The sequence below is a fragment of the Streptomyces malaysiense genome, from assembly GCF_000980885.2.
Taxonomy (GTDB): domain Bacteria; phylum Actinomycetota; class Actinomycetes; order Streptomycetales; family Streptomycetaceae; genus Streptomyces; species Streptomyces malaysiense.
Genome location: NZ_LBDA02000048.1, coordinates 1 through 54,942, shown reverse-complemented (window position 1 = coordinate 54,942; position 54,942 = coordinate 1). Strand labels below are relative to the sequence as shown.

The 54,942-nt window shown below is 71.3% G+C and carries 61 protein-coding genes (1 of these 61 only partly in view); 33 read left to right on the top strand and 28 right to left on the bottom strand.

What is annotated here, in order from left to right; genetic code table 11:
- Together ygfZ and VT52_RS20110 are read right to left on the bottom strand one after the other, a co-directional pair.
- Positions 1-394, bottom strand: the 5' end (the start) of a protein-coding gene (ygfZ, locus tag VT52_RS20115; protein WP_046422635.1) for a CAF17-like 4Fe-4S cluster assembly/insertion protein YgfZ. Its footprint begins 572 nt before the window's first position; 394 of the gene's 966 nt are visible here — the first part of the coding sequence; its start codon is at positions 392-394; its stop codon lies beyond the left edge, outside the window.
- A 10-nt stretch (positions 395-404) separates the two neighbouring features.
- Complete coding sequence (locus tag VT52_RS20110; protein WP_046422634.1) at positions 405-842, bottom strand: Fur family transcriptional regulator; 438 nt, start codon at positions 840-842, stop codon at positions 405-407.
- A gap of 375 nt (positions 843-1,217) precedes the next feature.
- Between VT52_RS20110 and VT52_RS39420 the strand changes: the two genes are divergently transcribed.
- Positions 1,218-1,349: a hypothetical protein gene (locus VT52_RS39420; protein ID WP_276207954.1), complete on the top strand. Its 132-nt coding sequence runs from the start codon at positions 1,218-1,220 to the stop codon at positions 1,347-1,349.
- A 172-nt stretch (positions 1,350-1,521) separates the two neighbouring features.
- The gene (locus VT52_RS20105) at positions 1,522-3,732 is read left to right on the top strand and encodes an ABC transporter ATP-binding protein (RefSeq protein WP_079175143.1); all 2,211 of its coding nucleotides are present in this window, start codon (positions 1,522-1,524) and stop codon (positions 3,730-3,732) included.
- Positions 3,733-3,927: 195 nt separating this feature from the next.
- Here the strand turns inward: VT52_RS20105 and VT52_RS20100 are convergent, their stop codons facing one another.
- The 8 genes from VT52_RS20100 to VT52_RS20070 all read right to left on the bottom strand — a co-directional run bounded on the left by VT52_RS20100 (position 3,928) and on the right by VT52_RS20070 (position 9,636).
- Positions 3,928-4,503: a heme-binding beta-barrel domain-containing protein gene (locus VT52_RS20100; protein ID WP_046422633.1), complete on the bottom strand. Its 576-nt coding sequence runs from the start codon at positions 4,501-4,503 to the stop codon at positions 3,928-3,930.
- 211 nt (positions 4,504-4,714) lie between these two features.
- The gene (locus tag VT52_RS20095; protein WP_079175142.1) at positions 4,715-5,590 is read right to left on the bottom strand and encodes a hypothetical protein; all 876 of its coding nucleotides are present in this window, start codon (positions 5,588-5,590) and stop codon (positions 4,715-4,717) included.
- Positions 5,587-6,336 (bottom strand): hypothetical protein, encoded by a 750-nt coding sequence (locus tag VT52_RS20090; RefSeq protein ID WP_046422632.1) that lies wholly within the window; start codon positions 6,334-6,336, stop codon positions 5,587-5,589. Before VT52_RS20090 ends, VT52_RS20095 begins: the two co-directional genes overlap by 4 nt.
- Positions 6,333-7,103, bottom strand: coding sequence for a hypothetical protein (locus VT52_RS20085; protein WP_079175141.1), 771 nt, complete (start codon positions 7,101-7,103; stop codon positions 6,333-6,335). The genes VT52_RS20090 and VT52_RS20085 overlap by 4 nt, the downstream gene beginning before the upstream one ends.
- 186 nt (positions 7,104-7,289) lie before the next feature.
- Positions 7,290-7,577 carry a DUF1416 domain-containing protein gene (locus VT52_RS20080; RefSeq protein WP_046422631.1) on the bottom strand — a complete coding sequence of 96 codons (288 nt, stop codon included), beginning with the start codon at positions 7,575-7,577 and terminating at the stop codon, positions 7,290-7,292.
- Between the two features lie 30 nt (positions 7,578-7,607).
- The gene (locus VT52_RS20075; RefSeq protein WP_046422630.1) at positions 7,608-8,453 is read right to left on the bottom strand and encodes a sulfurtransferase; all 846 of its coding nucleotides are present in this window, start codon (positions 8,451-8,453) and stop codon (positions 7,608-7,610) included.
- Between the two features lie 125 nt (positions 8,454-8,578).
- On the bottom strand, positions 8,579-8,659 hold the full coding sequence (locus tag VT52_RS39725) for an Ms5788A family Cys-rich leader peptide (protein ID WP_350751515.1): 81 nt from the start codon (positions 8,657-8,659) through the stop codon (positions 8,579-8,581).
- 233 nt (positions 8,660-8,892) lie between these two features.
- Positions 8,893-9,636: an LmeA family phospholipid-binding protein gene (locus VT52_RS20070; protein WP_046422629.1), complete on the bottom strand. Its 744-nt coding sequence runs from the start codon at positions 9,634-9,636 to the stop codon at positions 8,893-8,895.
- A 115-nt stretch (positions 9,637-9,751) separates the two neighbouring features.
- Here VT52_RS20070 and VT52_RS20065 point away from each other — a divergent pair, with 115 nt between their 5' ends.
- Entirely contained in the window at positions 9,752-10,069 is a 318-nt protein-coding gene (locus tag VT52_RS20065) for a DUF3099 domain-containing protein (protein WP_079175140.1), read from the top strand.
- 34 nt (positions 10,070-10,103) lie between these two features.
- Here the strand turns inward: VT52_RS20065 and VT52_RS20060 are convergent, their stop codons facing one another.
- Genes VT52_RS20060 through VT52_RS20050 form a run of 3 tightly spaced genes read right to left on the bottom strand, consistent with a single transcriptional unit; the run spans position 10,104 to position 10,995 of the window.
- A complete protein-coding gene (locus VT52_RS20060) occupies positions 10,104-10,466 on the bottom strand; it encodes a DsrE family protein (RefSeq protein ID WP_046422627.1) in 363 nt (120 codons plus the stop codon).
- Between the two features lie 32 nt (positions 10,467-10,498).
- Positions 10,499-10,726: a hypothetical protein gene (locus VT52_RS20055; protein ID WP_046422626.1), complete on the bottom strand. Its 228-nt coding sequence runs from the start codon at positions 10,724-10,726 to the stop codon at positions 10,499-10,501.
- Positions 10,723-10,995 carry a hypothetical protein gene (locus VT52_RS20050; RefSeq protein WP_046422625.1) on the bottom strand — a complete coding sequence of 91 codons (273 nt, stop codon included), beginning with the start codon at positions 10,993-10,995 and terminating at the stop codon, positions 10,723-10,725. The genes VT52_RS20055 and VT52_RS20050 overlap by 4 nt, the downstream gene beginning before the upstream one ends.
- Positions 10,996-11,169: 174 nt before the next feature.
- Here VT52_RS20050 and VT52_RS20045 point away from each other — a divergent pair, with 174 nt between their 5' ends.
- Both VT52_RS20045 and VT52_RS20040 read left to right on the top strand, forming a co-directional pair.
- Positions 11,170-12,012: a DUF5753 domain-containing protein gene (locus VT52_RS20045; RefSeq protein ID WP_046422624.1), complete on the top strand. Its 843-nt coding sequence runs from the start codon at positions 11,170-11,172 to the stop codon at positions 12,010-12,012.
- Entirely contained in the window at positions 11,994-12,272 is a 279-nt protein-coding gene (locus tag VT52_RS20040) for a DUF397 domain-containing protein (protein WP_046422623.1), read from the top strand. Before VT52_RS20045 ends, VT52_RS20040 begins: the two co-directional genes overlap by 19 nt.
- Before the next feature lie 81 nt (positions 12,273-12,353).
- Here VT52_RS20040 and VT52_RS20035 read toward each other — a convergent pair whose 3' ends face one another.
- From VT52_RS20035 to VT52_RS20025, 3 genes are read right to left on the bottom strand one after another with little or no spacing between them, the layout of a single operon-like run.
- The gene (locus VT52_RS20035; protein WP_046422622.1) at positions 12,354-13,592 is read right to left on the bottom strand and encodes a chromosomal replication initiator protein DnaA; all 1,239 of its coding nucleotides are present in this window, start codon (positions 13,590-13,592) and stop codon (positions 12,354-12,356) included.
- A 4-nt stretch (positions 13,593-13,596) separates the two neighbouring features.
- Entirely contained in the window at positions 13,597-13,851 is a 255-nt protein-coding gene (locus VT52_RS20030; protein WP_037653452.1) for a MoaD/ThiS family protein, read from the bottom strand.
- Positions 13,852-13,902: 51 nt separating this feature from the next.
- Entirely contained in the window at positions 13,903-14,727 is an 825-nt protein-coding gene (locus VT52_RS20025; RefSeq protein WP_107481386.1) for an alpha/beta hydrolase, read from the bottom strand.
- Between the two features lie 179 nt (positions 14,728-14,906).
- Here VT52_RS20025 and VT52_RS20020 point away from each other — a divergent pair, with 179 nt between their 5' ends.
- The 13 genes from VT52_RS20020 (at position 14,907) to VT52_RS19960 (ending at position 28,093) form a co-directional block, all read left to right on the top strand.
- The gene (locus tag VT52_RS20020) at positions 14,907-15,686 is read left to right on the top strand and encodes a winged helix-turn-helix transcriptional regulator (protein ID WP_046422620.1); all 780 of its coding nucleotides are present in this window, start codon (positions 14,907-14,909) and stop codon (positions 15,684-15,686) included.
- Between the two features lie 86 nt (positions 15,687-15,772).
- On the top strand, positions 15,773-16,798 hold the full coding sequence (locus tag VT52_RS20015; protein ID WP_079175139.1) for a LacI family DNA-binding transcriptional regulator: 1,026 nt from the start codon (positions 15,773-15,775) through the stop codon (positions 16,796-16,798).
- A gap of 142 nt (positions 16,799-16,940) precedes the next feature.
- The gene (locus tag VT52_RS20010; RefSeq protein WP_046422616.1) at positions 16,941-17,996 is read left to right on the top strand and encodes a S1C family serine protease; all 1,056 of its coding nucleotides are present in this window, start codon (positions 16,941-16,943) and stop codon (positions 17,994-17,996) included.
- 92 nt (positions 17,997-18,088) lie between these two features.
- Positions 18,089-18,337: a hypothetical protein gene (locus tag VT52_RS20005; RefSeq protein ID WP_046422613.1), complete on the top strand. Its 249-nt coding sequence runs from the start codon at positions 18,089-18,091 to the stop codon at positions 18,335-18,337.
- A gap of 125 nt (positions 18,338-18,462) precedes the next feature.
- Complete coding sequence (locus VT52_RS20000) at positions 18,463-19,197, top strand: response regulator transcription factor (protein WP_046422611.1); 735 nt, start codon at positions 18,463-18,465, stop codon at positions 19,195-19,197.
- A complete protein-coding gene (locus VT52_RS19995) occupies positions 19,194-20,675 on the top strand; it encodes a sensor histidine kinase (protein WP_046422609.1) in 1,482 nt (493 codons plus the stop codon). Before VT52_RS20000 ends, VT52_RS19995 begins: the two co-directional genes overlap by 4 nt.
- A gap of 145 nt (positions 20,676-20,820) precedes the next feature.
- The gene (gene mshD, locus VT52_RS19990) at positions 20,821-21,747 is read left to right on the top strand and encodes a mycothiol synthase (protein ID WP_046422607.1); all 927 of its coding nucleotides are present in this window, start codon (positions 20,821-20,823) and stop codon (positions 21,745-21,747) included.
- A gap of 100 nt (positions 21,748-21,847) precedes the next feature.
- A complete protein-coding gene (locus tag VT52_RS19985; RefSeq protein ID WP_037653464.1) occupies positions 21,848-22,234 on the top strand; it encodes a GntR family transcriptional regulator in 387 nt (128 codons plus the stop codon).
- Entirely contained in the window at positions 22,231-23,106 is an 876-nt protein-coding gene (locus tag VT52_RS19980; RefSeq protein ID WP_046422605.1) for an ABC transporter ATP-binding protein, read from the top strand. The genes VT52_RS19985 and VT52_RS19980 overlap by 4 nt, the downstream gene beginning before the upstream one ends.
- Positions 23,103-24,098 (top strand): hypothetical protein, encoded by a 996-nt coding sequence (locus VT52_RS19975; RefSeq protein ID WP_046422604.1) that lies wholly within the window; start codon positions 23,103-23,105, stop codon positions 24,096-24,098. The genes VT52_RS19980 and VT52_RS19975 overlap by 4 nt, the downstream gene beginning before the upstream one ends.
- A gap of 206 nt (positions 24,099-24,304) precedes the next feature.
- Positions 24,305-26,659: an RNA degradosome polyphosphate kinase gene (locus tag VT52_RS19970; RefSeq protein WP_420856293.1), complete on the top strand. Its 2,355-nt coding sequence runs from the start codon at positions 24,305-24,307 to the stop codon at positions 26,657-26,659.
- Complete coding sequence (locus VT52_RS19965) at positions 26,640-27,677, top strand: CHAD domain-containing protein (protein WP_046422600.1); 1,038 nt, start codon at positions 26,640-26,642, stop codon at positions 27,675-27,677. The genes VT52_RS19970 and VT52_RS19965 overlap by 20 nt, the downstream gene beginning before the upstream one ends.
- Complete coding sequence (locus tag VT52_RS19960) at positions 27,674-28,093, top strand: NUDIX hydrolase (RefSeq protein WP_046422598.1); 420 nt, start codon at positions 27,674-27,676, stop codon at positions 28,091-28,093. Before VT52_RS19965 ends, VT52_RS19960 begins: the two co-directional genes overlap by 4 nt.
- A 71-nt stretch (positions 28,094-28,164) precedes the next feature.
- Here the strand turns inward: VT52_RS19960 and VT52_RS19955 are convergent, their stop codons facing one another.
- Entirely contained in the window at positions 28,165-28,344 is a 180-nt protein-coding gene (locus VT52_RS19955) for a hypothetical protein (protein WP_046422643.1), read from the bottom strand.
- 113 nt (positions 28,345-28,457) lie between these two features.
- On the opposite strand from VT52_RS19955, the gene VT52_RS19950 reads away from it, so the two are divergent.
- The gene (locus VT52_RS19950) at positions 28,458-29,324 is read left to right on the top strand and encodes an SCO4651 family lipoprotein (protein ID WP_046422596.1); all 867 of its coding nucleotides are present in this window, start codon (positions 28,458-28,460) and stop codon (positions 29,322-29,324) included.
- A gap of 130 nt (positions 29,325-29,454) precedes the next feature.
- On the top strand, positions 29,455-29,616 hold the full coding sequence (locus VT52_RS38025; protein WP_164932561.1) for a hypothetical protein: 162 nt from the start codon (positions 29,455-29,457) through the stop codon (positions 29,614-29,616).
- Between the two features lie 10 nt (positions 29,617-29,626).
- Here the strand turns inward: VT52_RS38025 and VT52_RS19945 are convergent, their stop codons facing one another.
- Complete coding sequence (locus VT52_RS19945) at positions 29,627-29,971, bottom strand: metal-sensitive transcriptional regulator (RefSeq protein WP_046422594.1); 345 nt, start codon at positions 29,969-29,971, stop codon at positions 29,627-29,629.
- Positions 29,972-30,203: 232 nt separating this feature from the next.
- Between VT52_RS19945 and VT52_RS19940 the strand changes: the two genes are divergently transcribed.
- Both VT52_RS19940 and VT52_RS19935 read left to right on the top strand, forming a co-directional pair.
- Entirely contained in the window at positions 30,204-30,824 is a 621-nt protein-coding gene (locus tag VT52_RS19940) for a DUF47 domain-containing protein (RefSeq protein ID WP_015493282.1), read from the top strand.
- A gap of 7 nt (positions 30,825-30,831) precedes the next feature.
- Positions 30,832-31,830 carry an inorganic phosphate transporter gene (locus VT52_RS19935; RefSeq protein ID WP_046422590.1) on the top strand — a complete coding sequence of 333 codons (999 nt, stop codon included), beginning with the start codon at positions 30,832-30,834 and terminating at the stop codon, positions 31,828-31,830.
- Positions 31,831-31,964: 134 nt separating this feature from the next.
- Here the strand turns inward: VT52_RS19935 and pstB are convergent, their stop codons facing one another.
- The 4 genes from pstB to pstS form a co-directional block, all read right to left on the bottom strand.
- The gene (gene pstB, locus VT52_RS19930; RefSeq protein WP_046422588.1) at positions 31,965-32,741 is read right to left on the bottom strand and encodes a phosphate ABC transporter ATP-binding protein PstB; all 777 of its coding nucleotides are present in this window, start codon (positions 32,739-32,741) and stop codon (positions 31,965-31,967) included.
- 35 nt (positions 32,742-32,776) lie between these two features.
- Positions 32,777-33,856: a phosphate ABC transporter permease PstA gene (gene pstA / locus VT52_RS19925; protein WP_046422586.1), complete on the bottom strand. Its 1,080-nt coding sequence runs from the start codon at positions 33,854-33,856 to the stop codon at positions 32,777-32,779.
- Positions 33,853-34,842, bottom strand: coding sequence for a phosphate ABC transporter permease subunit PstC (pstC, locus tag VT52_RS19920; RefSeq protein WP_046422584.1), 990 nt, complete (start codon positions 34,840-34,842; stop codon positions 33,853-33,855). The genes pstA and pstC overlap by 4 nt, the downstream gene beginning before the upstream one ends.
- 158 nt (positions 34,843-35,000) lie before the next feature.
- On the bottom strand, positions 35,001-36,137 hold the full coding sequence (pstS, locus tag VT52_RS19915) for a phosphate ABC transporter substrate-binding protein PstS (protein ID WP_046422642.1): 1,137 nt from the start codon (positions 36,135-36,137) through the stop codon (positions 35,001-35,003).
- Positions 36,138-36,469: 332 nt separating this feature from the next.
- Between pstS and VT52_RS19910 the strand changes: the two genes are divergently transcribed.
- Complete coding sequence (locus tag VT52_RS19910; protein ID WP_046422582.1) at positions 36,470-38,062, top strand: FAD-binding oxidoreductase; 1,593 nt, start codon at positions 36,470-36,472, stop codon at positions 38,060-38,062.
- A gap of 109 nt (positions 38,063-38,171) precedes the next feature.
- Here VT52_RS19910 and VT52_RS19905 read toward each other — a convergent pair whose 3' ends face one another.
- The 5 genes from VT52_RS19905 to VT52_RS19885 all read right to left on the bottom strand — a co-directional run bounded on the left by VT52_RS19905 (position 38,172) and on the right by VT52_RS19885 (position 43,017).
- A complete protein-coding gene (locus tag VT52_RS19905) occupies positions 38,172-38,876 on the bottom strand; it encodes a phosphatase PAP2 family protein (protein ID WP_046422580.1) in 705 nt (234 codons plus the stop codon).
- Between the two features lie 175 nt (positions 38,877-39,051).
- The gene (locus VT52_RS19900; protein ID WP_276207953.1) at positions 39,052-40,059 is read right to left on the bottom strand and encodes a C40 family peptidase; all 1,008 of its coding nucleotides are present in this window, start codon (positions 40,057-40,059) and stop codon (positions 39,052-39,054) included.
- Between the two features lie 157 nt (positions 40,060-40,216).
- A complete protein-coding gene (locus tag VT52_RS19895) occupies positions 40,217-40,987 on the bottom strand; it encodes a trypsin-like serine peptidase (RefSeq protein WP_046422579.1) in 771 nt (256 codons plus the stop codon).
- A 139-nt stretch (positions 40,988-41,126) separates the two neighbouring features.
- Positions 41,127-41,954 (bottom strand): SDR family oxidoreductase, encoded by an 828-nt coding sequence (locus VT52_RS19890; RefSeq protein ID WP_079175138.1) that lies wholly within the window; start codon positions 41,952-41,954, stop codon positions 41,127-41,129.
- A gap of 139 nt (positions 41,955-42,093) precedes the next feature.
- On the bottom strand, positions 42,094-43,017 hold the full coding sequence (locus VT52_RS19885; RefSeq protein WP_046422578.1) for an oxidoreductase: 924 nt from the start codon (positions 43,015-43,017) through the stop codon (positions 42,094-42,096).
- Between the two features lie 111 nt (positions 43,018-43,128).
- Between VT52_RS19885 and VT52_RS19880 the strand changes: the two genes are divergently transcribed.
- The 9 genes from VT52_RS19880 (at position 43,129) to VT52_RS19840 (ending at position 53,759) form a co-directional block, all read left to right on the top strand.
- Positions 43,129-43,731, top strand: a complete 603-nt coding sequence (locus VT52_RS19880) for a TetR/AcrR family transcriptional regulator (protein WP_046422577.1) — start codon at positions 43,129-43,131, stop codon at positions 43,729-43,731.
- A gap of 342 nt (positions 43,732-44,073) precedes the next feature.
- A complete protein-coding gene (locus tag VT52_RS37070; RefSeq protein WP_046422576.1) occupies positions 44,074-44,571 on the top strand; it encodes a hypothetical protein in 498 nt (165 codons plus the stop codon).
- Between the two features lie 386 nt (positions 44,572-44,957).
- Positions 44,958-46,253, top strand: a complete 1,296-nt coding sequence (locus VT52_RS19870) for a S53 family peptidase (RefSeq protein ID WP_046422575.1) — start codon at positions 44,958-44,960, stop codon at positions 46,251-46,253.
- 359 nt (positions 46,254-46,612) lie between these two features.
- On the top strand, positions 46,613-46,921 hold the full coding sequence (locus VT52_RS19865; protein WP_014673544.1) for a hypothetical protein: 309 nt from the start codon (positions 46,613-46,615) through the stop codon (positions 46,919-46,921).
- A 124-nt stretch (positions 46,922-47,045) separates the two neighbouring features.
- The gene (locus VT52_RS19860) at positions 47,046-47,876 is read left to right on the top strand and encodes a DUF8175 domain-containg protein (protein ID WP_046422574.1); all 831 of its coding nucleotides are present in this window, start codon (positions 47,046-47,048) and stop codon (positions 47,874-47,876) included.
- The gene (locus VT52_RS19855) at positions 47,866-49,188 is read left to right on the top strand and encodes a hypothetical protein (RefSeq protein ID WP_079175137.1); all 1,323 of its coding nucleotides are present in this window, start codon (positions 47,866-47,868) and stop codon (positions 49,186-49,188) included. Before VT52_RS19860 ends, VT52_RS19855 begins: the two co-directional genes overlap by 11 nt.
- 14 nt (positions 49,189-49,202) lie before the next feature.
- Positions 49,203-50,744 carry an SCO6880 family protein gene (locus tag VT52_RS19850; RefSeq protein ID WP_107481390.1) on the top strand — a complete coding sequence of 514 codons (1,542 nt, stop codon included), beginning with the start codon at positions 49,203-49,205 and terminating at the stop codon, positions 50,742-50,744.
- A 14-nt stretch (positions 50,745-50,758) separates the two neighbouring features.
- Complete coding sequence (locus tag VT52_RS19845) at positions 50,759-52,171, top strand: ATP-binding protein (protein WP_046422571.1); 1,413 nt, start codon at positions 50,759-50,761, stop codon at positions 52,169-52,171.
- A 13-nt stretch (positions 52,172-52,184) separates the two neighbouring features.
- On the top strand, positions 52,185-53,759 hold the full coding sequence (locus VT52_RS19840; RefSeq protein ID WP_046422569.1) for a type IV secretory system conjugative DNA transfer family protein: 1,575 nt from the start codon (positions 52,185-52,187) through the stop codon (positions 53,757-53,759).
- On the opposite strand, the gene VT52_RS19835 is transcribed toward VT52_RS19840, so the two are convergent.
- Positions 53,748-54,308 carry a GNAT family N-acetyltransferase gene (locus tag VT52_RS19835; RefSeq protein ID WP_206306565.1) on the bottom strand — a complete coding sequence of 187 codons (561 nt, stop codon included), beginning with the start codon at positions 54,306-54,308 and terminating at the stop codon, positions 53,748-53,750. The two genes, VT52_RS19840 and VT52_RS19835, sit on opposite strands and share 12 nt — an antisense overlap.
- Before the next feature lie 52 nt (positions 54,309-54,360).
- Here VT52_RS19835 and VT52_RS19830 point away from each other — a divergent pair, with 52 nt between their 5' ends.
- A complete protein-coding gene (locus VT52_RS19830) occupies positions 54,361-54,909 on the top strand; it encodes a cysteine hydrolase family protein (RefSeq protein WP_046422567.1) in 549 nt (182 codons plus the stop codon).
- Positions 54,910-54,942: the final 33 nt, after the last annotated feature.

The window sequence follows — 54,942 nt, the reverse complement described above, 5'->3', positions numbered from 1 at the left end:
GGTCGGCGACTTCCACCCGGTAGAAGAACTTCATCGACTCCAGGTACGCGACCAGTGCCTCGCGCGTGCCCGGCTCGACGTGCGCCCAGACCGTCGTACCGTCGTCCACCAGGTACAGGGCGTGCTCGATGTGCCCGTTCGCCGAGAGGATCAGCGCCTCGGTGGCCTGGCCGGTGGGCAGGTCGCTGACGTGCTGGGTGAGCAGCAGATGCAGCCAGCTCAGCCGGTCCTCGCCGCTGACGGTGATCACACCGCGGTGCGAGAGGTCGACGAATCCGGTGCCGTCGGCGAGGGCGCGCTGCTCGCGGAACAGATCGCCGTAGTGGGCGGCGACGCCTTCGTCCACGCCCTCGGCGGGAACGGCGCCGGGCAGGGACAGCAGGGGGCTCTTCATACGCGCAAGCCTACGACGCGGTGGTCGAGCTCTTCAGGGAGCAGTCCTTGCATCGGCCGAAGATCGCGAAGTGCTTCATGTCGGTGTCGAACCCGAACTGCCGCCGCAGCTTGGCGGTGAACTCCGCGGCCACGCTCACGTCCGCCTCGATCACGCTCTCGCAGTCCCGGCACACCAGGTGCAGATGGTGGTGCCGGTCGGCGAGGTGGTAGGTCGGCGCGCCGTGCCCCAGATGGGCGTGGCTGACCAGGCCCAGCTCCTCCAGGAGCTCCAGCGTGCGGTAGACGGTGGAGATGTTGACCCCCGACGCCGTCTTGCGCACTTCCACGAGGATGTCGTCGGGGGTCGCGTGTTCGAGGGTGTCCACGGCTTCGAGGACAAGTTGCCGTTGCGGAGTCAGCCGGTAGCCGCGCTGCCTGAGGTCGCTCTTCCAGTCGGTGCTCACCACACCGACGAGTCTAGGACCACGCCCGTCGCGGGGAGACCCGTCGACCTCGATCACGTCGTGCGTATGCCGGGCGCACTCGCCACAGCGCCGGTGCCGTCGACGCTCCGGCCGGCCGCCCAGCGCAAACCCGAGATCGGCCGACCCTGCGGCAGCCCTGGCAAGGACGCCTGGCGGCCAAACCCTTCGCAGGTCACAAAGTGACGACTCAGCAGATTCCAAGGAATTCACAGGCGCGAACGGCTTCTTCTCGCCGGAACGGCGTGTAGGTTTTTCCATGTCGGCCGGCGCGGGAATCCCGGAAGAAATCGATCGGGAGTCCCGCCGCGACGCAGAGAATTCTCGCACCACCGCACCACAAAACATCTAGGAGTCGAGATGAGCTTCAAGAAGCTGGCCCCGCTGCCCCCCAAGCCCAAGAAGCACCTCCCGCTGCCGCCGAAGCCGAAGCACGCGCCGAAGCACGCGCCGAAGCACCACCACAAGCCGGTTCCCGGCCAGGGACGCTGACCCCACGGGTGAGCTGACCACGCGGTGAGGAAGAGGGCCGACGGTGCACCGTCGGCCCTCTTTCCGCCTTTCTTCCCGCCCGCACGGAACACATTCCATTCCAGAAATTTCTCTCAGGTCTTTCCGAGGAAATCCAAAGGGGCGACCAAGACCCATCGCCGATTCTGGGAACATGACCGGCACGGAGCATTACGGAGACGCCCACACATCCGGCATTCCCACCGCGTACAGCGAATACCGTGCACGCGAGGGCGACGGGGAACGCGACGAGCACGGCGAGTACGAGACCGGTGACGCCCCGGTCATCGCCACGCGTACCGCGTTCCGGCGGTTCTGGCCCCTGACCAGAGGGCTGCGGGCCGGTCTCCTGTGTGTCTGGCTGTGCGCGATCGGCGCGGCGCTCGCCGAGACCGAGGCCATCCTGTTGTTCAGCGATCTCACGGACAACGCTCTGGAGAAGGGCTCGTTGGGGGCGTTCTGGAGCCCGGCCGCCGAGTGGCTGGGGGTCGCGGTGGTGGGCGCGATCGTGGGCTACGCGGGCAACTCGCTCGCCTCCTGGCTCACCGAGTGCTTCGTGATGCGGCTGCGCGACCATGTCTTCAGCCACGTCCAGCGGTTGCCCCCGCACTTCTTCCAACGGCACCGGCAGGGCGATCTGCTGTCCCGGCTCACCAGTGACGTCGAGGCGATCGAGACCATGGTCGTGTCCGGTCTCGTCGGCGCGGCGTCCGCGGCCTTCAGCGCGCTCTTCTACGCGATCGCCGCCATCTGGCTGCGCTGGGACCTGGCCGCGGCCACCTTCGTCCTCGCGCCGCTGTTCTGGCTGGCGGCCCGCCGCTTCTCCGGTCTGCTCGGGGACGTCTCGCGGGCGGGCCGGGCCGCCGACGGCGCGATCACGTCCGTGGTGGAGGAATCGCTCGGCAACATCGTCCTCACCCAGGCGTACGGCCGCGGGGACGCCGAGCGTGGGCGGCTGAAGAAGGAGGCGGACTCCTGGTTCCGTGCCTCGGTCCGCTCCCAGCGCCTCACCGAGGCGTACGAGCAGCTCGTCCAGGTCATCGAGACCGTGTGCGTGCTCGCGGTGATCGGCATCGGGGCCTGGGAGATCTCCACCGGGCGTATGACCCTCGGGCAGCTCCTCGCCTTCTCCGCCTTCCTCGGCTATCTGTACCCGCCCGTCCGCAGCCTCGCCCAGCTCAATCTCACGATCACGGCGGCGAAGGCCGGGGCCGAACGCCTGATCGAGGTGCTGGACGCCCAGCCCTCGGTCGGCGACCCGGAGCCTCTCCCGTACGCAGACCCGCACTCGTTCGCGTACGGGAACATGAACACGTACCAGCCGGAGGGACGGCCCCAGGGAGCCGTGGAGGTGCGCAACGTCTCCTTCCGCTACCCCGGCGCGGACGAGGACTCGCTGAAGAACCTGTCCTTCACCGTCCAGCCCGGGGAACTCGTCGTCGTCACCGGACCGAGCGGCGCCGGCAAGTCCACGATCTCCAAGATGCTGTTGCGCTTCTACGACCCCGACCACGGTTCGGTACTCCTCGACGGCGCTCCGGTCAGCGGTCTTCCGCTGGCCCGGCTGCGCGAGCACATCACGCTGCTGCCTCAGGAGACCCTCGTGCTGCACGACACCGTGCGCGCGAACATCGCCTGCGGGCGCCCCGGGGCGAGCGACCGAGCGATCATGGAGGCGGCGCGGGCGGCCGACGCGCACGACTTCGTCGTGCGGCTGCCCGAGGGGTACGACACGCTGGTCGACCCGCACTCGGCGCAGCTCTCCGGCGGCCAGCTCCAGCGTCTCGCGCTGGCCCGCGCCATCCTGCGGGACTCGCCCGTCCTCGTACTGGACGAACCGACGACCGGACTGGACGCGATGGCCGCGCGCCGGTTCGTGAAGCCGCTGCGTCGCCTGATGAGCGGCCGCACGACCATCGTGATCACCCACGATCTGGATCTGGCGCCGGACGCCGACCGCATCCTCGTCGTGGACCGGGGCCGCATCGTGGAAACCGGCCGCCATGAGGACCTGCTGGTCAGGGGCGGTGCGTACGCCCGGCTGCACCAGTCGCAGCACAACCCCCTGATGGACACGGGCGAGCTGCGCCTTCCGCTGTCCAGCACACAGACCCTACGATTCGCCTGGCCGGCGCGGTCCGGGCGCGGGACCTCCTCGTCTTCTGAGGCAACACGCGGGAACGGGTGGGAGCCCATCGGGTACGGCGGCGGGGCGCCGGCGCAGTCGGCGGCGGACGTGCCGACGCGGTACCCGGAGGAGACCGGCTTCCTCGGGTACCCGCAGGACGCACCCCGGGGCATCCTCACCCGGCTTCCGGACGGCCGGCCGCTGTTCCGCGACGAGCCGCCCTGGCACGAGAGCTGACCCCCGTCCGCCACGGCGGGGCGGACCGCCCTCGCGGGAGGCGGCGTCCGGGGGGACAGGCGCACAAGGCGTGCGCACACCGGCCGCGGTCCACCACCCCGGCCCGCCGACCGCGAGCGACACGCCGCCCGGCTCGGCGGTCGTACCCACCCGAGCGATCCCGCGAAGACCGCGAAGGCCGAAGGGGAAGGCGGCCTACTTGAAGAAGGCGATGCCGTTGTCCGGCATGTCGTCCGGCAGGGCCTTGGCCCAGCGTTCGACGTCCTCGGGGGTGACGACCTTCTTCAGGTGGGCGGACATGTAGGGGCGCAGTTCGACCTCGGGGGTCTGCTTCTCGCCGACCCACATGAGGTCGCTCTTCACATAGCCGTACAGCCGCTTGCCGCCGGTGTACGGCTGGGCGGCGGCGGTCCGGGCGACGGCGTCCGTCACCAGGTCGATCTGGGGCTTCTTGTCGGCCATCTCGCCGTACCAGATCTCGATGGTGCCGTCGTCGCGGGTCATCGTGACCTCGACCTTGCGGCCGGCGTCGATCCGCCAGAAGCCGGACTCGGTCTCCAGCGGGCGGACCTTGTTGCCGTCGTTGTCCAGCACCCAGGCGCGGGAGTGGTACTCCAGGAAGTCCCGGCCGTCGTGGGTGAAGGTGACTTCCTGGCCGAAGTTGCACTTCTCGGAGCCGGGGAAGTCATGCACGCCCGCGCCGGCCCAGTCGCCGAGGAGGAAGGCGAGCGGGACGAGGTCCTTGTGCAGGTCGGACGGGATCTCGATCATGAGCGGAGCTTTCCTGGTGGGAGGGTCAGCGCTGGCCCTGGTACAGCTTCTTCACGGTCAGGTAGGCGAAGGCGAGCACGCCGACGCAGACCAGGACCAGCAGGGTTTCGAAGAAGATCTCCACGGGTGCTCCTTGAGCGAGGGTGGGCATACGACAGAGCCGGGGCCCAGCTTACGCGGCCGGGCCCCGGCTCTCTTTCCGAGGTGGGGTTCAGCCGAGCAGCTCCTCCTGGAGCACGACCGTCTGCTGGAACGGCACCGTCTTCGTGCCGCCCGCGCGCGACTGCACGACGAGTCCCAGCACGTCCCCGGCGACCAGGTACGCCTGCCGGACCTGCTCGGCGCCGAACGGCTTGGTCTCCTCGTACGCCGACACCGACACGTTCGGCACCTCGGCGTGCGCCGGGAAGTCCTCCGCCACCGTGCTGGGCGCCCCGCGCAGGAGGTACGGCGCCCGGTCGTAACCGGCGAAGTGGGACTGCTGGACGTCCCCGGCGATCAGGCCGGTGCCGAACTGGAGCAGATAGATCCGGGTGCGGGTGCCGTCCGGCGTGGTCCAGCCGCGGGCGGCGATGTGCCGCAGGCCCTCGTCCGTGAACGTGCCCGCGAGGGCCTCCCGGTCCTCCTTGGCCGCGTACTCCGCGAGAAACGTCCCCGGCTTCACCCAGCCGTGGTCTCCCGCAAGCGCCTCGTCCACCGTGGCGCCCTTCGGCGCGGGCAGCACCAGCCGGCGCAGGTCGGCGTAGTGGGCGGCGGCCTTGTTGGAGTCGGCGAAGGGCGCCGGCCGGCCGGCGGGCAGCGGAGGGCGGACCAGCTCCGGGTAGTCCCAGCGGCCGTCCGAGGCGGTGGCCAGACCGGGCATGTCGGTGCGCTCGATCCGGGTGACGCCGTAAGCCGTACCGGCACCGCACACCGCGAACACGGCGACGGCGGCGACCCACCGGAGCGCCCCGCCGAACCGCCGGCGCTCCCGGACACCCGTGTCCTGAGCCCCCGTGTCCTGAGCCCCCGCGTCCTCCCGCTCGGTGATGTCCTGGCCGGCCACGTCCTGCTCGGCCGTGCGGCCCTCGGCCTGCTGCTCGCTCATACGGCCTCCCCCGGGTCCTTGTCCTTGACGCGGTCCAGCTCGCGCCCGGCGAACAGGGCGACGGCGTTGCCGTCCAGCGGCCGGTGCCCGGAGACCTGGACGTCCACCAGGACATCGCCCTCGGCGGCGGAGCAGAACATCCGGTCGAGCTTCTCCCCGTCGTTCTTGGGCGTCAGGAAGCAGGCGGCCTCCTTGTGTCCCTTGATCGCGGGCCCCTTGCGGAAGACGTCGAGGACGGAGAACAGCGCCTTCTGGCTCGCGTCCATCGCGCGCACGGAATCACGGTTTCCCATCCGCATCAGCTGGAAGGTGACGGTGAACGAGTGCCGCCCGTTCACCGACCAGGAGTCGATGCTCGCGTAGCTGCGCATGGCCATGCCGCTGACGTGCTGCTTGTCGATGAGATCGTCGAGCTTGCGCCGGGTGTCCGCCGGCCAGTCCGCGACCGCCTGCTTGCGCAGCGCGGTGGCCTGGCGCCCGCTCAGCTCGACGTCCGAGCCGTACTCCTCGATGTCCGGACCGCGGCCGTATCCGCCCGCGCCCCACGTGTAGGGCAGCAGCATCCCCCCGAGCCCGGACGTGTCCGGCCCGGTGCCCCCGGCGGCGGCCGCAGGCGGAATCCGCCACCCGGGCGCGCCCGGGTCCCGGCCGGCCTCCGCGACGATCACGGCGGTGGACGCGATCCCGGCGACGACCAGGACGGCGAGCGCGCCGACCCCGATCCGCTTGCCCACTGTCCTGTTCACAGCCGCCCCACCTGCCGCTTCGCCAGATCCAGGACCGTCTTCATCGGCACCGGCTTCGAGCCGTGGACCCAGACCTCCATGAGGATGTCGCCGCGCGAGGCGGCAGCTTCGGCCTTGTACTGCGGCTGATACCCGGCCTGGGTCTGCGGCCGGTGGTGCACGTACGCCACCCCGTCCCCGGTGCCCGGCACCGGCCGGTTGTCGGTGTCCGGCTCGATCGACGACCAGTACTGCTCGTGCCCCGCCTCCTCGTGCGCGGCCGGCTTCGTCTCCTGGCGGTACTGCACGAGCCTGATCTCGATGTCGTACGTCCCGTCGCTCTTCCAGCTGGTGACGGCGGCGCGCCGGAACTCGTCCGCCAGCTGGTCCCTGAAGGCGCCCCCGGGGTCATTGAAGTCACCCGCGTACCCCGCGAGGTCCAGCCAGCCGTCCGTGCCCTCCGCCAGCACGCTGTCCCGCGCCCCGCGCGGCTTCGGCAGCAGCAGCTTGCGCAGGTCCCCGTCGGTCCTGACCTGGCGGTCCTCGGCCGCCGTCAGGACCGGGACCGTCCCCTTGCCCTGCCTCAGCACCGGCTGCGACAACGGCGCCGGCCGGGTGGGCGGCCGCTCGGCCTGGACGACGTACCCGGCACAGCCTCCCGCGACGATCCCGAGGGCGGCGGCCACGGCGATCGGTGCGGCGGTGCGGCCACGCCGCAGCGGGGCGACGGGTCTCTCCCCCTCCTCCGTAGGACCGGCTTCCGGTTCGGCTTCCTCTAACGCTTCCAAGACATCCCCTCGCGGCACGGAACGCGGATTCGATGGTCCGCGCACGCACAGCAGACTGATGACATGTGCATGGAGTTGTATGCCGGAGGATCACGATTCGGGGAAGCATGAGAATGTCCGGACATGCCGAAGGGCCGCACCCCGCCTGGCGTCCAACCCAGGGGTACGGCCCTTCCGCGCTGTCGGTCAGACGGCGATGGCGACCTCCGCGAGCCCGCCCTGCTGCGCGACGACCGTGCGGTCGGCGGAGCCGCCGGGCACCAGCGCGCGCAGGGTCCACGTGCCCTCGGCCGCGTAGAAGCGGAACTGACCGGTCGCCGAGGTGGGCACCTCCGCGGTGAACTCGCCGGTCGAGTCGAGCAGCCGGACGTAGCCGGTCACCGGCTCGCCGTCGCGGGTCACCTGACCCTGGATCGTGGTCTCACCGGGCTTGATCGTCGAGGCGTCGGGGCCACCGGCCTTCGCTCCGCACATGCTGTTTCTCCTGAGGTCGCTTGGGATCGCTTACTTGTTGGCGCCGAGCTCGATCGGCACGCCGACGAGGGAGCCGTACTCGGTCCAGGAGCCGTCGTAGTTCTTGACGTTGTGCACGCCGAGCAGCTCGTGCAGCACGAACCAGGTCAGGGCCGAGCGCTCACCGATGCGGCAGTAGGCGATCGTGTCCTTGGCGAGGTCCACGTTCTCCGCGGTGTAGAGCTCCTTGAGCTCGTCGTCCGACTTGAACGTGCCGTCGTCGTTGGCGTTCTTCGACCACGGGATGTTGCGCGCGCTCGGGACGTGGCCCGGACGCTGCGACTGCTCCTGCGGCAGGTGGGCCGGGGCGAGCAGCTTGCCGGAGAACTCGTCGGGGGAACGGACGTCGACCAGGTTCTGGACGCCGATCGCCTCGACGACGTCGTCACGGAAGGCGCGGATCGCGGTGTTCTGCGGCTTGGCCGTGTACGAGGTCTTCGCGCGCTCGGGGACCTCGTCGCCGGCGACCAGCTCACGGGCGTCCAGCTCCCACTTCTTGCGACCGCCGTCGAGGAGCTTGACGTTCTCGTGGCCGTACAGCTTGAAGTACCAGTAGGCGTACGAGGCGAACCAGTTGTTGTTGCCGCCGTAGAGGATCACCGTGTGGTCGTTGGCGATGCCCTTCTCCGACAGGAGCTTCTCGAAGCCCTCCTGGTCGACGAAGTCACGGCGCACCGGGTCCTGGAGGTCCTTGGTCCAGTCGATGCGGATCGCGTTCTTGATGTGGTTCTTCTCGTATGCGGACGTGTCCTCGTCCACCTCGACGATCGCGATGGCCGGATCGTCCACGTGCTCCTGCAGCCAGTCGGCGTCGACCAGGACGTCGCTGCGACTCATGCTCTTTCTCCTCCGGGGCAGTTACGGCGGGGCGTGCGAGTGCGAAGGGGCGCACGCCCGGGGTGCGAGCGGCGCACGGGTGCCCTAGCAGGGCGGGGGTGAAGACGCGGAAGCGGAACTTCCGCTCAGAAGGGGCGACAGAGCATGGCGGCGACGCGGCACAGGTCGACTGCCCGCCGCTTCGTGAGATCCGCCTGTCGCTTCATGGGCTCGATCGTAGGTACGCGAAGGCGCGTGTGTCACCGGTGTGTCGCATGGCGAGACACGATCGTCCGAATGGCGGGACGAGAAGAGCGCCCGGCGGCCGGGGAGAGGGCCTCCGGGCGCTCGGGCGCGCCCTCACATCTACGGTACGGACGTCACCGTCTCGCCTGTCGGACGAACGGCGTCCACCCGGGCCGTTTCAGTACCCTCACGGCCTTCGCGGCCTTCGCGGCCTTCACCCCGCCAGCTTGACGTCCGAACCCTTCACGCTGATCTTGACGCCGTTCTCTGCGGCCTCCACCTTGTCCAGCTTGATGCCGCCCGGCAGCTGGTCGACGACCGACTGGAAGTCGGTGATCGTACGGACGCGGCCCTCGGCGAGTCCGAGCCCGGCGATCGAGGGGAGGGAGTCGGCGTGCACCTCGACCTTGTTGTTCACGACGCTGACGGTGCTCAGGACGGAGACCGTGCGGTCGACGGGGATGGCGCCGGCGACGGTGCCGGTCACCTTGACCGCGACCTTGATCTTGCCGTTGCCGCCGTCGGAGAGGCCGACGACCTTGGCCCGCAGGCCGAGGCCGATGTCGGTGGGCTGCGACTTGGCGGTCTTCATCAGCTCGTCGTACGCGATGGTCGCGGTGCCGGTGGCGCTGGAGGCGGTGGCCGAGCTGTAGTCGCCGGAGAAGGAGACGCCCTTCATGTCGGCCTTCAGGTCGTCGATGCGGATCGTCTTCCCGGCCTGGCCGGTGGCCTCGTAGCTCTTGATCCCCACCTCGACGTCGTCCAGCGAGCCGCCGGCGACCTGGGTGAGGAACGGGAATCCCTTGATGTCCACGTTCGGCGTCGCCGAGAGGTTCTCCGACGACTTCAGCTTGTCCGCGGCCTCCCCCTCGGCGAAGTGCACCGCCACCCGGTCCGCGATCACGAACAACCCGCCCAGGACCACGACGATGATCAGCAGTATTCGCAGGGCGCGCATGTGGTGTTTCCCCCCAGGTCGACGTAGGTCACGGCTACGCCACGGTAACGCCGCGCGGCTTCGCGGAGGATAAGTGTCGATCAGCTGTGACAGGGCACGCGGTCGCCCGGACGCTGTGGACGGCCGCCACCATGGCGCCGAACGGGGCGCCCGGCCCTACCCTGGAGACATGTACGCACGGCGACGTCACGTGTACTTCGCCATGATGGGGATCTGTATCGGCCTCTTCGTCCTGGCCTGGGGGGTCGTACGGATCTGGTCCGTCCCGGCGGCCGTCGGCATGTGCGTCGTCGCCATGGTGATCCCGCCGGTCGCCGCGATGATCGCGAACCGGCGGGGGCCGGAGGACCGCTGGTGGGACGACCCCTCCGGCGATCCCCAGTCCGACGAGTGGTGGGACGAGCTGGACGGCAAGAAGCGCCCGCGCTCCTGAGGGACCCGTGCTGGTAGGCGCGATACCGGCGGACCTAGTAGACGAGCGCCTGCGCGTCGTCGGCCAGCGCCTCCTGGACGAAGACCTGCGCGCCCGCGATGCGCACGCCCTCGATGACGTCCTTCTCCGTGATCTCCCGCCGGGCCGCGCACTGGGTGCACAGCGTGACGCGGCCGGCCGCGAGGACGGAGTCGATCAGATCGGGCAGCGGGGCCGCGTGCGGCAGCTCGAACTCGGCGGCCCGCCCCGGCAGCGCGAACCAGGACGACTCCCCGGTCAGCCACAGCGAGACGTCGACCCCGCTGGCCACGGCCACCGCCGCCACCGTGAACGCCTGCGAGCAGCGCTCGGGGGCGTCCGCCCCGGCCGTCACCTTGATCACGAGCTTCTTCGCCATGCCGGAAGGGTAGCCCGCGGTGCGAGCGCGGCTCAGACCGCCACCACGGCGAGTGCCACCAGCAGACCCGCCAGGCTGAGCACTGACAGCGCGCCGCTCACGAACGCGCCGTCGACCCTGCGGGCACGGTGACGCCGGCGCGGCACGACGCCGGGGGCGGGGACTTCGGGCCGGGGCGGCCGGGCCGGCGGCGGAAACAGCGGCGGCGGGATCGCGTATCCGAGGTTCAGCGGGGCCCGGTTCTCGTCGTTCCCGGTCACGGGCGGTGCTCCTCCCTCTGGTGCCTGCGGAGCGCGACGTTCGCGTCCGTCTCCGCGCTGCGGTCGCGCTCCGCGCGTGCCGCCTCGCGCCGCTCCGCGAGCGTCAGGCACGCCGAGCAGCCCGGCACCGGCCGGGGCGGCCGGCTCAGGTCGTCGGGGTCCGGCGGCAGCGCCACCGCCCGCTCGTTGGCGATCCGCACCTCGGCGCTGAGACGGGCGCGGTCGTAGAGACGGGCCCGGGTGTCCCGGGTGGCTGGATCCGTGCACATCTGTTTTGCTCCTTTGCTCCAACTTCTATACGAAATCGGCCAATTGCAATACTCTGCGGGTTCCTGGCCTGATACGAGGATGGCCCGGCACGCAGGCGCGAACGCGCGGAACGGCGCCTTGTGCCAGGTCGCGCGGGCCATGTGCCACAAATTCCACAAACCGGGGAGGGCGCGGTGCCGCAGCGACGGGCGATCACGGGTCGCAGCCAGGAGCCGAGGGCTCGATTCGCCGAGGAGTTGCGGTTGCTCCGGGAAGAACGGCACCTGACCTTCAGGGCGTTGGCCGCGCAGGTGGGCTGGGACCCGACCCTCTTCAGCAAGATGGAGAAAGGCCAGTCGCTCGGGGGCCCGGAGACCGTGGTGGCCCTGGACACGTTCTACGGCACGGGCGACAAGCTGCTCACCCTGTGGGAACTGGCGAAGGCCGACCCGACGCAGTTCAAGGAGCGGTATCGGGAGTACATGCTGCGGGAGGCGGGCGCGGTGAGTATGTGGCACTTCGCCGCTTCGAATCTGCCTGGTGTTCTGCAAACCCCTGAATACGCAGCGGAGCTACTCCAGCAGGGCGGGTTGAGCGGGGCGGACCTGGATGCGCAAGTAGCGGCTCGCATGGGGCGTCGCGAACTGCTACTCGTGGACGGGGCACCGCAGTTCCGCACTATCCTCGCCGAGACCGTGATGCGTAGCCCGCTTCGCGACCCGGAGGCATGGCGTGCGCAATTGAGCCATCTCCTGGAGGTTGTGAAGCACCCGAACGTCACCGTTCAGGTACTGCCGTTGTCGTCTGGCCTGCACGGGCTGTCGAACACTGACGCCATGTTCCTGCGAGGCGCCGACGGTCGGTCCGCAGTCTGGATCGAGACGGGATATTCGGGCGAACTCGTCCAAGAGGCAACAGCTGTTGAGGCGCTCCAGCTCCGATACGATCGGGTACGCGATTTGGCCCTGTCTCCGGACAGATCGCGGGAGTTCATCAAGCGGATGCTGGAGGAAGCGCCATGCGAGCCATCGACTTGAGCACCATCACGTGGCGCAAGAGCAGCTACAGCAACTCGGACGGCGGCGCCTGCGTCGAGGTCTCCGACGACCTCCTCCACGGCGCCGCCTGGCGCAAGAGCTCGTACAGCAACCAGGACGGCGGCCAGTGCTTGGAGTTCGCCGACAACCTCCCCGCCCTCGTCCCCGTCCGCGACAGCAAGGACACCACCCGCACCCCCCTCCTCTTCGGCGCCCCCGCCTGGGCGGCCTTCGTGAGCGGGGTCAGGGCCGGGCGGTGAGCGACGGCCGCAAGTGCCGTACGACGCCCGGCGTACCGACCAGGCCGTGGCGGACAAACGCCGGAGCCGTCCGACCGGCGCCTAGCCCAGCACCCGTCCCAGTGCCCACACCACCGGTGCCGCCGCCGACAGCGGCAGGGCGACACCCGCGGTGAAGTGCACGAAGCGGGAGGGGTAGTCGTAGCCGGCGACGCGGTGGCCGACCAGGGCGCAGGCGCCGGCCAGGGCGCCCAGCAGGGCGCCGTCCGCGCCGAGGCCGGTCATGCCGCCCACGGCGATGCCCGCGCCCGCCGCGGCGAGCAGCGAGACCACGACCGACGCCGGGGTCGGCAGCGGCAGCGCACGCGTCACCGCGGCGACCGCCACCGCGGCGGCGCCCACCGAGGTGGCGTGCGGGTCGGCGCCCAGGTAGCCGGTGGCCAGGATCGCCAGAGCCGCGGAGGCGACCGTCGCCATCAGGCCGTACATCCGCTCGTCCGGCGAGGCGTGCGAGCGGAGCTGCAGGACCAGGGAGAGCAGGACCCAGACGCCGAGGGTGCCCAGGATCGCGGCGGGGGCGTTGCCGCGGCCCGCGCCCAGGACCGCGGCGTCGGCCGCGAGACCGCCCCCGAAGGCCAGCGCGATGCCCTGCCGGGCCGGCCACATGCCGTTGAGCCGGAACCAGCCCGCCGCCGTCACGGCCTGGAGGAGCACCAGCGGGACGGCCAGGGCGTACGAGCCGAGGCCCGCCGTCGCGGCCAGGAGCAGGCCGAGCAGCGCGGTGAGCAGCGCCGGCTGCATCCCGGGCTCGATGATCGGTGAACGGCCCTCCAGGCGGGCCCGCTGCGCGTCGGTGACCCTGGAGTTGCCGGCGAGCGTCGCGGGGCCGTAGGAGGGTCCGTCACCGGAAGCCTCCCCGGCGGGGGGCTCGGGCGCGGAGACCGGCGCGGCGGCCGAGGGGGTCGCCGGCCCCGGTCCGGCCATCGGCTGCGGGTGCGGCTGTGCCGTCGGGTGCGGCTGCGGCATCTGCGCCATCGGCTGGGGGCCGGGGTGGCCCATCTGCTGGTACTGCGGCTGAGCCGTACCCGGCTGCTCCTGCTGGTAGCCCTGTTGCGGGTACCCCGTCACCGGCGGCAGGTACGCCGTCGCCTCCGGTGGCGCCTGTACCGGCGCGTGGGTCCGGGTCTCCCAGGTCTGGCCCTGCCAGGTCTGGGTGTGCTGGGGGTCGTAGCCCTCCTGGGCGCCCTGCGGGGCGGCCCCCTGCCAGTCCTGCTGCGGGGCGGGCTGCTGGTACGGGTCGTAGCCCTCGTACGGGACGCCCTGATACGGCTGGTCGGTCATCGACTCACCCTCCTGCGAACGGCGGGAGCACCTCGACCGTGCCGCCCTCGGCCAGCCGTACCGTCTCATGCGCGCGCGTGCCGACGGGGTCGCCGTCGATCAGGTAGGAGCAGCGCTGGAGCACGCGGGTGAGTTCACCGGGGTGCCGGGCGCGCACGGCGGTGAGCGCGTCGGCAAGGGTGGCCGCGTCGTACGGCTCCTCGGCGACACCGGCCGCGGCCTTGGCGGCGGCCCAGTAGCGCACCGTGACCTTGGGCATCTGGTTCCTCAATCGACGGCTGGTAAAAGTCAGTAAGTAACGGAAGCCAGGCTAGCCGGACCGGCGGGCGGCCCAGTCCCCGATGCGGTCCACCAGGGCGTCGTCCGCGGCGTGCTCCGCGTGGCCCATGCCCGGCTCCAGCCACAGTTCGGCGTGGCCGCCGGAGGCGTCGGCGAGCATCCGGGGGTGGTCGAGCGGGAAGTAGCCGTCGCGGTCGCCGTGCACGATCAGCAGGGGGGTGGGGGCGATCAGGGGGACGGCCTCGGCGGGAGAGAGCGGTACCGGGTCCCAGTCGCGGTGGTGGATGCGGGTGCGCAGGCCGTAGCGGCCGACCAGGCGGCCCTCGGGCCGGGTGACCAGCCAGTGCAGCCGGCGCATGGGGGCGGTGCCCCGGTAGTACCAGCGGGCGGGCGAACTGACCGCGACCACCGCGTCCGCCGTGCCGGGGCACAGGGCCGCGTGCCGCAGGACCACCGAGGCGCCCATCGAGAAGCCGACGGCCGCCACGCGCCCGTGCCCGAAGCCGCGCGCCCACGCGACGGCGGCGGCGAGGTCGAGGACCTCCTTGTCGCCGACCGTGGAGCGGCCGCCCGAGCGCCCGTGGCCGCGGAAGGAGAAGGCCACCACGGCGCCGTAACGGGCGAGCCCGGCCGCCACCCTTCGTACGTGCGGGCGGTCCACGTCCCCCGTGAAGCCGTGCGCGACCACCAGCACCGGGGCGTCCGGGTCGTATACGGCCGCCCCCGGGTCGTATACGGCCTCGACCGGAACGCCGTCCGCCGTGCGCAGGTATGTCCGGACAGGACCTGGTCTGCCTGTCTCGTCATCCGGACGTACGGTGGAACGTGCCACATCTCCTGCCGGGCGAATGCTCATGTGGGCTATTCTGCTGGGCAGAGGACTCGGGCAGCGTTGCCACCGGGTCCTTTTGTGCTTTCGGAAGCGTTGTATACGGAGCGGGACTCCCCCGGCGTCCCCCGGTGTACGGGCCTTCGGGAACGCAGAGCAGTGCCCGTCCGCACAGTTCTCGCAGGGACCGAGGAGGAACCAGACGTATGAGTTCTCTGCTGCTCCTGACCAACGCCCTTCAGCCGTCGACGGAGGTCCTGCCGGCCCTCGGCCTGCTCCTGCACAACGTGCGGGTCGCTCCCGCCGAGGGCCCCGCACTGGTCGACACGCCCGGCGCCGACGTCATCCTGGTCGACGGCCGCCGCGACCTGCCGCAGGTGCGCAGCCTGTGCCAGCTGCTGCGCTCCACCGGTCCCGGCTGTCCCCTGCTGCTCGTGGTCACGGAGGGCGGCCTCGCCGCCGTCACCGCCGACTGGGGCGTGGACGACGTGCTCCTCGACACGGCGGGTCCGGCGGAGGTCGAGGCGCGGCTGCGGCTCGCCATGGGGCGCCAGCAGCTCACGCACGACGACTCGCCGATGGAGATCCGCAACGGCGACCTCTCGGTGGACGAGGCGACCTACTCCGCCAAGCTCAAGGGCCGGGTCCTCGACCTGACCTTCAAGGAGTTCGAGCTGCTGAAGTACCTCGCCCAGCACCCGGGCCGGGTCTTCACCCGCGCCCAGCTGCTCCAGGAGGTGTGGGGCTACGACTACTTCGGCGGCACCCGGACCGTCGACGTGCACGTACGGCGGCTGCGGGCCAAGCTCGGCCCGGAGCACGAGTCGCTGATCGGCACCGTACGGAACGTCGGTTATCGATTCGTCACCCCGGAGAAGGGCGACCGGGGCGGGGACGAGGCCAAGGCGAAGGCGAACCGGACCAAGGCGGACGATGCGGACGCGTCCGGCGCCCCGGTCGCGGACGAGGTCCACGCGGACGCCTGATCCCCACACGTCCCGACGATTACCCGCGCACGGCGAGAGCGCGGAACACCCTGCCCGAACTGGGTCAATCCGCGTAGACTCCGCGCGTGGCCAAGGTGACTAGGGATGATGTGGCGCGGCTGGCGGGGACTTCCACCGCCGTCGTCAGCTATGTCATCAACAACGGACCCCGGCCGGTCGCCCCGGCCACGCGCGAGCGTGTCCTCGCCGCGATCAAGGAGCTGGGGTACCGCCCGGACCGGGTCGCCCAGGCGATGGCGTCCCGGCGCACCGACCTCATAGGGCTGATCATCCCGGACGCCCGCCAGCCCTTCTTCGGGGAGATGGCGCACGCCGTGGAACAGGCCGCCTCCGAGCGCGGCAAGATGGTGCTGGTCGGCAACACCGACTACATCGCCGAGCGTGAGGTCCACTATCTGCGTGCCTTCCTCGGGATGCGGGTCTCCGGCCTGATCCTGGTCAGCCACGCGCTGAACGGCCAGGCCGCCGCCGAGATCGACGCCTGGGACGCCCGCGTGGTGCTGCTGCACGAGCGGCCCGAGGCCATCGACGACGTCGCCGTGGTGACGGACGACCTCGGTGGCGCCCAGCTCGCCGTGCGCCACCTGCTGGAGCACGGCCACCCCTACGTCGCCTGCATGGGCGGCACCGCGGACACCCCGGCCGTCGGCGACCCGGTCTCCGACCACGTCGAGGGCTGGAAGCGGGCCATGGCCGAGGCGGGCCTGAGCACCGAGGGCCGGCTGTTCGAGGCGCCGTACAACCGGTACGACGCCTATCGCGCGGCCCTGGAGATCCTGTCCGGGCCGCGGCGGCCCCCGGCGATGTTCTGCTCCACCGACGACCAGGCGATCGGCGTGCTGCGGGCCGCCCGCGAGCTGCGCATCGACGTGCCCGGCCAGCTGGCCGTGGCGGGCTTCGACGACATCAAGGAGGCCGCGTTCGCCGATCCGCCGCTGACCACGATCGCCTCGGACCGTTCGGCGATGGCGCGGGCGGCGGTCGACCTGGTGCTGGACGACGGGCTGCGGGTGGCGGGGTCCCGGCGCGAGCGGCTGAAGACGTTCCCCTCCCGGCTGGTGGTGCGCCCCTCCTGCGGCTGCGGGCACTGACAACGTCGTCGGCGCTCCTTGGAGGCCGGTGAGAGCCGTCGCCGAGCGCCGAGAGGCGTCTTTATATCGGGCAAACGAGGTTCTGCCGGGCTTTTCAGCGAGCACTCAGGAAGCTCTCATGGTCACCGGGGAGGCTTCTTGCATGACCGAGAGCTTCCGCCGCAGCGGCGAGTACGACTACGACGATCCGCAGGGTCCGTACAGTCAGCAGTACGGCTACTCCGCTCCCGTGAACCCGGAGTGGCCGCCCCCGCCGGCGTACGAGCCGACGGCCACCTCGCCCCTGCCGCCCGTCGAGCCGGAGCAGCCGCCGGAGCGCAGGCGCGGGCGCGCCCGGGGCTCGGCCGCCCTCCTCGCGGCGGTCGCGATCGTCGCGGCCGCGGTCGGCGGCGCCACCGCTTACGGCTTCCAGGAGCTGACCGGGAAGGACGGCGTGACCGCCACCGGGACCAGCACCGCCGTGGTGCCGGCCGGCAAGAAGGGCGATGTCGCCGCGATCGCGGCCGCGGTCAGCCCGAGCGTGGTGGAGATCAACGCCACCCTCGCCAACGGCTCCTCGACCGGCTCCGGCGTGGTCATCTCGTCCAACGGGGAGATCGTCACCAACAACCACGTCATCGCGGGCGCGCAGTCGGTCAAGGTGCGCACCAGCGATGGGCACAGCTACACCGCCGACGTGGTGGGCACCGACAGCTCCAAGGACCTCGCGCTGATCAAGCTGGAGGGTGCCTCGGGGCTGCGGGCGGCGGCCCTCGGCGACTCCAGCGGGGTGCAGGTCGGCGACTCGGTCGTGGCGATCGGCTCGCCCGAGGGCCTGACCGGCACCGTCACCAGCGGCATCGTCTCGGCGCTCGACCGGGACGTCACCGTGCCCACCGACGAGAGCCAGGCGCAGGGCCAGGGCGGCGACGGAAGCTGGCCGTTCCAGTTCGGCGGCCGCAACTTCAACGGCGACACCGGCTCGTCCACCACGACGTACAAGGCGATCCAGACGGACGCCTCCCTCAACCCCGGCAACTCCGGCGGCGCGCTGATCGACGCGGCCGGCAACATCATCGGCATCAACTCCGCGATGTACTCGTCGAGCCAGCAGGCGTCCTCGTCCTCGGACGCGGGCAGCATCGGCCTCGGCTTCGCGATCCCCGTCAACACGGTCAAGTCCGACCTGGCCAAGCTGCGGTCGGGCGGGCGGAACTAGGGCCCACCAGGGCCTCAGCCGGTCCTCATCGGGGCCTCACCCGGTCCTCACCAGGACCTTTCAGCGCCACTCGGGGTGTCTGGAGGAACATCATGATCCAGCTGACCTTCCACCGGGAAGCGGGCCTCGGCCCGGCCGACCTCGTCGTCGCCCTCGCGGTGGCGCGCCGGCTGCACACGCCGGCCGCCCCCGAACCCCGCGCCGCGGAGATCGTCCCGGCACACGTCCCCCAGCTGATGGGACTGCGCCGCAGCTCCGCCGACCGGCACCACCGCCGGGGCCACAAGGTGCCGCTGCACCGGCTGACGGCGATGCGCAATCTCGCGGCCCTCACGGCCTGATCTTGGCGTCCGTGCCTCCCGGCCCGGCACCATGGGAGGCTGGAGGACGCTTCACCAAGTCCCCCGAACGACCCGAACACGGACGAACCCCACCACACGACCCATCTCCACAAGGAATCGCGAGCATGAGCCCCGCCGAAGGCGACCGTGACACCCAGCGCATCCTGATCGTCGACGACGAGCCGGCCGTACGCGAGGCGCTCCAGCGCTCCCTCGCCTTCGAGGGGTACGACACGGAGGTCGCCGTCGACGGCGCGGACGCGCTGGAGAAGGCCGCGGCGTACCAGCCGGACCTGGTCGTCCTGGACATCCAGATGCCCCGGATGGACGGTCTGACGGCGGCCCGCCGCATCCGCGGCGGCGGGGACACCCTCCCGATCCTCATGCTCACCGCCCGCGACACGGTCGGCGACCGGGTGACCGGCCTGGACGCGGGCGCCGACGACTACCTCGTCAAGCCCTTCGAGCTGGACGAGCTGTTCGCCCGGATCCGCGCCCTGCTGCGGCGCAGCTCCTACGCGGCCGCCGTCTCCCCGGCGGCCCAGGCGGACGAGGCCCTCACCTTCGGCGACCTGCGCATGGACCTCGCGACCCGGGAGGTCACGCGGGGCGGCCGGCCGGTCGAGCTGACCCGCACCGAGTTCACGCTCCTGGAGATGTTCCTGGCGCACCCGCGCCAGGTCCTCACCCGGGAACAGATCCTCAAGGCGGTCTGGGGCTTCGACTTCGAGCCGTCCTCCAACTCCCTCGACGTGTACGTGATGTACCTGCGCCGCAAGACCGAGGCGGGCGGGGAGCCCCGGCTGGTGCACACCGTGCGGGGCGTGGGCTACGTCCTGCGGCAGGGCGGCGCCGAGTGAACAAGGTCGTACGGCGCTACCGCTCACTGCCGATCCGGGCAAGGCTGGCCGTGCTGGTCGCGGCGGCGGTGGCGTTCGCCGTGGCGGCGGTGTCGGTGACCTGCTGGTTCATCGTGCAGGGGAAGCTGTACGAGCAGATCGACAACGATCTGCGCAGAACCGCGCCGCGTCCGGCGGCGGAGACGGTGTACAACCTGCTCTCCCAGTGCCCGCACAAGCCGGCGGACACCTCGCCCTACGGCGTCCTGCGGACCCATGAGACCGTCTACAGCCAGCTGGTCAAGCCGGACGGCACGGCCTGCGTCCCGAGCGACTCCGCGGGCGCGGTGAAGACCACCGACGTCGACCGGACCGTGGTCCGCGAGGCCGTGATCCACGGCGACGGCATCCTGCGCAACGGCACGGACACCGCGGGCAACGACGTCCGGGTGCTCACCATGCCGCTGGTCATCGACACGAACGTGGGTCCCCAGCTGTACCCGGGCGCGGCCATGATGATCGCCGTACCGCTGAAGAACACCCAGAAGACCCTCAACGACCTGGCGCTCGTCCTGCTGCTGGTCTCCGGGGTCGGCGTCCTCGGCGCCGGCGCCGCGGGCCTCGCGGTGGCGCGGGCCGGGCTGCGGCCGGTGGACAAGCTCACGGAGGCCGTGGAGCACGTCTCCCGCACCGAGGACCTGACCATCCGCATCCCGGTGGAGGACGACAGCGAGGACGAGGTGGCCCGCCTGTCCCGGTCCTTCAACTCCATGACGGCCTCGCTGGCCGGCTCCCGGGAACTCCAGCAGCGGCTGATCGCGGACGCCGGGCACGAGCTGCGCACCCCGCTGACCTCGCTGCGCACCAACATCGAACTGCTCACCCGCAGCGAGGAGACCGGCCGCCCGCTGCCGCCCGAGGACCGCAAGGCGCTGCTGAACTCGGTGAAGGCGCAGATGACGGAACTGGCCTCGCTGATCGGCGACTTGCAGGAGCTGTCGCGTTCGGAGGGGCAGCGCGGCGAGCGGGTGCAGGTGGTGCCGTTCCAGGACACCGTGGAGGCGGCGCTGCGCCGGGCCCGGCTGCGCGGCCCGGAGCTGACGATCTCGGCGGACCTGGAGCCCTGGTTCGTGGTCGGGGAACCGTCCGCGCTGGAGCGGGCGGTGGTCAACATCCTGGACAACGCGGTGAAGTTCAGCCCCGAGGGCGGCACCGTGGAGGTCCGGCTGACCGACGGCGTCCTCACCGTCCGCGACCACGGCCCCGGCGTCCCCGAGGACGAACTCCCGCACGTCTTCGACCGCTTCTGGCGCTCCCCCGGCGCCCGTGCCCTCCCCGGCTCCGGCCTCGGCCTGTCCATCGTCGCCCGTACGGTCCGGCAGTCCGGCGGCGAGGTCACGTTGACCCCGGCCCCGGGCGGCGGCTCGGTGGCGACGGTACGGCTGCCGGGAGCCCCGGTCCCCCCACCGGAACCGGCCGCGGCCGAGGTGCCGGGCTGAGCGGATGACCGGGGCGTAACCGTACCCGGTCCTCGGCGCGCGGGCCCGGAGGGGCGGCGGACCGGCTGCCGCACCCGGGCGCGCGGCGCGGGGCGGGCCGAGCGCCTCTGCCCGGGTTTCCCGTGCGCCCCGTACTCTCGTACGCATGAGCAGCGACGACACCGTACGGGCCTTCCCGGCCCGCTCCATCGAGACCCATTCCGCGCTCACCCCGGACCAGGCCGAGGCCGTGCTCACCCTGCTCGGCGAGGCCGCGCGGGTCGACGGGCAGCAGCCGGTGTCCGAGCAGGGCCGTCTTCAGCTGCGCGGGGGAGCCCGGGAGGGCGTCTCGCATCTGCTGCTGACCGTCGACGGCCAACTCGTCGGCTACGCCCAGTTGGAGGACACCGATCCGGTGGAGGCGCCGGCCGCCGAGCTCGTCGTCGGCCCCGAGCACCGCGGGCACGGGCACGGGCGGGCGCTCGGGGCGGCCCTGCTCGCCGCCTCCGGCAAGCGGCTGCGGGTGTGGGCGCACGGCGGGCACCCGGCCGCCCGCCATCTCGCCCAGGTGCTCGGCCTCACCCTGTTCCGCGAACTGCGCCAGATGCGGCGGGCGTTGACCGGCCTTGAGCTGCCGGACCCGCAGCTGCCCGCGGACGTGAGCGTGCGCGCCTTCGAGCCCGGCAAGGACGACACCGCGTGGCTCGCGGTCAACGCGGGCGCGTTCGCCCACCACCCCGAGCAGGGTTCGCTGACCCAGCGCGACCTGGACGACCGCAAGGCCCAGCCGTGGTTCGACCCGGCCGGGTTCTTCCTCGCCGAGCGGCGCGGGGAGCTGATCGGCTTCCACTGGACGAAGGTGCACGCCGAGGAGGGCCTCGGCGAGGTCTACGTGCTCGGGGTCCGCCCCGGCGAGCAGGGCGGCGGCCTCGGCAAGGCGCTCACCACCATCGGCCTGCGCCACCTCGCCGCACAGGGGCTGCCGACCGCGATGCTCTACGTCGACGCCGACAACAAGGCAGCGGTCTCGGTGTACGAGCGGCTGGGCTTCCGTACGTACGAGACGGACCTGATGTACCGGACCGAGACGTGACATAGGACCATCAAAGTTACTTAAGGGGCGGTCGCCTTGACGGCCGCCCCTTCTTTGCACCACCCTTTCACTACTCAATTAGTGAAAGGGTGGTGCTCGCGTGGTCGAATATCGCATCGACCGGCACAGCGGTGTCGCCACGTACGTCCAGATCGTCCAGCAGACCAAGCAGGCCCTGCGCCTCGGCCTGCTGCGCCCCGGCGACCGGCTGCCGACGGCCCGCGAGGTCGTCGAGGCCACCGCCATCAACCCCAACACCGTCCTCAAGGCCTACCGCGAACTGGAGCGGGAGGGCCTGGTCGAGGCACGGCGCGGACTCGGCACCTTCGTGCGCAGAGCGCTGGGCGCCGCCCCCGCCGACTCCCCGCTCCGCACGGAGCTGGAGGACTGGGCCCGCCGCGCCGACGCGGCCGGCCTGGAGCGGGAGGACGTGGCCGCGCTCTTCACCGCCGTACTCGACAAGCACTTCCAGGGAGATCCGTCATGAGCAGCGACACGGCCCTGCGGGCCGACGCTCTGGCAAAACGGTTCGGCCGCCGGGGCGGCTGGGCACTGCGGGACTGCGCGTTCCGCCTGCCTACGGGGCGCGTGTGCGCCGTCGTGGGCCCCAACGGGGCGGGCAAGTCCACCCTCCTGTCCCTCGCCGCCGGGCTCACGGCCCCCACCGAGGGCGACCTCGCCGTCCTCGGCACCACCCCCGCGAGGGCCCGCCACCGGGTCGGCTACGTCGCCCAGGACAAGCCGCTGTACCCGCAGCTCACCGTCGCGGAGACCCTGCGCATGGGCGCCGACCTCAACCCCGGGCGCTGGGACGCGGAGCTCGCCGGGCACGTCGTCGAGGGCCTGGACCCGGCGGCCCGGGTCCGCACCCTCTCCGGCGGCCAGCGCACCCGCGTCGCCCTCGCCCTCGCCCTCGGCAAGCGGCCCGAGCTGCTGCTCCTGGACGAGCCGATGGCCGACCTGGACCCGCTGGTCCGGCACGAGCTGATGGGCACGCTGATGGGCCAGGCCGCGACGCACGGCACCACGATCGTGCTGTCCTCGCACGTCATCGCGGAGCTGGAGGACTCCTGCGACCATCTGCTGCTGGTCGCGGGCGGCCGGGTCCGGCTGGCCGGTGAGATCGACGAGCTGCTCGCGGCCCATCTGCGGGTCAGCGGCGCCGCCGCGACCACCGACCTCGGCCCGCACAGCGTGGTCGAGTCCCGCGTCACCGGCCGCCAGCTCACCGCGCTGATCCGCCCGGCCGGACCCCTCGCCGACGACTGGCGCGCCACCGCGCCCACCCTGGAAGAGCTGGTCCTCGCCCATCTGCGGGGCGCCGGCGCACCGAACCCGACCGAGGAGCGTGCCGCGTGAGCGCCCTGACCCTGACCGCCGCGCCCGCCGGCCGGCCCCGGCAGACCCGCTGGCTGCTGCGCCTGCACCGGCCCGCGCTGTACACCTGGGCCGTACTGTGGCTCGCCCTGGCCGCCCTGCTCCTCGCCCTCGACGGCCCGCTCCTGAACGCCGCGGCGGAGGGCTGGCGGCAGGTCAGGAACTGCGGCATGACCGAGCGGTGCACCTACGACCAGAAAGCGATCCTGCGCTACAAGGACTACTACAACTACGCCACCATCGCCCTGAACGTGCTGCCCTTCCTGGTGGCCGGCTGGGCGGGCGCCGCGCTGACCGGCCGGGAGCTGGAGTCCGGCACCGCCCGGCTCGCCTGGACCCAGGCCACCTCCCCGGCCCGCTGGCTGGCCGTGCGCCTCGCCGTCCCGGCGCTCGGCGTCACCGTCTGCACCGGACTGCTGGCCTGGCTGCACCACCGCGCCTGGGCCGCGGGCCAGGGCCGGATCGACTCCGCCAAGGACTGGTACGACCGCTTCACCTTCCACGCGGGCGGGCCCACCCTCGCTGCCATGGCCCTCGCCGGACTCGCGGCCGGCGCCCTGGCCGGCCTGCTGCTGCGCCGCACCCTGCCCGCGCTGGCCCTCGGCGTGCTGGTGGCAGGCGGTGTGCGCGGGCTGACCGAGCTGGCGATGCCGCACCTGTGGCCCGCGGTGACCCGGCTGAGCACCGTCGACCAGGGCTTCCTCGGCAAGGGCCTGGTGGTCGACCAGGGCATGGTGACCTCCTCCGGCGCCCATGTGCCGCCCCCGCCGTGCGACTCCAACGCCTCCTGCGACGCGGCGTACGCCCACTTCACCGGCCGCTACAACACCTACCACCCGCACTCCGACCTCTGGGGCCTGCAGCTCACCACCGCCGCACTGACCCTGGCGATCGCCGCGCTGCTGGTCACCGGCTGCTTCCTGGTGCTGCGCCGGCAGACCGGGACGCTGCGCGCCGCGCGGGCCACCGCCTGACGCCTTCTCCCACCGGGTGCGGGACCGTACGGCGCCGTACGGTCCCGCACCCGCGCTTTCGAACTCTTCCGGGCCTGCGCGCCCCTGCCCGAGCCGCCGCGGAATCCGTTCCCCCCGCACCCCGGACCCCCGGGAGCCGCCCCGCGCTATCCCGCACGTCATGTCTCCGTAACCATCGATTCAGACGAGCTTGCGACGCTCGGCCAATGAAACCCGTCGTGCCAGAGCCTTCGCCGCCCCCGGAGGGGCCAGCGGGCCACGGGACCGTGACGCTCCCGCCCGCACGTTCCGACGCGCCTGCCGCGGCGGTCGCGCGGAAGAATGGGTTCATGAGCCAGCAAGACACCCAGGCAGAGGCACAGCACCCGCAGCCCCCCGTGGGCTCCATCGCGGCGCACCGGCCGCGCACCGTGACCCCCGCGGTCTCCGACCTGGAACCGGACATCGACGCGGACCTCGACGTGTACGAGGAGTCCCCGGCCGACGGCGCCCCGCTGCCCCCGGGCCGCTTCCTCGACCGGGAGCGCAGCTGGCTCGCCTTCAACGAACGCGTCCTGGAACTGGCCGAGGACCCGGACACGCCCCTGCTGGAGCGGGCCAACTTCCTGGCGATCTTCGCCAGCAACCTGGACGAGTTCTTCATGGTCCGGGTCGCCGGTCTCAAGCGCCGCATCGCCACCGGCGTGGCCACCCGCTCGGCCTCCGGGCTCCAGCCGCGCGACGTCCTGGAGATGATCTGGGCCCGCTCGCGCGAGCTGATGGCCCGGCACGCCGCCTGCTACCACGAGGACGTCGCCCCCGCGCTCGCGGAGGAAGGCATCCACCTGGTGCGCTGGAGCGAGCTGACGGACAAGGAGCAGGCCCGCCTGTTCACGCTGTTCCGGCACCAGATCTTCCCCGTCCTCACCCCGCTGGCCGTCGACCCCGCGCACCCCTTCCCGTACATCTCCGGCCTGTCCCTGAACCTGGCCGTCGTGGTGCGCAACCCGGTCAGCGGCCACAAGCACTTCGCGCGCGTGAAGGTGCCGCCGCTGCTCTCCCGCTTCCTGGAGTCCAGCCCCGGCCGGTACGTCCCCGTCGAGGACGTCATCGGCGCGCACCTCGAAGAGCTGTTCCCGGGGATGGAGGTGCTGGAGCACCACGCCTTCCGGCTCACCCGCAACGAGGACCTGGAGGTCGAGGAGGACGACGCGGAGAACCTCCTCCAGGCCCTGGAGAAGGAACTCATGCGGCGCCGCTTCGGGCCGCCGGTGCGCCTGGAGGTCGAGGAGTCCATCGACCGCGAGGTGCTCGACCTGCTGGTGCGCGAGCTGAAGATCTCCGAGGCCGAGGTCTACCCGCTGCCCGGCCCCCTCGACCTCACCGGCCTGTTCCGCATCCACGGCCTGGACCGGCCCGAGCTGAAGTACCGCAAGTTCGTCGCGGGCACCCACCGCGACCTCGCCGAGGTCGAGTCGGCCTCCGCGCCCGACATCTTCGCGGCGCTGCGCCAGCGGGACGTGCTGCTGCACCACCCGTACGACAGCTTCTCCACCTCCGTGCAGGCCTTCCTCCAGCAGGCCGCCGAGGACCCGGACGTCCTCGCCATCAAGCAGACCCTGTACCGCACCTCGGGCGACTCCCCGATCGTGGACGCGCTCATAGACGCCGCCGAGTCCGGCAAGCAGGTCCTGGTGCTGGTGGAGATCAAGGCCCGCTTCGACGAGCACGCCAACATCAAGTGGGCGAAGAAGCTGGAGGAGGCCGGCTGCCACGTCGTCTACGGCCTGGTCGGCCTGAAGACGCACTGCAAGCTGTCGCTGGTGGTCCGCCAGGAGGGCGAGACCCTGCGCCGCTACAGCCACGTCGGCACCGGCAACTACCACCCGAAGACCGCGCGGCTGTACGAGGACCTCGGCCTGCTCACCGCCGACCCGCAGGTCGGCGCGGACCTCTCCGACCTGTTCAACCGGCTGTCCGGCTACTCCCGCCGGGAGACCTACCGGCGGCTGCTGGTCGCCCCCAAGTCCCTGCGGGACGGCCTGATATCGCGGATCACCAAGGAGATCCAGCACCATCGCGCGGGCCGCCCGGCGTTCATCCGCATCAAGGTCAACTCGATGGTCGACGAGGCCGTCATCGACGCCCTCTACCGGGCCGCCCAGGCGGGCGTTCCGGTGGACGTCTGGGTCCGCGGCATCTGCGCGATCCGGCCCGGCGTCCCGGGGCTGTCGGAGAACATCCGGGTCCGCTCGATCCTCGGCCGCTTCCTGGAGCACTCCCGGGTGTTCGCCTTCGGAAACGGCGGCGAGCCCGAGGTGTGGATCGGCAGCGCGGACATGATGCACCGCAACCTCGACCGGCGGATCGAGGCCCTGGTGCGGGTCGTCGACCCCGGCCACCGCGCGGCCATAAACCGGCTGCTGGACACCGGCATGTCCGACAGCACCGCGTCCTGGCACCTCGGCCCGGACGGCGAGTGGACGCGGCACGCGACCGACGCGGACGGCCAACCCCTGCGCAACGTCCAGGAGATGCTCATAGACGCCCGGAGGCGCCGGCGTGGCACAGCAACACCTTGACCCGACGGACCCCACGGCCGAGGTGGTGACGGGGGACGCTCTCGCGGGCTATCTGCGCACCCACGCCACGGAGTTCCTGCGCGCCCTGCGCCTGCACCGGGAGACCGGGGGCGCCACGGGCTCCGGCGAGGGGTCCGTGGACGCGGCCCGCGCCCTGCGCCGCTCGGCCCGGCGCATCAGCGGCAGCCTGCACACCTACCGCCCCCTGCTCGACCCCGCCTGGTCGGAGTCGATGCGGCCCGAACTTGCCTGGCTCTCGGGCACCTTGGCCCTGGAGCACGCGTACGAGGCCCGGCTGGAGAGGCTGTTGCAGGCGCTGCACCGGCTGTCGGGGGCGGCGGCCTTCCCCGAGCAGGTGACGGTGTCCGCCGGCCCCGCGGCCGCCCCGCCGGAGCGCGGCACGCTGACGGTGGGTGCGGCGAAGGCGGGCGCCCTGCTCGACCGGCAGCTGACCCTCGCCCGCACCCGCGCCCACTCCACCGCCCTCCAGGCGCTCGGCTCCAGCCGCTTCCACGCCGTCGCCGACAAGGTCGCCGTGCTCGCCAGCGAGGTCCCCCTCACCCCGACCGCCACCACCACCGACCTGCGCCCCCTCGCCGGCGCCGCGCGGGAGCGGCTCACCGACGCCGTCACCGCGCTGCCGCTGCTCACCGCGGGCCACCCGTACAACGCGGAGGCGCTGGTGCACGGCCTGTCCCCGGATCCGTCCCCGCACCCCCAGGACGGCCCCTGGCACCAGGTACGGCTGCTGCTGCGCCTGCACCGCTACGCTCGCGAGGTGCTGGTCCCCGGCACCCCCGTGGACGTACGTCTGCTGGCGGCGGGCCAGGCCCTGAACCGGCACCGCGACGCCTCCGAGGCGGCGGCCGCCGCCGCCCAGGCCGCCCGCACCCCCCGCATCGCCCCCGCCACGGCCTACGCGCTCGGCGTGCTGCACGCGGACCAGCGCCACGAGGTGGAGGCGGCCCGGTTCGCCTTCCAGCGCGCCTGGCAGCGGGAGGCGGTGGAGACGGTATGACCGGGACCCCCGTACGGGCCGCGGGCTGCGTGCTGTGGCGGCGCTCGCCCGCCGGCGGTGTCGAACTCGCCCTGGTCTTCCGCCCCAAGTGGTCCGACTGGTCCTGGCCCAAGGGGAAGCTGAAGCGGGGGGAGACGCCCCACGCGGCGGCGCTGCGCGAGGTCGAGGAGGAGACGGGCCACACCTGCCGGCTCGGCACCGGCCTGCCGACCGCCCGCTACGTCGACCACGCGGGCCGCCCCAAGGAGGTCACGTACTGGGCGGCCGAGTCGACGGGCGGCGCCTTCGCCCCCAACGACGAGGTCACCGAACTCCTCTGGCTCCCCCCGGACGAGGCCCGCGAGCGCCTGACCCATCCCCACGACAGGGACCTGATCCCCCCGGCGCTGGCGGCCATCGCCGCGATCCTCCGCTAAGGCCTCTCGTTTGGATCATGCCGGGCTCGCGGGGTCCGGCACCGCGCCCTGATCCGGCCCTAAGCCCCGACTCAGCCGTTCGCGTACCCGGCCGCCGGCGCCTGTGTGTGCCCGGCCGCGTCCGTTCTGGCCTGGCTGCGCGCCCTGCGGGCCGGGCCGCGCCAGCCGCAGGTGCAGCGGGCCACGCAGAAGCGGCCCTGTTCGGTCGTCGTCGTCAGATGGTCCGCGTCCCGCGCGTCCTGCTCCGCCACGCCGTCCACCGTACCGAGAAGCCAAGGGCAGAGCGTGACGGCGGTCCCCCACTCGTCGTTGACCGGACGACAAGAAGCCGTAACGGACGTACCGGCTGGGGGAAGGCAGGGCGATGGAACGGCGGCAGTACAGACGGCGCACGGGCAGGACGGCCGGTGCGCTGGGTCTCACGCTCGCGCTCGGCACGGGCGTGGGCGGCTGCTCGGACCTCGGGCTCCCCGCCGAGGACGTCAGCAGCGGCGCGGGCGATCCGGTCACCCTGCTGACCGGTGCCGCCGCGGCGCTGACCGACGCGGGCAGCTCCAAGGCCGGCACCGCCATGGAGATGGCCACGGGCGGCACCCGGGTCACCATCCGCGGCAAGGGGGTCTACGACTACGTCCACCGGCTCGGCCGGCTGACCGTCGTGCTCCCCGAGGATCCCGCGGGCGCCGCCGAGCACCGTCCGCTCACCGAACTCCTCGCGCCCGGCGCCCTGTTCATGAAGAACCGGGGGGCGGGGGTGCCCGCCGACAAATGGGTGCGGGTGGAGACGGCCACGCTGTCCGACGGCAATCTGGTCACCGGCGGTGTCACCGACCCGTACACCGCCGCCGAGGTGCTGCGCGGCACCCGGCAGGCGAGCTACGTCGGCCGCACCGAGCTCGCCGGCGTCCCGGTGCGGCACTACCGGGGCACCGCCGACCTCGCCCGCGCGGCCCGGTACGCGCCCGCCGACGTACGGAACTCCCTGGCAGCCGCGGCGAAAGGGTTCGCCACGGCCCGGGTGCCCTTCGACGCCTATCTGGACGACCAGGGCCGGCTGCGCAAGCTGCGCCAGCGCTTCAGTTTCGTCAACGGCCGGCGGAAGACGCCCGTCGCGGTCACCTCGACGACTCTGCTGTACGACTTCGGCGCCCCCGCCGTCGTCGCGCTGCCCCGGGAACGGGACATCTACGCCGGCCGTATCGCGGAGGACGCGGGGGCCGGCGGGGCCTGAATCCAGCCACCCGCCGGCCTCGTACTAGTCCCTTGACGCCACCCCGTAAGTAGCCCGTCCGTGCCATGCGCGGTAGGTAAACCGCCTCCTACCCTAGGAGTTCGGTGACGTCAGGGAAGAGGTGAGGCGGGTGGCGGCGGTCGGCGGTACGGCGGTTCAGGACCACGTGGCCCTCGCCGAGATCGAGTTGTGCGGCGAGCTGATCATCGCGGCCTCGGCCGCCGAGGACCGGCTCAGCCTGGAGAGCATCGACGAGGTGCTGCGGGTGGAGCGGCAGGAACGGGACAGCTGAGGCGCCGGCCTCAGGTGCGCAGCAGGCGGCCGATCGCCTTCGTCGCCTCGTCCACCTTCGCGTCGATCTCGTCCCCGCCCTTGAGGGCCGCGTCCGCCACGCAGTGCCGCAGGTGCTCCTCCAGCAGCTGGAGCGCGAAGGACTGAAGCGCCTTGGTGGAGGCCGAGACCTGGGTGAGTATGTCGATGCAGTAGGTGTCCTCGTCGACCATCCGCTGGAGGCCCCGGATCTGCCCCTCGATCCGGCGCAGCCGCTTGAGGTGCTCGCCCTTCTGCTTGTGGTAACCGTGCGTCACGTGCTCACCGCAGTCCGTCTGCTCGGAGGACGCCGTGGCGCCGGCCTCGGTGGTCGTCATAACGGGCCTCCATCTCGGACGGGTGTTCTCGGTCACACACCGGGGGACATATCGCCCGGCATACCCCTACTGGGTATATGGTACCGAATTTTGCTGGGTATGGGGGCCTTGGTACGCCCCCGTGATGATCGCTCTGTTCAATGGGCGACACTGGAGGGCGGCCCGATAGCCGTGGCCGGATGATGCGCCTAGCATCGGCCTGACCGAAACCGAAGCACCCCGAGGACCCCACGTGCGCTTTCGTCTGACCCCCAGGGAGACGAGCTTCTACGACATGTTCGCCGCTTCCGCGGACAACATCGTCACCGGCTCGAAACTCCTGATGGAACTGCTCGGGGCGGACTCCTCCGCCCGAGCCGAGATCGCAGAGCGTATGCGGGCAGCCGAACACGCGGGTGACGACGCCACGCACGCGATCTTCCACCAGCTGAACTCCTCGTTCATCACGCCGTTCGACCGCGAGGACATCTACGCCCTCGCCGGTTCCCTGGACGACATCATGGACTTCATGGAGGAGGCCGTCGACCTCGTCGTCCTCTACAACGTCGAGGAACTGCCCAAGGGAGTCGAGCAGCAGATCGAGGTGCTGGCCCGCGCGGCCGAGCTGACCGCGGAGGCGATGCCGAACCTCCGCACCATGGACAACCTCACCGAGTACTGGATCGAGGTCAACCGGCTGGAGAACCAGGCCGACCAGATCCACCGCAAGCTGCTGGCGCACCTCTTCAACGGCAAGTACGACGCGATCGAGGTGCTGAAGCTCAAGCAGATCGTGGACGTGCTGGAAGAGGCGGCGGACGCGTTCGAGCACGTGGCGAACACGGTGGAGACCATCGCCGTCAAGGAGTCCTGAGGCGTCGATGGGCACCCTGGCTCTGGTCGTGACCGTAGCGGTCGCGCTTCTGTTCACCTACACCAACGGCTTCCACGACTCGGCGAACGCGATCGCCACGTCGGTCTCCACCCGGGCGCTGACCCCGCGGGCGGCGCTGGCGATGGCCGCCGTGATGAACCTCGCCGGCGCGTTCCTCGGCTCCGGGGTCGCCAAGACGGTCAGCGAGGGGCTGATCGAGACGCCGTCGGGCGGGACGGGGATGGGCATCCTCTTCGCCGCGCTCCTCGGCGCGATCGCCTGGAACCTGGTCACCTGGTACTTCGGCCTGCCCTCGTCCTCCTCGCACGCGCTGTTCGGCGGCCTGGTGGGAGCGGCGCTCGCGGGCGGTACGGCGGTCCACTGGGACGGCGTGGTCAACAAGATCATCGTGCCGATGTTCCTGTCCCCGGTCGTCGGTCTGATCGTCGGCTACCTCGTGATGCTGCTGATCATGTGGCTCTTCCGCCGCGCCAACCCGCACAAGGCCAAGCGGGGCTTCCGCATAGCGCAGACGGTCTCCGCGGCGGGCATGGCCCTCGGCCACGGCCTCCAGGACGCCCAGAAGACGATGGGTGTCGTGGTGATGGCCCTGGTCATCGCCGGGCACGGGACGTTCGCCGACCCCATCCCGGTGTGGGTGAAGCTGGTCTCGGCGCTGATGCTGTCGCTCGGTACGTACGCCGGCGGCTGGCGCATCATGCGCACGCTCGGGCGGAAGATCATCGAGCTCGATCCGCCGCAGGGGTTCGCCGCGGAGGCGACCGGCGCGTCGATCATGTTCGGAACGGCCTACCTCTTCAAGGCGCCGATCTCCACCACGCACGTCATCACCTCGGCCATCATGGGCGTCGGCGCGACCAAGCGGGTGAACGCGGTGCGCTGGGGCGTGGCCAAGAACATCGTCCTGGGCTGGTTCATCACGATGCCGGCGGCGGCACTGGTCGCCGCGCTGGCCTTCGGCCTGGAGAAGCTGACGGTCCTCTGACCTCCGGCTCCTCCCGCCCCCGGGGCGGGGAGGAACGACGTGGGCCCGCCCCCGGTACCCCGGGGGCGGGCCCTTCGCGTCCTCGCGGTGGCACCGCCATGCAGCACCGCGAGGAGTCCTACGCCACCGCCGGCTCAGCCGAAGCGGCCGGAGATGTAGTCCTCCGTCGCCTGCACCGACGGGTTGGAGAAGATCCGCTCCGTGTCGTCGATCTCGATCAGCCGGCCCGGCTGCCCGACCGCGGCGAGGTTGAAGAACGCCGTACGGTCGGAGACCCGCGCCGCCTGCTGCATGTTGTGCGTCACGATGACGATCGTGAACCGCTCCTTGAGCTCACCGATCAGGTCCTCGATCGCGAGCGTCGAGATCGGGTCGAGCGCCGAGCACGGCTCGTCCATCAGCAGCACCTGCGGTTCCACCGCGATGGCGCGGGCGATGCACAGACGCTGCTGCTGACCGCCGGACAGCCCCGAACCGGGCCTGTTGAGACGGTCCTTGACCTCGTTCCAGAGGTTCGCGCCCTTGAGCGACTTCTCGACGATCTCGTCCAGCTCGCTCTTGCGGTACCGGCCGTTCAGCCGCAGCCCGGCCACCACGTTGTCGTAGATCGACATGGTCGGGAACGGGTTGGGCCGCTGGAACACCATGCCGATGGTGCGGCGCACCGCGACCGGGTCCACCCCGGTGCCGTACAGGTCCTCGTCGTCCAGCAGCACCTTGCCCTCGACCCGCCCGCCGGGGGTGACCTCGTGCATGCGGTTGAGGGTGCGCAGGAACGTCGACTTGCCGCAGCCGGAGGGCCCGATGAACGCCGTCACCGAGCGCGGTTCGACGGTCATCGAGATGTCCTCGATCGCCTTGTGGGGACCGTAGTAGGCGGTCAGCCCGCTTACGTCGATTCGCTTGGCCATTACTACTTCACTTCCGTCAGTCGCCGAGGGCCGCGTCAGCGACCGGTCTTCGGGGCCTTCCAGCGGGCGATGCCGCGGGCCACCAGGTTGAGGATCATCACGAAGGCGATCAGGACCAGGGCCGCCGACCACGCACGGCTGTAGGCCTGGTCCGTGCCGAGGAGGTACTGCTCGTAGATGTAGAACGGCAACGACGACTGCGCCCCGTTGAACGGGTCGTTGTTGATCATCGGGTTGCCGAACACGAGCAGCAGGACCGGCGCGGTCTCTCCGGCGATGCGGGCCACGGCCAGCATGATGCCGGTGGTGATGCCGCCGAGCGCGGTGGGCAGGACCACCTTCAGGATGGTGCGCCACTTCGGCACGCCGAGCGCCAGGGACGCCTCGCGCAGCTCGTTGGGCACCAGCTTCAGCATCTCCTCGGTGGACCGCACGACGACCGGGATCATCAGGATGACCAGCGCGAGCGAGCCGGCGAATCCGGAGTACGAGAAGCCGAGGACCAGGATCCAGAAGGCCAGGATGAACAGACCGGACACGATGGACGGGATACCGGTCATGACGTCCACGAAGAACGTGACCGCCAGCGCCAGCTTGCCCCGCCCGTACTCGACGAGGTAGATCGCGGTCAGTACCCCGATCGGCACGGCGATCAGCGAGGCGAGGCCCACCTGCTCCAGGGTGCCGATGATGGCGTGGTAGACGCCGCCGCCCTCGTCGGTCGCGAGGACGCCCGCCATGGAGTGGGTCAGGAACCGGCCGTCGAGGTCCTTCACGCCCTTGGCGAAGGTGGTCTCGACCAGCGAGTACAACGGTACGACGGCGAGCACGAAGCACGCCCACACCAGGCTGGTGGCCACCCGGTCCTTGGCCTGGCGGCGGTCCTCCAGCAGCGCGGTGGTCACATAGGTGCCGAGGACGAAGAGCGCCAGGGCGATCAGGCCCCACTGCACGTGGCTGGACAGGTCGAAGGCCAGCCCGATCGCCACGCCCAGGGCGACGGCGATCACGGCGATGGCGGCCGGGGCCCAGCGGGGCATCCGGCGGTGCGTGAACACACTGCCCGGGACCGGGGGGTCCGTGGTCGGGCGCTGGTCGGTCATGGTGTGGCTCATGCGTTGGCCCCCGAGTACTCCTTGCGGCGGGCGATGATCAGCCGGGCCGCGCCGTTGACCACCAGGGTGATCGCGAAGAGCACCAGACCGGAGGCGATGAGGGCGTCACGGCCGAGTTCCGTGGCCTCTCCGAAGTGCGCGGCGATGTTCGCGGCGAAGGTGCCGCCGCCCGGGTCGAGCAGGTGCGCGCTGAGCACGTCCGAGGAGGACAGCACGGTGGCGACGGCCATGGTCTCGCCGAGAGCGCGGCCGAGGCCCAGCATGGAGGCGCTGATGATGCCGGAGCGGGCGAACGGCAGGACCGCCATGCGGATGGTCTCCCAGCGGGTCGCTCCGAGGGCCAGCGCGGCCTCCTCGTGCGCCTGCGGGACCTGGCGGATGACCTCGCGGCTGACGTTGGTGATGATCGGCAGGATCATGATCGCCAGCAGGATGCCCACGGTGAACAGGTTGCGGGGCGCGGTTCCGGGATTGCTCTGGTCGAGGACGACCGTCCAGCCGAAGTACGTGTCCAGCCAGGACGTGAGCCCGCCCAGGTGCGGCACCAGGAAGAGGGCGCCCCACAGGCCGTAGACGATGGACGGCACGGCGGCGAGCAGGTCGATGATCCAGGCGAGGACGCCGCCCAGCTTGCGCGGTGCGTAGTGCGTCATGAACAGCGCGATGCCGACCGCGATGGGCACCGCGATGACCATCGCGATGACCGAGCTGACGAGCGTGCCGTAGAGCAGGACCGCGATGCCGAAGACCGGCGGGGTGGCGTTCGCGTTCCACTCGAAGGTGGTGAGGAAGTTGCCGTGGTCCGCGGAGATGGCGCTGACGGCGCGGACCGCGAGGAAGGCCGCGATCGCGGCCATGATCACGAGGAGCAGGATGCCGGACCCCCGGGACAGGCCCGAGAAGACGCGGTCACCGAGCCGGGTGACGGGTCGTGCTCCCTGTCCCGCGGGAGGCGCGGGTGAGGTCTTTTCTACAGGTATTCCCATGACGTTCTCCGGTCTGGTTGGGGGATCGCTCCCCCGGCGGCGGTGCACCGGATGGGTGGTGACGCCGGTCCGGTCCCGCGTTCGTCATGACCGCGGGACCGGGCCTGCCACGGGCGTCCGTCCGTTTCCCCGTGGGGACCGGACGGACGCCCGGAGCGTCAGGACAGGCTGCTGATCGCGGACCGCACCTTGGTGGCGATCTCGGCCGGCAGCGGGGCGTAGCTCTGGTCGGCGAGCTTGGCCTGGGCGTCCTCGCTGACGATGTAGTTCAGGAACGCCTTGGTGGCGGGGAGCGTGTCGGCCTTGTTGCCCTTGTCGCAGACGATCTCGTTGGTGACCAGGACGATCGGCCAGGCACCCTCCGCCTTGGTGGCGTAGTTGAGCTGGAGCGCCAGGTCGCCGTTGGTACCGACGATCTTGGCGTCGGCGATCGCCTTGGACGCCGAGTCCGTGGTCAGCGCGACCGGCTTGGAGGCGCCGGTGGCCAGCTGAGCCATCTGCAGCTTGCCCGAGGTGGCGTAGGACAGCTCGTCGTAGCCGATGGCGCCGTTGGTCTGCTTCACACCGGCGGCGACACCCGAGGAGCCCTTGGCGGACTGGCCGCCCGGAGCCTGCCACGCCTTGCCGCCGCTGAACTTCCAGTCGGCCGGCGCGGCGGCCTTCAGGTACTTGGTGAAGTTGTCCGTGGTGCCCGAGTCCTCGGTGCGGTGGTAGGCCTGGATCGCCAGGTCGGGCAGCTTGACGCCCGGGTTCAGCTTGGCGATCGCCGGGTCGTTCCACTTCTTGATCTTCGAGGCGAAGATCTGGGCGAGCGTCTTGGCGTCCAGGGTCAGGTTGTCGACGCCCTCGACGTTGTAGATGACCGCGATCGGGCCGCCGACCATGGGCAGGTCGATGGCCTGGCCGCCGCTGCAGACCTTCTTGGACTGCGCGATCTCCTCGGGCTTCAGCGGGGAGTCAGAGCCGGCGAAGGCGGTGCTGCCCTGCAGGAACTCCTGGATGCCCGCGCCGGAGCCGACACCCTTGTAGTTGATCTGAACGCCGGAGCAGGCGGCCATGAAGTCCTTGGACCACTGACCGATGGCGTTCTGCTGCGCGGTGGAACCGGACGCCAGCAGGTTGCCCTTGGCGCTGTCGCACTTGACCGAGCCGGCCTGGGCCGACGCCGACGAGGAGCTCTTCGAACCACCGTCGTTGTTGTTGTCCGAGCCGCACGCCGTCAGGGCCAGGGCACCGGAGACGGCGACAGCACCGAGGGTCACGGCACGCAGCCGGTTCTTGCGCTGAAGCTTCACGTTCGGGAGTTCCTTCCAGGAGCCGCCGCTGTCGGCGGCGTGCGAAGTCGTGGGGTGCGGTGAGCGCATCCGAACCGCACTCCGCACCGGGTAAGGCCGAAATTAGGCAGATCAGGTGAAGCGGCCGAAGGCCGTAAATGAACGGCGGGTGAACCCCTGCCATCGGCCCGGTGAGGTCACGGAATGCTTACGGGGAGGGCACGCGTCGATTCCGACGACCGGGGCGCAGGCGCACATATCCGGTGTTCGGCACCCCTGCGGGGGAACCCCGGTGTACCTGCCGTCGTCTCGTCTCCCGGAGGCCACCCAGGCCGCGGAAAGGCGACGGAGACATGGAACGGCGTACGTTCATCTCGGGCGGCGCGGCCGCACTGGCGACGACGGCACTGACCGCGTGCGGTACGGGCGGGGCGCACTCCGCCGCGGCCGGGACACACCCCTCGGACGCGTCCGGGGCTTCCTCGTCGTCACTCACGGCGATGCGGACCACCGGCGCGCGTACGGCTGGAGCGAGCGGTCCAGCCGACTGGACCGCCCTCGGCCGTGATCTCGACGGCTCCCTGGTGCGGCCCGGCGACGCCCAGTGGAAGACCGCGCACCAGCTGTACAACACCCGCTTCGACGGGCTGAAGCCCGCCGCGGTCGCCTACGTCGCGCACGCCGCCGACATCCGCACCGTCCTGTCGTACGCGAAGAACCGGCACATACGGGTGGCGATACGCAACGGCGGCCACTCCTACGCCGGTTACTCCTCCGGCGACAACCGTCTGATCATCGATGTCTCGCGCCTGGACCGGATACGGGTGAGCGGCAGCCAGGCGGTGGTCGGCGCCGGCGCCAAGCTGATCGACGTGTACCGGGGGCTGGCCGCGAAGGGCGTGACCATACCCGCGGGCTCCTGCCCCACGGTCGGCGTCTCCGGCCTGGCGCTCGGCGGCGGCCACGGGGTCGTCTCCCGCGCGTACGGCCTGACCTGCGACAGCCTCACCCAGGCGACCCTGGTCACGGCCGACGGCAACCAGATCACCGCGGACGCGACGCACCACCCCGACCTCTTCTGGGCACTGCGCGGCGCGGGCAACGGCAACTTCGGCGTCGTCACCGAGCTGCACTTCCGCACCCATCCGGCGCCCCAGGCGGTCACCGCCTACCTGTCCTGGCCGTGGTCGAAGGCGGCCGCGGTGCTCAAGGCATGGCAGGAGTGGGGGCCGACGCAGCCGGACGAGATCTGGTCCTCCCTGCACCTGGCGTGCGCGCCGGGCCGTACGCCGACGGTCTCCGTCTCCTGCTTCTCCATCGGCACCTACGGCGAGCTGAAGAACGCGGTGGACCGCCTCGCCCACCAGGCCGGCGCCGATGCCACCTCCGTCTCCCTGCACCGGCGGGGCTACGAGGAGGCGATGGAGATCTACGCCGGGTGCTCCTCCTTCTCCGCGCAGGCCCAGTGCCATCTGCCCGGCGGCACGCCGGGCCGCTCGGCGCAGGGGGCGCTCGGGCGCGAGACGTACGCGGCCCGCTCCGACTTCTTCGACCGGTCGCTTTCCGCGGCGGGCATCCAGACGGTGCTGCGCCAGATCGCGGGGGTGCGGGGTGGGGCGGGCAGCGTCGCGTTCACGGCGCTCGGCGGTGCGGTGAACCGGGTCGCGCCGACGGCGACCGCCTTCGTGCACCGGCGCTCGCGGATGCTGGCGCAGTACATCGCGTCCTGGCCCGCGGGGTCGTCCGGCGGCTCGGCGCAGTCGTGGCTGACGTCGGCCCACAAGGCGATGGCCCCCTACGCGTCCGGCGCGGCCTACCAGAACTACACCGACCCGACGCTGACGGACTGGCGGAAGGCGTACTACGGGGACGCGGCGACGCGCCTGTCCAAGGTGAAGGCGCAGTACGACCCGGAGCGTTTCTTCTCGTACGCGCAGGGGGTGTAGGGGCGGGTCCCCCCGGGGACCGGGCTCGCGGGGCCGGCCGGCCGCGCGAGCCCCTCGCGGCCTGCGCCGCGCGGTCCCCCGCGCCCCTTACGGGGCGCCTCGGCCGCGGTTACGCCGCCAGGTCCCGCTCCTCGGAGTCCATCGGCTCCACGGACCGCCGCGTGCCCGGGACCACCGGCACGTCCAAGGCCGCCCGGCGGCGCACGATCCAGCCCACGCCCGGCGCCCGCTCCACCGCCTTCATCAGCGGGGTGAGCAGGGCGGACGCCAGCGGGGCCAGCAGCAGGGTCACCGCCGTCCCGAGGGCGAATCCGCCGATCACGTCCGTCGGATAGTGCACACCCATGTAGACCCGGCAGAAACCCTCCAGGAGGGCCAGCCCGATCCCGGCGACGCCGAATCGGCGGTTGGCGACGAACAGGCCCACGCCGAGCGCCATCGTCAATGTGGCGTGATCGCTGACAAAGGAGAAGTCGGTCTTGCCGGAGACGAGGACGTCGAGTCCCTGATGGTCCACGAAGGGCCGCGGCCGTGCCACGAATCCCCGGATCGGGATGTTCACCAGCACCGCGATCCCGGCCGCGAGCGGCGCCCACACCAGCGCGGCCACGGACGTCGCCGCGTCCTCCGCGCCCCGGCGCCGCACGGACCACCAGCACCACAGCACGAGCAGCACCATCGCGAGCAGCAGCCCGTACTCGCCCACGAACTCCATGATCCGGTCGAACCAGTGCGGCGCGCTCCTGGCCAGACCGTTGATGTCGTAAAGCAGCTCGACGTCGGGGTTCGATCCGGATTCGGCGAGTACAGCCATGGTGCTGCGGCTCCTTCGTCGTCTTCCCGGACGCACCTCGTGTGCGTCGCACCGACCCCCGTCAACAGGAACGCACGGTCACCACCAATGCGTTCCACTCTCCACCGAAAGATCACGCAGACGTTATCGAAGAGAGACTCATCATCGCAGCTCAGGGGGCAGGTTCACGGACGGTTTATACCGTCGTGGGGAGCGCTTTTGCGCCATCTTCGGTCACCCGAGTGGCACCGAAATAATCCGCTCCGTCGATCGGGTCGAACCGGATCACCGCCCCCGTGCGCGGCGCGTCGATCATGTACCCGCCACCGACGTAGATACCCACGTGGTGGATGGCCCGGGAGTCGGTGGGGTCGTGGGAGAAGAACACCAGGTCACCGGGGAGCAACTGACCGCGTGAGGGATGCGGGCCGGCGTTGTACTGGTCGTTCGCCACGCGTGGCAGCTTGATCCCGACGCTCGCGTACGCCGCCTGGGTCAGCCCCGAACAGTCGAAACGCCCGTCCTGCGCGGCCGTCCCCTCGCCGCCCCACAGATACGGGGTGCCGAGCTTCCGCTGCGCGAAGTCGATCGCGCCGGCGGCCTGCCGGGTGGGATCGAGCCGGCTGGGCGGCGCGGCGAAGCTCTCCGCGAGGCTGTTGATGCGCCGGACGTAGTTCTGCGTCTCGCTGATGCCCGGGACCCCGCCGGCCTGGATGACCCGGTACGCCCCGGCGTTGTACGCGGCGAGCATGTTGTCGGAGACGTTGCCCGGAACATCCTTGACGTACTTGGCCAGTTCGCAGTCGTAGGACGCCGCCGACGGGATCGCGTCGTTCGGGTCCCAGATGTCGCGCTTGCCGTCACCGTTGCCGTCGATGCCGTGCGTCGCCCAGGTGCTCGGGATGAACTGCGCGATGCCCTTGGCGTCGGCCGGGCTCACCACGGTGGGATTCCAGCCACTCTCCTGGTAGAGCTGCGCCGCGAGCAGCGCCGGGGTCAGCGCCGGACACAGGTTCCCCCACTTCTGCACCAGTTGCTGGTACGCCGCCGGCACCGCACCCTTGGCCAGCGCCCGTCCGCCCGCGGCCATGCCCCCCGCGAGGTTGCCGGCGACCAGGTACACCGCGACCACGAGCACCATGACGAAGCTCAGCCCGCCCGCCACGAGGGCACCACCGACGATCCACGCCTTACGCACCGTCAACCGCCCCTCACCGTCGGCCAGTCCGCCGAATGCAGTGTAGGAGTCGCGGCCGTCCGGCACGAGAACGCCCGTCCGGGACACGGTGGTTCGACAGCGGGGAGGGAGGCGGGCAGGAGGAACGAGGAGGCCCCCTACCGCCCCCGGACGTCCGCCGCGGTCACCCGGCCGTCGTCGCGTCCCGGTACAGCTCCGCCGCCTCCGCGCTCAGCACCACGCTGTACGACACGTCGTCCGTGGAGCCGCCCTCCTCGTGGCCGCCGAGGATGCCGACCACCTGGTGGTCGCCGTTGATCCAGGGACTGCCGCTGGTGCCGCCGGAGAAGGAGGGACAGTAGATGCGCTGCTGGGTGGCGCTCTGGCGGCGGGGCTTGTTGGTGCAGCGGATGGGGAGTTCGCGGGAGTCGGGATAACCGGTGACCGTCACCGCCGTCGCGCCGGTCGTCGCGCCGGTGACGAAGCGGTTGCCGCCGACCACCTGTTCGATGGTCCGCCCGCCGAGATCGGCCACCGTGGCGAGGGCGACGTCGCTGTCCTCGTCCTGGTCCTTCGCCCAGTTGTCCGGCAGGAAGCGCCGGGTCACCCGCCACGCACCGTACGGCGCACGCCCGTTGCGGTAGCCCGGCACGAACACCAGGTCCCGGTCCTGGTCGCTCACACAGTGCGCGGCGGTGGCGATGAGGTCGCCCCGGGGGCTGTGCACCACCGAGGCCGTGCAGAAGTGACCGCCGGCCGGCCGCCCCGCCCGGTCCGCGCCGAACAGCGCGCCCACCCGGGCCCCGCGCACGGACGCGACCGCGTCCGCGGTGACCCCGAAGGGTCCCGGCCCGTCATCGGCGGAAGCCACGGACGCCGACGTCAGGGCGAGCATCACCACCGCCCCGAGCAACGCGGGACGCGAGGTGACCGAGATGCGTGAGATGCGCTTCATCAGCCCTCACTCTGTCTCACGAAGGTGAGAATCCCGCTCCGACTTCGCTGAGAATTCCCGCAGAAACCTCCCGATGGCCGGTGCGCGCACCACGCTACTGTCCCCCCGCGAAGGCCGCCTCCCCACCGGTCGCCCCGCGTCAGAACGTCGTCGTCATCCCGCCGTCCACCGCGATGGTCTGCCCGGTGATGAAGGACGCCGCGTCGCTCGCCAGGAAGACGACGACCCCGGCGATCTCCTCCGGCCGGCCCCAGCGCCCGAGCGCGGTACGGGTCCGCAGCCAGCGCTCCCGCTCGGGATCGGCCGCCGGTTCGGCGCCGGCCTCGGTGGCGAAGGTGCCCGGCGCGACCGAGTTGACGGTCGTACCGCTCGGCCCGAGGTCCGCCGCGAGAGCCCGGGTCAGGCCGTCCAGGCCCGCCTTCGCGGTCGCGTAGCCGGCATCACCCGTACGGCCCAACTGCCCCACCACCGAGCACACGTTGATGATGCGGCCCGGCACCCCGCGCGCGGCCGGCGACCGGGCCACCATCTGGCTCAGCGCGTAGGCCGAGGTCAGATGGACGTCGAGCAGCGCGTTCAGGTCCCCGGGCGTCATCTCCGCCACGCCCCGCGGGTCCCGGTGGCCGACGTTGTTGACAAGGATGTCGAGATCGCCCAGCTCCTCGACCGCCGCCTCCGCGGCCGCCCGGTCCGTGACGTCGAACGCGGCGGTCGCGATGTCGTACCCGCCGTCCGCCCGCAGCCGCTCGGCCGCCGCGGCGAGGGCCGCCGGGTCACGGCCGTTGAGGACCACCCGCGCGCCGGCCCCGGCCAGGCCGCGCGCCATCTCCAGGCCGAGGCCACGCGCCGATCCCGTCACGAGGGCCGTTCGGCCGTCGAGCCGGAAGGTCGCGGGGCCGCCGCCGGGCGCGGGGGTACCGCCGTTCACCGGGCCGGTGCTGCTGTCGCCCGTGTCTGCCGAGGTCATGGGGATCGGTCTCGGTCCGTGGTGCGTTCTGACGATTCCCGGAAAGTTCCGGGGAATCCCTTACCCGCACCGTATCCGGTCCCCCGCGGGTTTCCCCTCCCCCGCCCTCACGCGTTCCCGCCGGCGGCCTCCCCCGCCCTCATCCGTTCCCGTCGGCCGCCTTCCACTCCACACCCGTCAGCTCCTCCGACAGCGTCCACAGCCGCCGCGCCGACTCCGGATCGCCGGCCGCCGCGCTGCGGGCGACCAGGGTCGGGGCGCCGCGGAACTCGCCGAGGCCGTCGGGGCCGACGTAGGCCGCGCCGGGCAGGTCCTGGGTGGCCGCGAAGAGCGTGGGCAGCGCGCCGGCCCGATCGCTCTGGGCGACCACCCGGTTGGCGACGGCCATGCCCATCCGGGCCAGGGGGTTCGCGTGGTGGCTCTGGAGGTTGGTGGCGGCGTAGCCGGGGTGGGCGGCGAACGCCCGCACCGCGGATCCGGTCTCGGCCAGACGGCGCTGGAGTTCCAGGGTGAACAGGAGGTTCGCCAGCTTGGACTGGGCGTACGCGCGCGTCGGGGTGTAGCGGCCGCGCAGGTTCACGTCCTCGAAGCTGATGCGCTGATCGCCCCAGCGGTGCGCGGCGGAGGCCAGCGTCACCACGCGGTCGGTGACGTACGGCAGCAGCAGGTTCGTCAGCGCGAAGTGCCCGAGGTGGTTGGTGCCGAACTGCCGCTCGAAGCCCTGCGCGGTGCGCTGCTCCGGCAGCATCATCACACCGGCGTTGTTGATCAGGAGGTCCAGCGGGCGGTCCCAGCCGGCGGCGAAGGCACGCACCGAGTCCAGGTCCGCGAGGTCGAGCCGGCGCACCTCGGTGCTGCCGGGCACCCGCGCCGCGGCGGCGTCGCCCCGCGCGACGTCCCGTACGGCGAACACCACGTGCGCGCCGGCCCGCGCCAGCGCCTCGGCCGTCACCAGGCCGAGGCCGCTGTTGGCGCCGGTGATCACGGCCGTGCGGCCGGTCTGGTCGGGGATGCGGTTCACGTTCCACTTGCGCGCACCGCGCGCGCCGCTCGTCTCAGCCATGACCTCAATGTAGGCACCGACTACAATGCTGTCAATGACAACAATGACGGCGTCTCCAGGCCCCCGCGCCGGACCGGCCGCCAATGATGACGCCGTCTACATCGGGATACGATGGTGCGCATGCCCGCGAGCCGCCCCTACCACCACGGAGACCTGCGCGCCGCCCTGCTCCGGAGCGCCGAGCGCACCCTGCGGGAGAAGGGGGCCGGCGCGCTGTCGCTGCGCGAACTGGCCCGGGACATCGGCGTCAGTCACGCGGCACCGGGCCGGCACTTCAAGGACAAGCAGGCCCTGCTCGACGCCCTGGCGATGGAGGGGTACGAGCGGCTGGACAGCGCCCTCGCCGAGGCGTACGGCGCGGGCCCCGGCTTCGAGCGGCGCATGACGGAGATCGCGCGGGCCTACCTCGGCTTCGCCGTCGAGCATCCCGAGCTGCTGGAGCTGATGTTCGCGCGCAAGCACCGCCCGGACGGTTCGGCGCGGTTCGGCGCGGCGGTCGACCGCACCTTCGGCTCCCTCACCCGGCTGTTCGCGGACGCCCAGGCGAGCGGCGAGATCGTCGACGGCGACCCCGAGCGCATCGCGCTGGCCGCCGCCGCCAATCTGCACGGCCTGGCCGCCCTGATCGCCGCCTGCGCGCTGGACGCGGACGAGACCGTGGCCGGCCTGGACGAGCACGTGCATCTGCTGCTGTACGGCCTCAAGCCCCGCTGAGCGAAGGGCAGCCACCCGATCACGGGCGGGCACGGACCACTTCCCCGGCCCGACGCGGGCGCGGTCCCCTCCCCCGACTCACCACGGACACGGTCCGCTTGCCCGACCATGCCCTCCCGCACCCCGCTTGACCTGCCGAGTCGGTCATCTTCCCGCCATCGCCCCGCCATTGACCGGTAAGCCGGGCACCGCATTTGGGTAACGCGGGGGTCAGAAATCCGAAAGCCCCTTGTTGTCGCGTACTCAACAAGCAATGGTCGTCGCGGGCCGCCGCCCCCACCGGCGAGCACGACGGCGGCACCGCACCGCGGGCCTCTCCCCGCCACTCCCGGAGGCTGTACCTTGCGCACGACCAACACCCCTCACATATGCGGCAGACGGCGCCGGGCCGGCTCGGCCGCCTGGGCCACCGCGCAGGCGGACGCCACCACTCCCCACAAGGTCGGCGCCCGGACGATCGCAGCCCAGGTCGCCAAGGCCCATGTGCGGACCACGAACGCGTGCGGCACGGCCCCCGAGAAGGGCTACGCCTCCTGCGACGCGCTGCGCGTGACCGGTGGCACCACCGCCTTCATGGAGAAGCAGGCCACGATCGTCAAGGGCGTCGCGCCCGCGACGATCAAGCCCGACGCCACCTCCGGCACCCCGACCGGCTACGGCTCCCCGGACCTCGGCACCGCGGCCGACGAGGCCGTGAAGCCGGGCGCGAAGTACGTCTCCGACAGCTACGGCGGCACGGAGTCCTCCTCCGACACCAACTACCTCTGCACCGCCCGGTCCGGCTACGACGGCCCGACCGGCCTGGGCACCCCCGAGGGCACGGCCGCCCTCCCGGGCTGAGCAGCCGAACCGAGGGCATGACCACCCCGTCGGGTCACGGGGGCGCCGCCGGCACAGAGGGGGACGTGGGGTCCCCTCGGCGGCAGGGAAAAGAGGAGGGCGGATCACGGCAACCAGCCGCGATCCGCCCTCCGGCCGTTTCAGGGAGCACCCCTCCCCGTCGCCTTCTCTCCCTCCCCCCTCTCCGCCTCGTTTCCCTTCCGTTACCTGTGATTTGGGTCAAGACGACGACAACGGCGAGTAAGGCGGAAGCCAGGATTCCCACCGGTGGGCCGCACGCTCTTGTTGTCACGTACTCAACAAGTCATCGTCTTCGTCGTACCGCCGCACGCACCAGCAACGCCCCTGTTCCCTCCCCATGTCCGGAGCACCTGGAGGCTGCACACATGCGTACGTCCCCCACCGCCAAAACCACGGCCCCCGGTCGCAGACGCCGTGCCGGCGCCGCCTTCGCGGCCGCCGCCACGCTGGCCCTCGCCGGGTTCGGCACCGCCGTCCAGGCCGACGCCGCCACCGCCGCACCGGCCAAGGCGACCTGGGCCAAGACCCCCTGCGCGACCCCCAAGCACAAGGGCGAACTCGCCTGCAACTCGCTGCGGGTGACCGGCGGGCTCACCGCCTTCCAGAAGCAGCAGGCCGCCGACGGCATCACGCCCAAGGCCGCGACGCCCTCCGGCTACGGCCCGTCCGACCTCCAGTCGGCCTACGGCCTCACCTCCGCCGCCGCGTCCAAGGGCTCCGGTGAGACCGTCGCCATCGTGGACGCCTACAACGACCCGAACGCCGAGGCGGATCTCGCCAAGTACCGCTCCTACTACGGCCTGTCCGCCTGCACCAAGGCCAACGGCTGCTTCAAGCAGGTCAGCCAGACCGGCTCCACCACCTCGCTGCCCAGGAGCGACGCCGGCTGGTCCGAGGAGATATCCCTGGACCTCGACATGGTCAGCGCGACCTGCCCGAACTGCAACATCCTCCTCGTGGAGGCCAAGTCGGCGACCATGACCAACCTCGGCACCGCCGTCAACGAAGCGGTGGCGCTGGGCGCCAAGTACGTCTCCAACAGCTACGGCGGCTCGGAGTCCTCCTCCGACACCGGCTACGACACCAAGTACTTCAAGCACCCGGGCGTCGCCATCACCGTCTCCGCGGGCGACGGGGGCTACGGCGCGGAGTACCCCGCCGCCTCCCAGTACGTGACCGCCGTCGGCGGTACCGCCCTGTCCAAGTCCTCCACCAGCCGCGGCTGGTCGGAGACGGTCTGGAACACCTCCAGCACCGAGGGCACCGGCTCCGGCTGCTCCGCCTACGACCCCAAGCCGTCCTGGCAGACCGACACCGGCTGCGCCGAGCGCACCGTCTCCGACGTGTCCGCCGTGGCCGACCCCGCGACCGGCGTCTCCGTCTACGACTCCTACGGCGTCACCGCCGGCTTCTACACCTTCGGCGGCACCAGCGCCAGCTCGCCGATCATCGCCTCGGTCTACGCCCTGGCGGGCACCCCGAGCAGCGGCAGCTACCCGGCCGCGTTCCCGTACGCCAAGGCCGGCACCTCCGCCCTGAACGACGTCACCAGCGGCAGCAACGGCTCCTGCAGCCCCAGCTACCTCTGCACCGCCCGGTCGGGGTACGACGGCCCGACCGGCGTCGGCACCCCCGAGGGCGTCTCCGCCTTCACCGGCTGACCGCTCGTCAACCCGTACGTCCGCAGGCCCCGGTGGCATCCGCCGCCGGGGCCTCGGCCGCGTTGCGGAGCCCGCGCGTGAGACCATCGAAGCGGCTCCTCACCCGACCGGTCGTCACCATCCGGGCCAGGGCGTAAAGGGGGTCAACGACGGAACCACGTGGCAGGTTCCGGTCGGACCTCGTTGCCCGGGGTGACCTGCCGTGATACACAGAGTGACCATACGAGGTATTCGTACGAAACCCTCCAGTCAATGACGTCAAGTCGACATACGACGGCGGTGTTGTCGGCGACAATGAGACCTGGCCTCTGCACACCGCAGAGGGCTTGCGGAACTACCCACCAGGGGCGGTGACTTACATGCTCTTTGCGGCCGACAAGGGAGACATCAACACCATCATCGGCGGGATCGCTCCGGACTGGGGGCCCTTCGGCAGCCTGGGCAACGAGGCCAAGGTGATGATCGAGGTGGTGATGGCGGTGGCCATCCTGCTGTGCCTCGGCATCGCGGTCTGGGGTGCGGCCAAACAGCGCATCGGGGCGACGGCACTGCGCGACACGTTCAGCGCGGAGCAGGGCAAGGGCCTGATCATCGCCGGCCTCACCGGGGTCTTCATCATCGGTTCCCTGGGCACGCTGTTCACCATCGTGTACGGCATGGCGGTCTAGCGCACCCGTGTTCTCCTCCCCTTAGAGGTTGCGTCTCCCTGATGTCGAGTCACCACACCCCGCCCGCGCGGGAACCAGCACGGCTACCGTCGTACGTCTACGAGGTGGAGGGGGCGCACACGGCATGAGTCACGGAGACGAGCAGGGCTACTCCGACTACGGCGGCACGGGGCACACCCGTACGCGCCTCCCCGAGCACGACCCCTACGGCGGCGCGCCCCGCCGCCCCGGCCGCTCGCCGTCCCGAGGGGTCGTCACGGTCGTCGGGGTGGTCGTCCTGCTGATCGCGGCGATCGCGTTCGCGAACCGCGGAGACCACTCGTCCGCGACCAGCTCGCCCCCCAAACCCTCCCAGCCCCACACGTCCCCCACCTCCCCCACGGGCACCCGTCCGGTGAACACCAAAACGGCGGGTATCCCCTCAGGCTTCGCCCAGACACAACAAGGAGCAGAGAGTGCGGCCGCGAACTATTCGGTGGCGTTGGGGTCCACCGACATGTTCAACACCGCAGCGCGGCACGCGCTCGTCGACAGGTTGTACGCCCCGGCTGCCGCCGCAGACAGACAATCGGCGCTGGACACTGCGTACACAAGCACGAAGTTCCTCTCCAATATCGGCCTGACGAGGGACGGCACCGCTCCGAAGGGCGAGACCTTCATCTCCCGGGTCGTTCCCGTAGGGACCAAGACCACTGCCTTCTCCGAGGACTCCGCCACGGTCGCTGTCTGGTACACCTCGCTGTTCGGTCTCGCGGGCGATGCCTCAACCAACCCTGTGACCGAGAGCTGGTACACCACGACCTACGAACTGAAGTGGGTCGACAACGACTGGAAGGTCAGCGACTTCCAGCAAAAGGACGGCCCCGTTCCCGTGGGCCGCGATCAGCAGGCCTCCACCGCCACGGACATGACGAAGGCCGTCGAGGAGTACGGAGGGTTCACGTATGCGCGCTAACCACCGCTTCCTCAAGATCACTGCTTTGCTCGGCTCTCTGCAGACGGCCACGGTGCTTCTGGCCACTCGTGCGTTTGCCGCTCCGTCCCCGTCACCCACCACTGGCAGCGATCACTGTGACCTGGTGCGTGGCCCAGCCAAGCAGTACTGCGAACAGGGCAACGGCTCCAAGGGCGGCACCGGTTCCGGTTCCAACCCCCTCACCGACACCCTCGACCCCCTCTCCGCCCTCGCTCAGGGCTGTGCCAAGGCCGCTTCGTGGACCATCGGGAAGCTCAGCGCCGCCGTCAAGGACACCGCGAACGTCGACTTCACCAATCAGAAGTTCCTCCAGCAGTACGCCATCGTCTTCGCCGCGTCGACCATCCTCACGCTCCTGCTCTGGCTCCTCGCCGTCGCCAAGCGCGCGGTGCGCGGTGTGCCGTTGACGACCGCGATCTCCGAGGCCGTCGGGTTCCTCTGGCTGACGGTGATGGCCTCGGCGTTCACACCGCTGATCCTGTACACCGTCGTCTCCGCGACGGACAGCGTGACCGACGTCCTGGCGAAGGCCACCGGCGACCAGGCGGACACGTTCTTCGGGACGTTCTCCGGCGCGCTGAGCAAGGGCACCGACATCGGCGGCGGCCCCATCATGCTGATCGTCGTCTCCCTGGTGAGCATCCTCGCCGCCGGCGTCCTCTGGCTGGAGCTGGTCATCCGCGCCGCCCTCCTCTACGTCGGCGCCCTCCTCGGCACCGTCGTCTACGCGGGGCTCGTCGACAAGAACATGTGGGGCCACGTCAGGCGCTGGGCCGGCATCATGATCGCCGTCATCCTGGTCAAACCGGTGATCGTGATCGTCCTCGGCCTCGCCGGCGCCCTCTCCTCCGGCAACGGACCCGACGCCTTCTCCGCCGTCGTCTCCGGCCTCGCGATCATCCTGCTCGCCATCTTCGCCAGCGCCGTGATCTACCGCTTCGTGCCCGGCTTCGGCGACGAGATCGCGGCCGGCCGCAACAACCGGATCATGCAGGGCGCCGAGGGCAAGGCCGCGGCCGTCATCAGCTCCCCCGCCTCCCTCGTCGCGCAGGGCATCAAGACCCACAGCACCCGCGCCGACAGCAACGCGGCACAGAGCGGCGGCGGTTCCAGCACCCCCCGCCCGGCCAACCCCGCCACCGGCGGCGTCGCCGCGCACAGCAGCCGTACCCCCGGAGGGGGCGGCGGGGCCGTCCCCTCCGCCACCCCCGCGCCTCGGGCGCCCAGCCCGGTCAGCACCCCGCACGCAGGCAACACCCGCAACAACCGCACGGGAGGTGAAGGGCGTTGACGACCGAGTCCCACATGTCCCATCCGGTCACGCCCCGCCGTACGTATCTCATCGGCCGCGCCCGGCCGAACGCGATCGTCGGCCGCAACCGCGAGTCCGGAGAGATCGCGCTGATCATCGTCGGCGCGTTCCTCGGCATGATGTGCGGCCTCCTGGTGCCGACGCTCTCACTGCGGATCGTGCTGCTGATGGGCTTCCCGATGCTCGCGCTCGCCGCGGTGTACGTGCCGTACAAGCGCCGCACGTTCTACAAGTGGTTCGAGATCAACCGCAGTTTCAAGCGCACCGTCAAACGCGGCGCCACCTACCGCGCCGGCGTCATGGAGGCCGGCACCCGCATCGGCGGCGAGGAGGTGGAGATCGGACCGCCGCCCGGCATCGGCCGCATCAGCTGGCTCGCCGCGCCCTTCGGGCCGGACGAGATCGCCGTACTGCTGCACGCCGACCGCAAGACCGTCACCGCGGCCATCGAGATCGAGGGCCCCGGCGTCGGCCTGCGCGACTCCGAGGACCAGGAGGCCCTGGTCGACCGGTTCGGCACGCTGCTCAAGCACGTCGCCAACGGCGACGGCTTCGTCACCCGGCTCCAGATGCTCGCCCGCACCCTGCCCGCCGACCCCGACGCACACGCCAAGGACGTCGCCCAGCGCGGCGACAACCGCTCCCCGGCCTGGCTCCAGCGGTCGTACGACCAGCTCCAGTCGATGGTGTCCACGAGCAGCGAGCAGCACCGCGCCTACCTCGTCGCCTGTATGCACCACAGCCGTGAACTGGCCGCCGAGGCACAGGCGATGGCCCGCGCCGCCCGCCCCCAGTCCGGCCGCAAACTCGACCGGGACGCCGGGCTCGCCGTCGTCATGGCCCGTGAGCTGACCGACATCTGCTCACGCCTCCAGGAAGCCGACATCCGCGTCCGCCAGCCGCTCGGCCAGGGCCGGCTCGCCTCCCTGATCCACTCCATGTACGACCCGGACCACCCCATCGACCACATCCAGGCGATGACCCGGCGCAACGCCTGGCCGGCCGAACTGGACGCCACCGAGCCGACGTTCCTCCAGGCCAAGACCCGCGAGTCCACCACCCGCGCCCCCTGGTGCCACGCCACCGCCTGGGTCAAGGAGTGGCCGATGACCCCGGTCGGCGTGAACTTCCTGGCGCCGCTGCTGGTGCACACCCCGGACGTCATCCGCACGGTCGCGGTCACCATGGACCTCGAACCCACCGAGGTCGCCATCGAGCGCATGCTGACCGAGAAGACGAACGACGTGGCCGAGGCGTCCCGCGCCGCCAAGATGAACCGCACCGTCGACCCCCGCGACATCGCCGCGCACAACCGCCTCGACCAGCGCGGCGAGGACCTCGCGAGCGGCGCCGCGGGCGTCAACCTGGTCGGCTACATCACCGTCTCCGCCCGTACCCCGGAGTCCCTCGCCCGCGACAAGCGGACGATAAGGGCCTCGGCAGGCAAGTCGTACCTCAAGCTGGAGTGGTGCGACCGGGAGCACCACCGCGCCTTCGTGAACACACTTCCTTTCGCCACCGGCATCCGAAGGTAGGGGCTGATTCGCCGATGCGGGATCCGCTGTCCGTCCTCACCGAGGCGTTCACCTCCTTCCTCTTCGGGAAGGTCGAGACGACCCGGCTGCCGGTGCGCACCTCCACGGGCCAGGCCCAGGCGGTCTACCTGCCCACCGCCGCGCCCGGCCTCGGGGACTCCGGCGTCATCATCGGCCGCGAGGTCTACTCCGGGAAGGGTTACATCTACGACCCCTTCCAGCTCTACGGCCAGCAGCTCCCGGCCCCGCACTGGCTGGTCCTCGGCGAGTCCGGCAACGGCAAGTCGGCGCTGGAGAAGACGTACGTGCTGCGCCAGCTGCGCTTCCGCGACCGCCAGGTCGTCGTCCTGGACGCACAGGGCGAGGACGGGGTCGGCGAGTGGAACCTCATCGCCGAGGAGCTGGGGATAACGCCGATCCGGCTGGACCCCACGGCCGCCCTGGACCACGGCATCCGCCTCAACCCGCTGGACCCGGCGATCACCACCACCGGCCAGCTGGCACTGCTGCGCACCATCATCGAGGTGGCGCTGGGCCACGGCCTGGACGAGCGCTCCGGCTTCGCCCTCAAGGTCGCCCACTCCTACGTCAACGAGACCATCGTGGACCGCCAGCCGGTCCTCACCGACATCGTGGAGCAGCTACGGCACCCCGAGCCGGAGTCCGCCGAGGCGATGAACGTCGCCCTGGACGACGTACGGGCCTGGGGCCTGGACGTCGCCCTGGTCCTGGACCGGCTGGTCGACGGTGACCTGCGCGGCATGTTCGACGGCCCGACCACGGTCGGCATCGACCTCGACGCCCCGCTCATCGTCTTCGACCTCTCGCACATCGACCGCAACTCCATCGCCATGCCCATCCTGATGGCGATCGTCGGCGTGTGGCTGGAGCACACCTGGATCCGGCCCGACCGCAAGAAGCGCATCTTCCTGGTCGAAGAGGCCTGGCACATCATCAACAGCCCGTTCGTCGCCCAGCTGTTCCAGCGCCTGCTGAAGTTCGGCCGACGCCTCGGCCTGTCCTTCGTGGCCGTCGTCCACCATCTCTCCGACGTGGTGGACGGCGCGGCCGCCAAGGAGGCGGCGGCGATCCTGAAGATGGCCTCGACCAGAACGATCTATGCCCAGAAGGCCGACGAGGCACGGGCCACCGGCCGCGTCCTCGGCCTGCCGCGCTGGGCCGTCGAGATCATCCCGACGCTGACCCCGGGCATCGCGGTCTGGGACGTCAACGGCAACGTCCAGGTGGTCAAGCACCTCATCACCGAGTCCGAACGCCCGCTGGTCTTCACCGACCGCGCGATGACCGAGTCCTCCAGCGACCACGCCCCGGACGACGTCCTGCGCGCCGCGGAACTGGAGGCTGAGCAGCGGGCCGCGGCCTTCGTGGAACAGCACCTCGGCGACTCCGAGTCGACGGTGGCGTAGGGAGGCACGGCAGGTGGGACCGGACGCTCGCGCACCCCGGGAGAACCGGCGGCCGCAGGAGAGGCAGGGACAGGGCGGCATCCCCGACGGGCTGCTGCTCGGCATCCTCGCCTTCCTGCTCGGCATCACCGTGCTGGTGTGGACGGCCACCGGCCTCGCGGCCCTCTTCGCCCACGGCGCCTGGCCCGCGGACGTCACCTTCCCGCGCACCCCCATGGCCATGCGCCACCTGCTCAGCCGGCCCCACGACCTCGCCGGCGCCTGGCCGGACACCCCCGCGTCCGGACTCTCGGGCTGGGGCCTGTTCTGGGGGCTGTTCATCGCCGAGCTGATGGTCCTGTTCGTCGCCACCGTGTTCGTGCTGGGGACGGTGGCTCGATGGCGGGCGGGCCGGGCGCGAGCGCGGGCCGGCGCGGAAAAGGCGGTACCGGAGCCGAAGCCGGAGCCGGCGTCCCCGCCTGAGCCGTCCACCGCGGTCGTGGCACCCGTGGAGGCGCCGCAGCGGTACGACGTTCCGGTGCAGCGGCACGAGATGCCGCAGGCGCCGCAGGCCCCGCAGGCGCCGGTCGCGGTCGAGCAGTCGCCCGCCGAGCCCCCGTCGGCCCACCCTCCGGCCAAAGGACGGCCCATGGCCGGGCGGGAGAAGATCCTCATCGCGCCGCCGGACACCCGTCGTACGGCAGCCGCCCAGGCCGTGCGGGACGCGGCGGGGCCCGTCATCGTCGTCACCTCGAACCCGTCCCTGTGGGCGGAGACCAAGGACGCCAGGGCCAAGCTGGGCCCCACCCACCTCTACGACCCGGCGCACCGCTGCGACACCCCGGCCCGCCTGCACTGGTCCCCCACGGCCGGCTGCGCGGACAAGCAGACCGCGCTCCAGCGCGCGACCGCGCTCCTCGCCCCCGTGCGGCCCACCGCCCGCATCGACCAGGCCCTGGTGGACACGGCGACCACCCTCCTGCGCAGCTATCTGCACGCCGCCGCCCTGGAGAACCGCACGGTCCGCCATGTCCACCGCTGGTCCCAGGGCAGCCAGGTACAGGACGCCGTACGCACCCTGCGCACCCATCCCAAGGCCGCCGCCGGGGCCGCCGGGGAACTGGAGGCCGCCCTCACCGCGCATCCCGAGCGCCGGGACATCGCACAGGAGTTGACCGGCAGGGCGCTCGCCGCGCTCTCGACGGTCAACATCCGCGAGGCATGCACCCCAAACCGAACTGATGCGCTCGCCTTGGATTCCTTTGCCGACGAAGGGGGCACGCTTTACGTAGTCGGTGAATCCATCGAGGACCCGAGGAGCGCGCCCGGCGCGATGCCCCTCCTGACGGCCCTCGTCTCCAGCGTGGTCGAGCACGGCCGGCACATGGCCGCACGGTCATCCTCCGGTCGGCTCGACCCACCACTGACGCTGGTCCTGGACGACATCGCCGCCGTCGCGCCCTTCCCCCAGCTCCCGGACCTGCTGGCCGCCGGGGACGAACAGGGCCTGCCGGCGTTCGCGCTGTTCCGCTCCCGTGAACAGGCCCGCGCCCGCTGGCCGCACCAGGAGCTGCCGGGTCTGCCCGGCCTCCCCGGGCTAACGGTCTAGGACGAACTCCAGCTGGTGCCGGGCCGCGTCCTTCACGAACGGCACCCGCACCCCGCTCGGCCCGAACCCCGTCTTGCGATAGGCACCCTGCGCCCGCTCGTTGTCCTCGTGCACCAGCAGCCGGACCCGCTCGGCGCCGCGCCCCCACGCCCAGGTGACACCCGCGTCGAACATGGCCTTGATCAGCCCGTTGCCCCGGTGTTCGGGCCGCACGTACACACCGACGACATGCCCCTGCCGGCGCTCGACCGGGAACCCGGCCCAGTCCTCGGTGCCGGCCTCTTCCATCAGCACGGTCAGCGATCCGGCCCATGACCCGTCGGGCAGCTCGGCGATGAACTGCCGCGCCGTCGCCGACCCCTCACCCGACCCCGCCGCGCGGTCCTGCCAGAAGAGGTCGGCCTTCGCGGCGGCCTCCTCGTAACCCTCCAGGAAGGCGAGCGGTGCGGCCGGATCCCGCAGCGCGTCCAGCCGCAGGTTCCTCACCTTCTCCCACTCCGCGGGGCGGATGGCTCGCACGACATAGTCTTCGCTGGTCAACCTGGTCATGCCCGCCACCGTAGTGCTGCGACAGGCACTCGGCATCCCATAATCTGGCCGCATGACCACACTTCAGGAACGACCTGGTACCGCGGTGCTCGTCATCGACGTCCAGAACGGAGTCGTCGCCGGCGCGCCGGTTCTGGACGACGTCCTCGCGAACATCAACACCCTGATCGACAGGGCCCGCTCGGCGGGTGTCCCGGTGGTGTGGGTGCAGCACCAGGACGAGGACCTGGTGGCGGGTACGGAGAGCTGGGAGTACGTCTCCGAGCTGAAGCGACTCGACACCGAGCCGCTGGTCGCCAAGAGTTACCCGGACTCCTTCGAGGACACCGCGCTCGAGTCCGTACTCGCCGAGCACGGGGTGGGCCGGCTGCTGGTGACGGGCGCGCAGACCGATTGCTGTGTCCGCTCCACGTTGCACGGGGCCCTGGTCCGCGGTTACGACGCGGTGCTGGTCGCCGATGCCCACACCACGGAGGACCTCACGGCGCACGGGGCCCCGACCCCGGAGCAGGTGATCGCGCACACCAATCTGTACTGGAGCGCCCAGTCGGCGCCGGGCCGTGAGGCCGGCACGGTGAAGACGGCCGATGTGACCTTCTGAATTTGTCCCTGAACGCAGAAAGCCCCCGCACCA

Excerpts from the sequence above, each read along its gene's own strand:
- VT52_RS19910 (WP_046422582.1), top strand. The coding sequence starts at position 36,470 with ATGGAACGGCGTACGTTCATCTCGGGCGGCGCGGCCGCACTGGCGACG.
- pstC (WP_046422584.1), bottom strand. The coding sequence starts at position 34,842 with ATGGGAATACCTGTAGAAAAGACCTCACCCGCGCCTCCCGCGGGACAG.
- VT52_RS20000 (WP_046422611.1), top strand. The coding sequence starts at position 18,463 with ATGAGCCCCGCCGAAGGCGACCGTGACACCCAGCGCATCCTGATCGTC.
- VT52_RS39420 (WP_276207954.1), top strand. The coding sequence starts at position 1,218 with ATGAGCTTCAAGAAGCTGGCCCCGCTGCCCCCCAAGCCCAAGAAGCAC.
- VT52_RS20050 (WP_046422625.1), bottom strand. The coding sequence starts at position 10,995 with ATGTGCACGGATCCAGCCACCCGGGACACCCGGGCCCGTCTCTACGAC.
- VT52_RS20080 (WP_046422631.1), bottom strand. The coding sequence starts at position 7,577 with ATGTGCGGAGCGAAGGCCGGTGGCCCCGACGCCTCGACGATCAAGCCC.
- VT52_RS20060 (WP_046422627.1), bottom strand. The coding sequence starts at position 10,466 with ATGGCGAAGAAGCTCGTGATCAAGGTGACGGCCGGGGCGGACGCCCCC.
- VT52_RS19880 (WP_046422577.1), top strand. The coding sequence starts at position 43,129 with ATGGTGCGCATGCCCGCGAGCCGCCCCTACCACCACGGAGACCTGCGC.
- VT52_RS19905 (WP_046422580.1), bottom strand. The coding sequence starts at position 38,876 with ATGGCTGTACTCGCCGAATCCGGATCGAACCCCGACGTCGAGCTGCTT.
- VT52_RS20035 (WP_046422622.1), bottom strand. The coding sequence starts at position 13,592 with ATGACCGACCAGCCGTATCAGGGCGTCCCGTACGAGGGCTACGACCCG.
- VT52_RS39725 (WP_350751515.1), bottom strand. The coding sequence starts at position 8,659 with ATGAAGCGACAGGCGGATCTCACGAAGCGGCGGGCAGTCGACCTGTGC.
- VT52_RS20010 (WP_046422616.1), top strand. The coding sequence starts at position 16,941 with ATGACCGAGAGCTTCCGCCGCAGCGGCGAGTACGACTACGACGATCCG.
- VT52_RS20070 (WP_046422629.1), bottom strand. The coding sequence starts at position 9,636 with ATGCGCGCCCTGCGAATACTGCTGATCATCGTCGTGGTCCTGGGCGGG.
- VT52_RS19835 (WP_206306565.1), bottom strand. The coding sequence starts at position 54,308 with ATGACCAGGTTGACCAGCGAAGACTATGTCGTGCGAGCCATCCGCCCC.
- VT52_RS20105 (WP_079175143.1), top strand. The coding sequence starts at position 1,522 with ATGACCGGCACGGAGCATTACGGAGACGCCCACACATCCGGCATTCCC.
- VT52_RS19855 (WP_079175137.1), top strand. The coding sequence starts at position 47,866 with ATGCGCGCTAACCACCGCTTCCTCAAGATCACTGCTTTGCTCGGCTCT.
- VT52_RS19895 (WP_046422579.1), bottom strand. The coding sequence starts at position 40,987 with ATGAAGCGCATCTCACGCATCTCGGTCACCTCGCGTCCCGCGTTGCTC.
- pstB (WP_046422588.1), bottom strand. The coding sequence starts at position 32,741 with ATGGCCAAGCGAATCGACGTAAGCGGGCTGACCGCCTACTACGGTCCC.
- VT52_RS20075 (WP_046422630.1), bottom strand. The coding sequence starts at position 8,453 with ATGAGTCGCAGCGACGTCCTGGTCGACGCCGACTGGCTGCAGGAGCAC.
- VT52_RS20025 (WP_107481386.1), bottom strand. The coding sequence starts at position 14,727 with ATGAGCATTCGCCCGGCAGGAGATGTGGCACGTTCCACCGTACGTCCG.
- VT52_RS19885 (WP_046422578.1), bottom strand. The coding sequence starts at position 43,017 with ATGGCTGAGACGAGCGGCGCGCGCGGTGCGCGCAAGTGGAACGTGAAC.
- VT52_RS19960 (WP_046422598.1), top strand. The coding sequence starts at position 27,674 with ATGACCGGGACCCCCGTACGGGCCGCGGGCTGCGTGCTGTGGCGGCGC.
- pstA (WP_046422586.1), bottom strand. The coding sequence starts at position 33,856 with ATGAGCCACACCATGACCGACCAGCGCCCGACCACGGACCCCCCGGTC.
- VT52_RS19845 (WP_046422571.1), top strand. The coding sequence starts at position 50,759 with ATGCGGGATCCGCTGTCCGTCCTCACCGAGGCGTTCACCTCCTTCCTC.
- VT52_RS19970 (WP_420856293.1), top strand. The coding sequence starts at position 24,305 with ATGAAACCCGTCGTGCCAGAGCCTTCGCCGCCCCCGGAGGGGCCAGCG.
- VT52_RS19830 (WP_046422567.1), top strand. The coding sequence starts at position 54,361 with ATGACCACACTTCAGGAACGACCTGGTACCGCGGTGCTCGTCATCGAC.
- VT52_RS20040 (WP_046422623.1), top strand. The coding sequence starts at position 11,994 with ATGCGAGCCATCGACTTGAGCACCATCACGTGGCGCAAGAGCAGCTAC.
- VT52_RS19935 (WP_046422590.1), top strand. The coding sequence starts at position 30,832 with ATGGGCACCCTGGCTCTGGTCGTGACCGTAGCGGTCGCGCTTCTGTTC.
- VT52_RS20005 (WP_046422613.1), top strand. The coding sequence starts at position 18,089 with ATGATCCAGCTGACCTTCCACCGGGAAGCGGGCCTCGGCCCGGCCGAC.
- VT52_RS19870 (WP_046422575.1), top strand. The coding sequence starts at position 44,958 with ATGCGTACGTCCCCCACCGCCAAAACCACGGCCCCCGGTCGCAGACGC.
- VT52_RS19850 (WP_107481390.1), top strand. The coding sequence starts at position 49,203 with ATGTCCCATCCGGTCACGCCCCGCCGTACGTATCTCATCGGCCGCGCC.
- VT52_RS19950 (WP_046422596.1), top strand. The coding sequence starts at position 28,458 with ATGGAACGGCGGCAGTACAGACGGCGCACGGGCAGGACGGCCGGTGCG.
- mshD (WP_046422607.1), top strand. The coding sequence starts at position 20,821 with ATGAGCAGCGACGACACCGTACGGGCCTTCCCGGCCCGCTCCATCGAG.
- VT52_RS20095 (WP_079175142.1), bottom strand. The coding sequence starts at position 5,590 with ATGAGCGAGCAGCAGGCCGAGGGCCGCACGGCCGAGCAGGACGTGGCC.
- VT52_RS19865 (WP_014673544.1), top strand. The coding sequence starts at position 46,613 with ATGCTCTTTGCGGCCGACAAGGGAGACATCAACACCATCATCGGCGGG.
- VT52_RS19890 (WP_079175138.1), bottom strand. The coding sequence starts at position 41,954 with ATGACCTCGGCAGACACGGGCGACAGCAGCACCGGCCCGGTGAACGGC.
- VT52_RS20100 (WP_046422633.1), bottom strand. The coding sequence starts at position 4,503 with ATGATCGAGATCCCGTCCGACCTGCACAAGGACCTCGTCCCGCTCGCC.
- VT52_RS20030 (WP_037653452.1), bottom strand. The coding sequence starts at position 13,851 with ATGCCCAAGGTCACGGTGCGCTACTGGGCCGCCGCCAAGGCCGCGGCC.
- VT52_RS19980 (WP_046422605.1), top strand. The coding sequence starts at position 22,231 with ATGAGCAGCGACACGGCCCTGCGGGCCGACGCTCTGGCAAAACGGTTC.
- VT52_RS19860 (WP_046422574.1), top strand. The coding sequence starts at position 47,046 with ATGAGTCACGGAGACGAGCAGGGCTACTCCGACTACGGCGGCACGGGG.
- VT52_RS19945 (WP_046422594.1), bottom strand. The coding sequence starts at position 29,971 with ATGACGACCACCGAGGCCGGCGCCACGGCGTCCTCCGAGCAGACGGAC.
- VT52_RS20020 (WP_046422620.1), top strand. The coding sequence starts at position 14,907 with ATGAGTTCTCTGCTGCTCCTGACCAACGCCCTTCAGCCGTCGACGGAG.